The following is a 55,737-nucleotide window of genomic DNA, read 5'->3' as shown; positions in this document are numbered from 1 at the left end:
GCACGAAGAACGCGAACAGTGTGCAGAGCAGCGCCAGGTGCAGCAGCCAGCCCCACTGGGCCGGCCCGTAGGCGGCCGCGACCGTCCAGGGCGGCGGACCGGCGAACGGCGCGACGGCGGCGAACACCAGCGTCGCGGTCGCGAGCTGGACCCAGGTGACGGCCAGGGTGTCGCTCTCCCGGATCGACCGGGCCCGGGCGGTGGCCAGCACGTTGACCGTCCGCACCACGGCGGCGCCGAGCACCAGCAGGTCCCCCGGGGCCGGGGTCCGCAGTCCGCCGCCCCCGGTCAGCAGCGCGATGCCCACCACCGCCAGACCGGCCGCCGCGAGGAAGGCCCGCGGCAGCGGCGTCCGGGCCAACGCGCTCTCCGCCACCGGGGTGAACACGATCGTGAGGCTGATGATCAGGCCCGCGTTGGTCGCCGAGGTGTGCACCGCGCCGAACGTCTCCAGGAGGAAGATCGCACCGAGCACCAGCCCCAGCCCGGCCCCGCCCAGCCACTCGGCGCGCCGCAGCCGCCGCAGCGACCGCCGGGCGACGAGACCCAGGACGGGTAGCACCAGGCCGAAGCGCAGCACGAGCATCGCCACCACCGTCCCCGGTCCGGCCACCCGCTGCACCGCCAGGAAGCTGGACCCCCAGACCACCGCCACCAACAGCACCGGCAGATCGCGCGACAGACCGGAGGACGGAGCACGCACGGGCGGGCCTCTCGAAGGGTTCGAGGCGCGGGGCGCTTCGAAGCACACGGAGCCGGCACACGAGAGTCGCGCACGTCGTCGGACGGATCCCGGAGCGGAGCGGGGCCCGCCATCCTCGCGCACCGTGCGGCCCGCGATCAACGGTTTTCGGCCCCCTACCGGATCCCCTGCCCGCCGTGGATGATGTCGCCATGCCAACCCAGCCGTCCCCCACCCACCGGAAGGCCCGTCACGTGAGGCGCATGCACTGGGCGTTGACCGCCGCCGCCACCGTCCTCCCGCTCGTCGCGAGCACCGGCGTCGCCGTCGCGGACACCCCGTCGACCGGCGCCGCCGCGGCCGGCACCACCTGCACCTACACCCCGGCCGTCCCGGCCGACAACTTCAAGGGCATCCCGGTCTTCGACGCCCGGAAGGCGGCCAGGCCGTACAAGGCGACCCTGAAGACCTCGCAGGGCGCGATCACCTTCCAGGCGCTGACCGACAAGGCGCCCTGCACGACCTTCTCGTTCCGGTTCCTCGCCGAACGCGACTACTTCGACCGCAGCCACTGCCACCGGCTCACCACCCAGCGGATCTACGTCCTGCAGTGCGGCGACCCGACCGGGACCGGCAGCGGCGGCCCGGGCTACTCCTTCCCGGACGAGAACCTGGAGGGCGCCACCTATCCGGCCGGCACCGTCGCCATGGCCAACGCGGGGCCCAGCACCAACGGCAGCCAGTTCTTCTTCGTCTGGAAGGACACCAAGCTCTCCCCCGCCTACACCCCGTTCGGCCGGATCACCGAGGGCCTGGACGTGCTGCAGAGGATCGCCGCCGGCGGCGAGGACGACCAGAACAGCCCCGGCGACGGCTTCCCCACCCTGCCGGTGAACATCCGCAACGTGAAGATCTCCGCCCGCTGAGCCGTCCGCCGCACTCCCGTACGGTGGAGCGGGCCGTCACCGGCCGCCGACCGGCCTCCGCGAGGCCACCGACACCGTACGGGAGCAGCGCCGCATGGACAGCAGGATCTGGGAGAGCGTCGACCGGCTGGTCGCCCGGCTCGACGCGGAGAGCCCGCTCTCCCCGCAGGAGGATCGGCTCGCCCGGATCCTCAAGCTCTCCGAGGAGGTCGGCGAGGTCAGCGCCGCCGTGATCGGCGCCACCGGCCAGAACCCGCGCAAGGGCGTCACCCACAGCTGGGAGGACGTCCAGCACGAGCTGTGCGACGTGGTCTTCACCGCCCTGGTCGCCCTGCGCACGCTCACCCCGGACGCCGCCCGGGTGTTCGCCGACCGCCTCGACTTCGTCGAGCGGCGCACCGCCGCCGGCCGCGAGCCGGGCAGCTGACGGCGCGCCCGCCGGTCAGGCGTTCGGCGCGGCCTTGGCCAGGCCGTTGATGATGCGGTCCATGGCGTCGCCGCCCTGCGGGTCGGTGAGGTTGGCGAGGAGCTTGAGGACGAACCTCATCAGCATCGGGTGGGTCAGCCCGCGCTGGGTGGCGAGCTGCATGACCTTCGGGTTGCCGATGAGCTTCACGAAGGCCCGACCGAGCGTGTAGTAGCCGCCGTAGACGTCCTTGAGGATGCGCGGGTAGGCCTGGAGCGCGCGCTCCCGCCCGCCGTCGGTCACCCGCGCGAGGGCCTGGACGATCACCCCGGCGGCGATCTGGCCGGATTCCATCGCGTAGGCGATGCCCTCGCCGTTGAACGGGTTGACCATGCCGCCGGCGTCGCCGACCAGCAGCAGGCCGCGGGTGTAGTGCGGCTGCCGGTTGAAGGCCATCGGCAGCGCGGCCCCGCGGATCGGGTCGGTCATGTTCTCCGGCGTGTAGCCCCACTCCTCCGGCATGCTCGCGCACCAGGCCTTGAGCACCTCGCGCCAGTCCAGCTCGCCGAAGGCCGGCGAGGAGTTGAGGATGCCGAGGCCGACGTTGGAGGTGCCGTCGCCCATGCCGAAGACCCAGCCGTAGCCGGGCAGCAGCTTGCGCCCCCCGTCGCGGGTGTCCCACAGCTCCAGCCAGGACTCCAGGTAGTCGTCGTCGTGGCGCGGGGAGGTGAAGTAGGTGCGGTAGGCGACGCCCATCGGGCGGTCCTCCCGGCGGTGCAGGCCCATGGCGAGCGAGAGCCGGGTGGAGTTGCCGTCGGCGGCCACCACCAGCGGGGCGCGGAAGGTCACCGACCGCTTCTCCTCGCCGAGCTTGGCGGTGACCCCGACGATCCGGCCGGTCCGCTCGTCCAGCACCGGGCCGCTGACGTTGCAGCGCTCGTAGAGCCGGGCCCCGGCCTTCTCGGCCTGACGGGCGAGCAGCTCGTCGAAGTCGGCGCGCTTGCGGACCAGGCCGTAGTCGGGGAAGGACGACAGCTCGGGCCAGTCCAGCTCCAGCCGGACCCCGCCGCCGATGATCCGCAGCCCCTTGTTGTGCAGCCAGCCGTTCTCGGTGGACACGTCGATGCCCATGTCCACCAGCTGCTTGGTGGCCCGCGGGGTGAGGCCGTCGCCGCAGACCTTCTCCCGGGGGAAGCTGGTCTTCTCCAGCAGCAGCACGTCCAGGCCCGCCTGCGCGAGGTGGTACGCGGTGGTGGACCCGGCCGGGCCGGCGCCGACCACGATGACGTCCGCGGTGCTCTCCACAACGCCTGCGCTCAGGTCAACGGCGGTCTCGGACACGGTGGGCACACTCCTGCTGGGGGTCGGCCGGCCGGCGGGGGCCGGCCCGGCTGGGGCTTGGACGAGTCTATGAGCTGCGGACGCACGGCAGCCCGGCACGGCGGCGCGACCGGCGGGGGAACCGGTCGCACCGGCCGGTCAGACCTTGTAGGCCCGGTGCAGGGCGACGATCCCGCCGGTCAGGTTGCGCCAGGCCACCTTGGACCAGCCGGCCTCCTGCAGCCGGGCGGCCAGCGCGGGCTGGTCCGGCCATTCGCGGATCGACTCGGCGAGGTAGACGTACGCGTCCGGGTTGCTGCTGACCGCGGTGGCGACCGGCGGAAGTGCGCGCATCAGGTACTCGGTGTAGACCGTCCGGAACGGCGTCCAGGTCGGCGTGGAGAACTCGCAGATGACCAGCTTGCCGCCGGGCTTGGTGACCCGCTGCAGCTCGCTCAGCGCCGCGCCGGTGTCATGGACGTTGCGCAGCGCGAAGGAGATCGTCACCGAGTCGAAGGTGTCGTCGGCGAACGGCAGCCTGGTGGCGTCCCCGGCGGTCAGCGGCAGCTCGGGGTGGCGGCGCTTGCCCTCGGCCAGCATGCCGACCGAGAAGTCGCACGGGACGACCCGCGCCCCGGCCTCCGCGAAGGGCAGCGAGGAGGTGCCGGTCCCGGCCCCGAGGTCGAGCACGACGTCCCCCGGCCCGGCGTCCACCGCCTCGGCCACCGCGCGACGCCAGGCGCGGGCCTGGCCGAGCGAGAGTACGTCGTTGGTGCGGTCGTACTTGGCCGCGACGTCGTCGAACATGGCGGCGACTTCGTGCGGCTGCTTGTCCAGAGAGGCTCGGGTCACGCCCCCCATTGTTCACCCTGGCTCCGACGATCCGGGCAAGGGGGCGCCTTCCGGGCACCCCCGGAACACCGCCGGGGCGCGCCCGGGCCGCCTCCGGGACGTCCGGGGCCGCCTCAGTGCAGGCCGCGCCGCCCGCCCGCACGGCGTCGGCGGCGCGAGCGCTTGCCCTGCGTTATCGCCGGCATCCCGTCGGCCAGCACCTCGGTCGCCAGGGCGACGGTGCTGGCGAACCGGTTCTGCCCGCTCCGGACGGCCACCTCCCGCCGGTGCCGCCGGATCCGCAGCATGCAGAAGGCGAACAGCAGCACCGCCACCGGCACGCTGAACCGGGCCAGCCCGACGCCCACCGGCTGCGGGTAGGTGTCGCCGCAGATCCGCACCGCCTTCGGCTCGTCGGCGGCGTGCTCCAGGCAGACGGTGTCCCCGAGCCTGGTGCCGTCGGCCAGCGGCAGCGCGGTGGCGGTGTGGTGCTGGCCGCCCGCCTGGTAGCCGACGGTGCTGTAGGAGCCGCCGCCGTTCGGCAGCTGGGTCACCACGCCGTCGACCCGCACCGGGTGGGCGCCGATCCGGTCGGCCTGCTCGGCCTGACGCCACCCCAGCAGGCACATCCCGACGGCCAGTACGGCGCTGAGCACGGCGGTGAGGTACCAGCCACGGCCCAACCGCGGGGAGCTCTGCGGGGGGACGGTCGCGGATCGCATGGTTCCTGTCCTGGCTTGCGTTCGGGCCCTGGGACGGGGCCCCGCCGCCCGCGGGCACGGGCGGGTGTGTGATGAGGGTGCGGACTGAGCTGAGCCGGATGCTATCCGCTGGCGGGCCCTCAGGTCACGACGAAGGGACAATCAGGCCAGGAGGACGAAGGCGCAGTTCAGTGGCGCACGAAGCAAGTCCCGCGTCCCGCAGGGGAGTACGGGGCGCTCGGCCCGAAACGCGGGGCTACCGGCGAGTAGGATCGGACCGGGCGCGATCCGGGACCGCGCTCAGCGCCGCCGGAACACCAGCCGCCCGGCCAGCACCGTGGCACGGCACCCCCCGGCGCGCGGTTCACCCGGCGCACCGGGCACGGGCGCGAACACCGCGAAGTCCGCCCGGCCCCCGACGGCGACCCGGCCGTGCACGGCCCCGGCGAGCGGCAGCACCGCCAGCGGGTCCAGCGGCCCGGACCCCGCGCCCGGCAGAACCCCCGACGGCGCACCCGGCAGCACGGCCAGCCCCGACCGGGCCACCGCCGTCCGCACCGAGGCCCGCTCGAACGGCCCGGCCACCGCCGTCACGCCGGCCCCGAGCATCCGCTGCAGCCCGCGCCGGGCGCTCGCCCCGCAGCGCGTCTCGTCCCGCTCCCCCGCCAGCCCCTCCGGCACCGGCTCGTCCCCGACCCCTTCCCGCGGGTCCGGGTGGTACGCCCGCTCCAGCAGCCGGTGCCCGTACGGGTTGCGCAGCCCGGGCGTGAGCAGCGCGTCGCCCCAGTCCCGGACCCGGGCCCGCGGGTGCGCCGCCGCCAGCCCGGCGTACGGGCCGACCGCCTCCACCAGCTCGCCGCGCACGAGCACCGCCCCGTCGCGGTGGGACGGGGCGGTGGGATCGGCCGGGTCGGGCAGCACGAGGGCGGCCCGGTGCAGGGTCAGCACGGCGGGACGGGACCTCAGCGGTTGTCGAGGATCTTCAGCTCGGGGTGCGCGGTGCCGCCCTCGATCGCGGTGGAGGCGATGTGCGAGGCGACCCGCGGGTCGACCGGGTCGTTGGCCGGGTCGTCCAGCACCCGCAGGTGCTCGTAGGTGGTCGAGCGCTGCGCGGGGACGCGGTCCGCGGCCCGGATCAGGTGGATCAGCTCGGTGAGGTTGGACCGGTGCTTGGCGCCGGCCGCCGAGACCACGTTCTCCTCCAGCATGACCGAGCCGAGGTCGTCCGCGCCGTAGTGCAGCGACAGCTGGCCGGCCTCCTTGCCGGTGGTCAGCCAGGAGCCCTGGATGTGGGCGACGTTGTCGAGGAACAGGCGGGCGATGGCGATCATCCGCAGGTACTCGAAGACGGTCGCTTGGGTCGACCCCTTCAGGTGGTTGTTCTGCGGCTGGTAGGTGTACGGGATGAAGGCGCGGAAGCCGCCGGTGCGGTCCTGCACGTCGCGGATCATCCGCAGGTGCTCGATCCGCTCGGCGTTGGTCTCGCCGGTGCCCATCAGCATGGTGGAGGTGGACTCCACGCCGAGGCCGTGCGCGGCCTCCATGATCTCCAGCCAGCGCTCGCCGGACTCCTTGAGCGGCGCGATCGCCTTGCGCGGGCGCTCCGGCAGCAGTTCGGCGCCGGCACCGGCGAAGGAGTCCAGGCCCGCCCGGTGGATCCGGGTGATCGCCTCCTCGATCGGGACGCCCGAGATCCGCGCCATGTGGTCGACCTCGGAGGCGCCCAGCGAGTGGATCACCAGCTGCGGGAACTCCGCCTTGATCGCCGAGAAGGCGCGCTCGTAGTACTCGACGCCGTAGTCCGGGTGGTGGCCGCCCTGGAACATGATCTGGGTGCCGCCCAGCTCGACGGTCTCGGCGCAGCGGCGCAGGATCTCGTCGAGCTCGCGGGACCAGCCCTTGTCGCTCTTCGGCGGCACGTAGAAGGCGCAGAACTTGCACGCCGTCACACAGACGTTGGTGTAGTTGATGTTGCGCTCGATGATGTACGTCGCGATGTGCTCGGTACCCGCGTAGCGGCGGCGGCGCGCCGCGTCGGCCGCCGAGCCGAGCGCGTGCAGCGGGGCGGAGCGGTAGAGCTCCAGCGCCTCCTCCGGGCTGATCCGGCCACCGCCGGCCGCCCGGTCGAGCACGGCCTGCAGGTCGGTGCTGGGCGCATCGAGGGTGGTCGCTGCGAGCTCGGACACCTGGCGGCCTTCTCTCTCTCGGTACTTCACGTGCTTCTGGTGCGACGAGTGCGGCTCCGTGCCGGGGCACCGGGGCGCATCCGGTTCAGCCTACGCCAGCCCTCTCCGGCCCCCGCGTCAGCCCGCCCGCCGCAGCGTCCCCGACGGGTTCCCGGCGCTGGGGTCGGCGGAGGTGAAGCGGATCGTGCCGTCCTTCTGCAGCGCCAGGGTCTCGGCGTAGGAGCCGCCGGTGCACGCGCCGGGCAGCGAGGAGCGGACCAGCCGGGAGCTGAGGACCAGTTTCTCCGTCTCGGCCGAGGTGAGCGTCCAGCTGCCCTCGCAGGTGATCGAGAGCAGGCCGGTCAGCTCGTTGCGGCTGGTCACGGCGTCCTTCCCGACCGCCGCACGGCCGATGACCAGCGTGGTGGTGCCCGCGGGCACGCCCTTCTGCGTGGTCATCTCCCCGCTCCAGGTGCCGAGGAACGACTCCGGTACGGCGTTCGGCCCGGCCGGCGCGGCCGCGCTCGTCGTCGGAGCGGGCGTCGTCGGAGCGGACGCCGTCGGCGAGGACGACTGCGAAGCCGTGCCTGCGCCCGAGACCGAGGCCGAGGCCGACGGCAGCGGCAGCGCCTGCGAGGGCGCCCCCGTCCCCGCGGCGGTGGGCCCGGACCCCGGCTCGGCCCTCCCCCACACCCGGTACGCCCCGTACCCTCCGCCCGCGAGTGCCAGCAGCAGCGCCCCGGCCGCCAGCCCCGCCGCACCGCGCCGCCGCCGGGAGGCGCTCCCGCTCCCGCCCGGCACGTGGGTCGGCGTCCGCTCCCCCTCCGCCCCGCCGCCCGGTACAGGCCCGCCGCCGAACCCGGCCTCCGCCTCCAGGTCCAGCAGCTCCACCGCGCTGCGCCCGACGGCCGCCGCCAGCTCCGGCGGCAGCCAGCCGCCCTGCCCCAGCCGCCCGACGGCCGCGCCGTCCGGGTCCAGCCGCTCCCTCAGCTGCCGGGGCGTCGGCCGGGCCGCCGGGTCCTTGGCCAGGCAGTCGAGCACGATCGCGCGCAGCGGTCCGCCGTCCAACCCGGTGAGGTCCGGCTCCTCGTGCACCACCCGGTACAGCAGGACGGCCGCGCTCACCCCCTCCCCGAACGGGTGCACCCCGGTGGCCGCGAACGCGAGCACCGCGCCGAGCGAGAAGACGTCGCCGGGCGGCCCGGACGGCCGCCCGTTGGCCTGTTCCGGCGACATGAAGCCGGGCGAGCCCACCACGAACCCCGACCGGGTGAGCCCGGTGGCCGCGTCGAGGGCCCGGGCGATGCCGAAGTCGATCAGCCGGGGCCCGTCCAGGGTGAGCAGCACGTTGGACGGCTTGACGTCACGGTGCACCAGCCCGAGCCCGTGCACGTGTTCCAGCGCCTCCGCCAGGCCCGCGCCGAGGGTGCGCACGGCCGGCCCGGGCAGCGGCCCGTACTGCCGGACGGCGCCGCCCAGCGCGGGCCCGGCGACGTAGCCGGTGGCCACCCAGGGGTGCTCGCCCTCGGTGTCGGCGTCCAGGACGGGCGGCGTCCAGACGCCGCCGACCCGGCGGGCGGCGGCCACCTCCTGCCGGAACCGGGCGCGGAACTCCGCGTCCTCGGCGAGTTCGCCGCGCACCACCTTGACCGCCACCGTGCGGCCGCCCGCCGTGCGGCCGAGGTAGACCCGCCCCATTCCGCCCGCGCCGAGCCGCCGCAGCAGCCGGTAGGCGCCCACCCGGCGCGGGTCGTCCGATCCCAGTGCCTGCATCCCGCGCACGCTCCCGTCACCCGCCCGGCCCCGCCGCCGGGGCCGTGTCGCGTGCAGACGCTATCGGGCGGCGGCACCGCGCGGTGCCATCGGCGGGCGGGAGGGCTCAGGCCACCGGCTCGGGCGCCGGCTCCAGCAGCCGGACGGCCACGTCGGGGGCGAAGCCGCTGTCGTGGGCGACCCGCCGGGCGAACTCGGCGACGCCGGCCAGCTGCCGCTCGCCGAGCGAGAAGTCCAGCGCCTCGCTGAAGTACCGTTCCAGCACGCCCGCGTCGAAGGCCTCCCAGCGGGCCGCCTGCTCGGCCACCTCGCGGGCCTCGACCAGCGAGAGGTCCCGGGACTCCAGGAAGGCCCGGTGGACGGCCGCGGTCAGCTCCGGGCTCCGCTCGGCGAAGTCGCGGCGGGCGGCCCAGACGGCGAAGACGAACGGCAGCCCGGTCCACTCCTTCCACATCGCGCCCAGGTCGTGCACGGTCAGGCCCTGGCCGGCCGCCTGCCCCAGGTAGGCGCGCAGCGCCGGGTCGCCGATCAGTACGGCGGCGTCGGCGTCCGCGAGCATCGCGTCCAGGTCCGGCGGGCAGCTGAAGTACTCCGGCCGCACGCCTTCGCGCTCCTCCAGCAGCAGCCGGGCGAGCCGGACGGAGGTACGGCTGGTGGAGCCGAGCGCGACCCGCCGGCCGTCCAGCTCGGACAGCGGCAGCTTGCTGACGATCACGCAGGACATCACCGGGCCGTCGCTGCCCACGGCGATGTCCGGGAGCACCAGCAGCTCGTCCGCGTGCCGCAGGTACTCCACACAGGTGATCGGACCGATGTCGAGGGAGCCGCCGACCAGCTGATCGCTCAGCTTCTCCGGAGTGTCCTTGGTGAGGTCCAGATCGAGCAGGTTGCCGGTCCTGGCCAGCCCCCAGTAGAGGGGCACGCAGTTGAGGAACTGAATATGCCCGACCCGGGGCCGGACCGGGGTGTTCTCCTGGGGCTCCCGCGTTTCCGCATCCGGTACTGCCACTGCGCCGCTCCCTTGCTCTTCGTGCGCCTCCCCGCAGCGTATGCCCGCCGCCCCGCGAGCCCCGCACCGCCCTTCCGGGACACCCCGTCGAGCCCCGCACCGAGCGTCACAACGGCCTTACGACACGCGCCGTCCAGCCCGCAAGTCACCCCTGGTCGTCACAGCAACCGCATGCTAGCGTTGCCCTCAGTTGCAGTTTGATTCCCCTTGCAGTACTTGAAGCCTGCGGAGCATGTAACCGCAGGCTTTTTGTAGTTTTTCAGCAATATCGAAAAACTCCGGACCCGTCCGGAGGCAGGGCGATCAGCGCAGCGGACCGGGTGCCACACGGTGTGGCCCCGACACGTCCCTCGCAAGGAGAACGGCATGGCTCAGGGAACCGTCAAGTGGTTCAACGCTGAGAAGGGCTTCGGCTTCATCGCCCAGGATGGCGGCGGCCCCGACGTCTTCGTCCACTACTCCGCCATCAACGCGAGCGGTTTCCGCTCGCTGGAGGAGAACCAGGCGGTCAGCTTCGACGTCACCCAGGGCCCGAAGGGCCCGCAGGCGGAGAACGTCACCCTTATCTGACCATCCTCAAGATGATCTGATCGCTCGGGACCCCGCCGGGTCCACCGGCGGCCTCCGGCCGTCACCGTGAGCACAAGAGCTGCAGTACCCAAGGGGGCCCGCCGTCCGGTGGGCCCCCTGCCTTGTGCGACGCCGTCCGCCTTGTGCGACGCCGAAGGGCCCTCCTCCCGTCCCGGGGAGGAGGGCCCTTCGCGGTACCCGTTCGAAAGGGGCGTCAGGCCGTCGCGGGGGCCTGGTTCGGACCCTTGCCCTGGGCCGGGATCACGGCCGGGGCCTCGTCGTAGAGGTCACCGGTGGGGTTGTTGTAGGCGACCAGGTCGAGGGTCTTCTCCCGGGCCGAGACCAGGATCGGCACCAGGGCCTGGCCGGCGACGTTGGTCGCGGTGCGCATCATGTCGAGGATCGGGTCGATGGCCAGCAGCAGGCCGACGCCCTCCAGCGGCAGACCCAGGGTGGAGAGGGTCAGCGTCAGCATGACGATCGCACCGGTGAGGCCGGCGGTGGCCGCCGAGCCGATCACCGAGACGAAGGCGATCAGCAGGTAGTCCTTGATGCCGAGGTCGATGCCGTACACCTGGGCGACGAAGATCGCGGCCAGCGACGGGTAGATCGCGGCGCAGCCGTCCATCTTGGTGGTGGCGCCGAACGGGACGGCGAACGAGGCGTACTCGCTCGGGACGCCGAGGCGCTCGGTGACCCGGCGGGTGACCGGCAGGGTGCCGACCGAGGAGCGGGAGACGAAGGCCAGCTGGATGGCGGGCCAGGCGCCCTTGAAGAAGTTGACCGGGTTGAGGCCGGCGGCGAACTTCAGCAGCAGCGAGTAGACGACGAACATCACCAGCGCGCAACCGACGTAGATGTCGACGGTCAGCGTCGCGAAGGGCTCCAGCAGGTCCCAGCCGTACTTGGCGACCGACTTGCCGATGAGGCCGAGGGTGCCGAGCGGCGAGAGCCGGATGACCCACCAGAGGGCGGTCTGGACCAGTTCCAGCACCGACTCGCTGAGCTTGAGGATCGGATCGGCCTTCGCGCCGAGCTTGATCACGGCGGCGCCGGCCACGATCGCCAGGAAGACGATCTGCAGGACCTCGACCTCGGTGAACGCGGTGACGATGTTGGTCGGGAAGATCCCGGTCAGGAAGTCGATCCAGCTGCCGGTGGACTTCGGCGCCTTCAGGCCCTCGGTCTTGAGGTCGGTGCCCGAGCCCGGGTTGGTCAGCAGGCCGAGGCCGAGGCCGATGGCCACCGCGATCAGCGAGGTGATCGCGAACCAGAGCAGGGTGCGGACGGCCAGCCGGGCCGCGTTGGTGACGTTCCGCAGGTTCGCCACGCTCACCAGGATCGCGGTGAACACCAGCGGCGGGACGGCGAGCTTGAGCAGCTGGACGAAGATCCGGCCGATCGTCTCCAGGGTGGTGGCCAGCCAGGAGATGTCGGCCGCGCGGGCCAGGTAGCCGAGGCCGACGCCGAGCACGAGGCCGGCGACGATCTGGACCCAGAAGGGGGTCTTGCGGATTCTGGCGAGCACGGACGGCGACGAAGTCGCCTCGGGCGCTGTGGACATGACGGTGCGGCTCCGGGGGAGGCGTTGCTGATGACGAGGCGAGGGGGGAGGGCGGCGGCACGGCGCGCGGGCCGGACGGGAAGGGAACCGGCCCCGGTCAGGGGCGTGCCGCCTGAATACAGCTCATGGCGCGACAACGGCGCGGGCTGTCCACAGCACCGGCCAGACGACACGCGCGGGCGGCACCGGGCAGCGGGCCCGGGCCGAGCGGCGAACGTGCGTCTGAGGTGGTCACGGCCGACACATTAGCAGTAAAGCTTTGAGATGTTCAAAGTAGTTGTTTGAGTTCCGGACACGGACCGATTGACCGACCGATAGTTATACGTATAACTTGGTCGCACCCCCGTCCGTCACCCTGCCCAGACCGGAGAATCCCGCCCATGGGCTACCTCGCCCTGCTCCGCGCCCCTCACGTCGGCCGCCTCCTCTTCGGCACCCTGCTCGGCCGCCTCCCGGCCGGCATGACCGCCCTGGTGATCGCCCTGGCGCTGCGCGAGGTCCACGCCCCGTTCAGCCGGATCGGCCTGGCCACCGCCGCGTACGCGATCGCGGCGGCCGTCGGCGGACCGGTGCTCGGCCGGATCGTCGACCGCACCGGGCAGCCCCGCGTGCTGCTGGTCTCCGCGGTGGTCGCCGGCGGCGGGTACGCCCTGCTGGCACTGGCCCCCGGCTCGGCGATCGCCGCCCCGCTCGGCGCCGCGGTCGCCGGACTCGCGATGCCCCCGCTCGAACCCTGCCTGCGCTCGCTCTGGCCGGAGGTCGTCGAGGAGGAGCAGCTCGACACCGCCTACGCCTTCGACTCCGCCTCCCAGCAGATCCTCTACGTCGCCGGCCCGCTCGCGGTGGCCGGCATCGCGGGCGCGGTGAGCGCGGTCGCCGCGCTCTGGGTGGCGGCCGCACTCGGCCTCGCCGGGGCGCTCGTCGTCGCCACCGCCGCGCCGGCCCGGGCCTGGCAGGCCCCGCCGCGCGCGCACTCGTCCGGCCTGCTCGGCCCGCTCCGCTCCCCCGGCCTGGTCCTGCTGCTGATCGGCCTGGCCGGCGCCGGCTGGGCGGTCGGCGCGCAGAACGTGCTGTTCATCGCCTACGCCGAGGCCCACGCCGCGGACGGCCTGCCCGGCGGCGCGGGCACCCTGCTGGCGCTGGCGGCGCTCGGCGGACTGCTCGGCGCACTCGCCTACGGCGCGGTGCCGTGGCGCAGTTCGACGGCCACCCGTACCTGGCTGATGGCGCTCGGCATGGCCGTCAGCTACCTGCCGCTGGTGCTGCTCCCCGGGCCGGCCGCGATGGCCGGACTCGCCTTCCTGTCCGGAATCGCGCTGGCCCCGCTGCTGGCGGCGGCGTTCGTCCTGGTCGCCGAACTGGCCCCGACCGGTACCGTGACCGAGGCCTTCGCCTGGCTGGTCACCCTCTTCGCGACCGGCAACTCGCTCGGCTACGCCGTCTCGGGCCACCTCGCGGAGGGCTCGCTGCGCCCGGTGGCGCTGTGCGCGGCGGGCGGGATCGGCCTGGGCGGGCTGCTGCTGTTCGGCGCCCGCCGCTGGTTCCACCCGGTCGCCGCCCCGGCCGGGGCGCAGCCGCCGGCGGCCGAACCGGTGCCGGTGGGCTGACGCCCGCCGCATCCCCCTGGACGTGGCTGCGCCCGTCGGACCGGGTGGTCTGGCCGACGGGCGCAGTCACTCTTTCATCCCTTCACTCAGCTGTGGCGGCCGCGGCCTCCCCAGGCGATCAGGGCGAGCAGCAGACCGGCTCCGAGCGTCGCGGCGCCGACGACGCCGATCAGCGTGCCCGGTCCGGCACCGGTCCCCGGCAGCTCACCGCCGTGGCTCGGCGTGTGGGTCGGCCCGGGGTGGTACGTCGACGGGTGGTGCGTCGGCGTGTGCGGGTGACTCGGCGTCACGGTCGGTGTCGGCGTCGCCGTCTGAGTGGGCGTCGGCGTCACCGTGGGCGACGGGGTCGGGGTCGGCGACGGGGTCGGCGTCACTGTCGGCGTCACCGTGGGCGACGGGGACGGCGAGGGCGAAGGGCTCCCCGTCGGGGACGGCGAGAGAGACGGGGACGGGGAAGGCGACGGCGACGGCGACGGCGACGGCGACGGCGACGGCGACGGGCTCACCGTCGGCAGCACCAGCCCCATGTCCAGCCCCAGGTCCTCCACCCCGCCGGCGAGCGTGACCGTCTGCGTCACACCGGTCGCCGGATCCGCGTCCGAGTCCAGCGACCGGTCCGGCCCGGCCGCCCGTACGGTCACGGTGGCGCCCTCGGGCAGCGTGGTGAGGTCGAACCGCACCGCGTACACCCCGTCCGGCAGCCGCTCGAACCGGTAGTGTCCGCTCGCGTCGGTCACCGTCGTGACCGGGTTGCCGTCCTTGTCCCGGACCACCCGGCCCTCGCCGTCCAGCAGTTCGACCCGGACGCCGGGCACCCCGGGCTCGCCGGGCTGCTGGACGCCGTCCTTGTTCAGGTCGTTCCAGACGAAGTCCCCGAGCACGTTGGCCGGCGGAACGGCCTGCTCGATGCCCACGCCGACCTTGGCCGGCTCGGCGGGCAGCAGCGGGTTTCCGGCGGCGTCGGTCGCGGTGTAGCTGAAGCTGTTCCAGGCGAACTCGTCCGGACCGGCGTCGAACGAGGCGACCATCGGCCAGGTGAGCGTGAACGACTCCCCGGGGGCGAGCGTGCCGGGGCGGTGCACCCGGAACCAGGTCGCGGTGCCCGGGCCGGGGAACGTCGTGCTCCACTGCGCCGCGGCGTCGCACGGGCCGGGCACGGCGAACCCGCCGGGCAGGCAGGGATCGGGCGAGGTGGTGTACTCGATCACCACGGTCGGGTCGCTGGAGGTCAGCGGCTCGACCAGCGAGGGCGTCCAGGCCGAGTTGCGCGGGACGTCCGGCCGCAGCACGTAGGAGTCTCCCGGGGTGGGCAGCTTGTCGTACGCGAGGAACTCGGTGACCGGGTCGGCGGAGTCGTTGCGGACGGTCATCCGGTAGGAGATCCCGCCGCCGGGGCGGGTGGTGCCGGTGGTGGCGTAGTCGGGGTCGAGGTCGCCCCTGACCTCCTTGTAGGACCGCAGCACGGCCGGGACCTGCACCTCGACCGGCGAGGAGGCGCGGCACATGGTCTCGGTGGTGTCGCCGTCCTTGTCGATGTCCTGGGCGTCCGGCTCCCCGCTGTCGCTGCCGAAGTAGAAGCAGGACACCGGGGGTCCGGCGCCGTCGGCGGTGACGAACACGTCGTTGGTGAGCGTGCCGGGCCGGGCGCTGCCGGCCACCTGGACGTCGATCAGGGTGCGGTAGGCCAGGTGGTCGTTCAGGTACATCATGTCGGGCGCGCCGGCCGGCCAGGTCATCTTGAGCAGTTGGCGGCCGTCGGGGCCGGGGAGCACGGTGACCGACTCCGGGGCCATCGAGTCGGGGTAGGACGGGTCCCGGCGGGCGCTGCCGTCGACGTAGACCATGCCCGGCGGCAGCAGGTCGTAGAGGACGAGCGGCTGGTCGAGGGTGCGGCCGGTGCGGTTGTACGGGGTGACCCGGAAGGTGGCCACGCCGCCCGGGGAGAGCACCGCTCCGGAGACGGTCTCCTTGGCGGCGCCCAGGTTGGTGGCGGCGGTGACGGTGCTGTCGGCGCAGGCACTGACCGCGGCGGTGTCACCGGCGGCGCTGGTGCCGACCGCGTCGAGGCAGTTGTGCAGCGGCGCCGGCGCCGTGCGGCCGTCGTGGCCCGGGGTGACCACCTGGGCGAGCAGCTGGACGGCGTTGCCGGGGCTCCAGCCGCCGGGGATCGGGCCGCTCCAGCTGAACCGCAGGCCGTCCAGGTAGCGGCCGGCCGGGATGCCCAGCACGTCGTTGGCCGGGTCCCCCGCGCCCTCCGCGAAGGTGATCCGGCGGGTGGTCGAACCGTTCAGCGGCTGGCCGGGGGTGAAGGTCCGCCAGGTCGGGTCACCGTCGAGCCGGTACTCCAGCGCCAGGGTGATCGAGGTGGGGTTCCACGCCTCCAGCTGGATGGACTGCGGGATCAGCCAGTTGTACAGATCGGCGGTGGTACCGGCGCCGGGGTCGGTCATCACCAGGCTGGTGACCGGGTCGGCGTTGTTGGAGACCCGCATGCTCAGGGTGGTGAGGTCGCCGGAGACGGTGTTCTCCTGCCACACCTTGGAGGCGCCGATCTGCACACCGGTGACCGGCGGCTGGAAGGTCGGGGTCTCGGCGGTGGCGGTGGACAGGTCCCGCTGCGGCTCGGGGCCGAGCGGATCGCCCTGGAGCGTGACCGTGTTGGTCGACGTGGTGCCGCTGGGGAAGGTGGGGTCCGGGTAGCCGACCACCAGGACGCCGGGGATCCGGCAGCCGGCCTGGCCGTTGCCGGACACGAACGCGCCGATGTCGTAGACCCAGGTGGTGGAGCCGATCGGGTCGTTGACCCAGCCGGGCGAGCGGCCGGTGTCGACCACGGCGCCGGGCGGCAGGGTGTCGACCAGCCGGCTGCCGTCCAGGTCGACGTTGGGCACGTTGGCGGTGGAACAGGCGCTGAACTGGTAGGTGACCGAGCGGCCGTCCTGGCTGCTGGTCTGCACGCCCTTGGTGGTGGTGTAGTCGGGCTGGACCACGGCGGTGGTGGTGGCGCTGCCGGTCTGCGGAGGCTCGCCGTCGGCCGTGAGGGTGGCCGCGTTGGTGCTCCGGGTGCCGTTGGGGGTGGAGAAGTTGGGGTACCGCAGCACCACGTTGATGGTGGCGGTGGTGCCCGGGGAGAGGGTCTGCAGCTTGGCGGTGAGGGTGCCTCCCGTGGAACCCACCGGTGGGACGCTGGAGTTGGGGACGTCGACCGTGGAGGCGTCCGGGGTCCAGCCGATGAACTCCATGTCGGCCGGGAGCACGTCGGTGATCTGCCCGTTGACGCAGTCGCTCACCGAGCAGGTGTACCGCAGGGTGAAGGTGACGTTCTCGCCGGGCCCCACGCTGGGCTTGTCCACCGTCTTGGTGAAGGTGACGGCGGCCTCGGCGGGAGGGGCGGTCAGGGTGCCGGTGAGCAGGGTGCCGCCGATCAGGCCGAGCGCGGCGGCCAGGCGCGGCAGGCGGGACGGCCGGGAGGGGCGTGGGGGCCGTGGGGGTCTTGGTCGTGACGTCCGCATGCCGGAATCTCATCGTCCGCTAATCCTTCGACGGCCGCGCCGCGAGGCGATAGGACGATCTTTCACCCGGCCGGATCAGCTCGAACGGTGGAGCCGCGATCCGGACGGACGGTCAGCCGGCAACCGTCGCCGCGGTGGTGGAGGAGCGCCGCACCAGCGAGGTGGCGAGCGGCGGCACCGGTGCGACCGCCTCCCCCCTCAGCAACCCGGCGAGCGCCGCCACCCCGGCCCGGCCCAGCTCCTCGCCGGGCAGGTCGACCGTGGTCAGCGGCGGGGCGAGCAGCGCGGCCACCGGGACGTTGTCGATGCCTATCACCGAGAGGTCGGCGGGCACCCGCAGCCCGCGTTCGGCGGCGGCCTGGTAGACGCCGGAGGCGACCACGTCGTCGTCGCAGATCACCGCGTGCGGCCGGTCCGGGTGGGCGAGCAGCCGGTGGGCGACCTCGCGCGCGGCCGGCTGGCCCTCGTTCAGGCTGACGCCGAGTTCGACCACGTCCAGGCCGAGCGTCCGGGCCGTCTCCTCGAAGGCCGCCTGGCGGACCCGGAAGGTGTACGCGGCGTGGGTGGAGCGCAGTCGGCCGATCCGGCGGTGGCCGAGCGCGGCGAGGTGTTCGACGGCGGCCCGCATGCCGCCGGCCACGTCCAGCTCGATCGTCGGCCGGGCCCGGTCGGTGCCCGGGTCCGCGTCCAGGAAGACGACGGGGGTGTCGGCGGGCAGCTCGCCGAGCTGGCTGTCGTCCGGGGAGCAGATCAGCAGGCCGTCGAAGCGGCTGGTGGTGGCGGCGTCGGCGAGCGTGGCGCTCCCCCAGCCCGAGCTGACCACCACGGCCAGGCCGTGCTTGCCGGCCTCCTCGTGGACGCCCTCCAGGACCCGGCCGAAGAACGGGCCGAGGATGTTCGGCACGGCGAGCAGGATCATGCCGCTGCGGCCCAGGCGCAGCTGCCGACCGGCCGCCTGCGGGCGGTAGCCGAGGCCGCGGGCGGCCTCCCGGACCCGTTCGCGGGTGGCCTCGGAGACCCGGCGGCCGGCCTCGGAGCCGGAGAACACCAGCGAGACGGTGGCCTGCGAGACCCCGGCGAGCCGGGCGACGTCCCGGCCGGTGGGTCGGCGGACCGGGGCCGGCCAGGTCCCGGCGGCGGGCCGCTCCTCTGGGGCGGCGTTCTCCGGCACGGCGGCGCGGGTCAGTTCTGCGGGGCCGAGGCGGCGGGACCGGAGCCGCCGGCCTTGGCGGCCGCGGCGCGGGCGGCCTCGTCCGCGGCGTCCTCCTCGGCGTTCTGCGCGGCGATCTTGGAGGCGGTCCTGGTCCGGATGCCGTCCACCCTGCCGGAGATCTCGGCCGACATCGCGTCGCGCTGCCGGCTGAGCAGCACGTAGCTGAGCGGGGCCGAGGCGATCGCGGCCAGCAGGAAGAGGAAGACCACGCCCGCCTCGCCGGAGACCGGGATGACCTGGAAGTGCCCGAGGAGCAGCGCGACCAGCAGGCAGCCGAGGAAGATGGAGACCCGCATGGAGGTGTAGCGGAGCGTGGCGTGCGACTTCTTGCTCACATTGCTGCTCACCGGGGGGACACATCCTTCACTGCACTGGGGACCGGACCGGTCTCCCAGTGAAGCATGCCCGACGCGCCCGGCGGGGAACGGGTCCCGCCGGGCACCGTCCCGGCCGCGCGCGATCAGCGCAGGTCGAGCCACATGGCGACGTCGTCGCGGTCGTCGCCGGGTGTGACCCGGATGGCGCCGGGCACCCGGCCGACCTCGACGTAGCCGCTGCGGGCGTAGAAGGACTCCAGGCCGAGTCCGCCCCGCACCTGGAGCTTCAGCCCGTCCAGACCCCACCCGCGGGCGATCCGCTCGGCCTCGGCCAGCAGCGCGGCGCCGTGGCCGCGCCCCTGGAACGCGGGGTGGACCATGACCTTCGACACCAGCCGCCAGTGGTCCATCGGTCCGAACCGCATCGACTCGAAGAGCAGCAGCGCGGCGAGCCGGCCCGTCCCGGCCTCCCGGGCGATCAGCAGCCGGTCCGGTCCCGCCGGGGCCGCCCCGGCGAACTGCCGCTTCCCGGCGGCCCGGACCTCCTCCTCGGTCACCTGGTGGACGAAGCCGACGGCCCCGCCGGCGTTACTGGCGGCCGTCCACAGGCCGGCGATCTCGGTGTGCAGCGCGGGGTCGAGGTCCGGGTCGAGGGTGAAGCTCAATGTCATGGTCCTGGAGCCTAATCGCCCCTTACGACAGGACGGGGGCGGTCCGGTCCCGGCCACCCGTCCGCAGCGCCAGGCAGAGCAGCACCGCGACGGCGCAGAGCCCGCCGGCCGCGTACCAGGCGAGGTCGTAGTCGCCGAGCGCGTCCCGGGCGAACCCGGCCAGAGCGGCCACCGCGGCGGCGCCGAGCTGGTGGCAGGCCAGCGCCCAGCCGAAGACGATCGGCGCGTCCTCCCCGAAGTGCCGGCGGCAGAGCGCGACGGTCGGCGGCACGGTGGCCACCCAGTCCAGCCCGTAGAAGATGACGAACGCCAGGATCGGCGGCTCCAGCGAGCCCGCGAACAGCTGCGGCAGCACCAGCAGGGACAGCCCGCGCAGCGCGTAGTAGACGACCAGCAGCCGCCCGGCGTCGAAGCGGTCGGTGAACCAGCCGCTCGCCACGGTGCCGATCACGTCGAACACGCCGATCAGTGCGAGCAGGCTCGCCGCCGTGGTGACCGGCAGGCCGTGGTCGTGGGCGGCCGGGATGAAGTGGGTGCCGACCAGTCCGGCGGTGGTCGCGCCGCAGATCGCGAAGGAGCCGGCCAGCAGCCAGAACGCCCGGACGCGGGCGGCCTCCCGGAGCACCCGCAGCGAGCGGGCCAGCGCCCGGTCGCCGCCGACGGGGGCGGGCGGCGGCTCGCTCGCGCCGTACGGGAGCAGCCCCAGGTCGGCGGGCCGTTCGCGCATCAGCAGCAGCACCGGGACGGCCACCGCGCTGGCCGCCAGCGAGACCACCACGACCGCCCAGCGCCAGCCGTGCTCCTCGACCAGCCAGGCGCCGACCGGCAGGAAGACCAGGTTGCCCGCCGCGCCGGCGGCCGTCAGCACACCGGTGACCAGGCCCTGCCGGGCCCGGAACCAGCGCCCGGTGACGGTGGTGGCGAACGCCCCGGCCATCGAGCCGCTGCCGAGGCCGACCAGGACGCCCCAGCAGAGCACCAGTTGCCAGGGCTCGCTCATCAGCATGGTGAGGCCGGCGCCGACCGAGATCGTCAGCAGCGCGCAGACCACCACCAGCCGCACGCCGAACCGGTCCATCAGGGCGGCGGCGAACGGCGCGGTGAGGCCGTAGAGGGCGAGGTTGACCGAGCCGGCGCTGGATATCGTGCCCATCGACCAGCCGAACTCGGTGTGCAGCGCGTCCATCATCAGACTGGGCGTGGAACGGAACCCGGCCGAGCCGAGCAGCACCAGCAGGGCGACGCCGGCCACCACCCAGGCGTAGTGCACCCGGGGCGCGCGGGCGGGGGCGGGGGGCGCGGCGGCGGGGGCCGGGGGTCCGGTGGGGGTGTCGGTCTCGTTCACCCGCCGAGTCTCCCGACGGGGCGGGCGGGCGACGAGGGGCGGGGCTGCCGACTTTCGCCGGAATCGGGCCAACCGGCGACGGGAACCGGCCGACCGGGAACCCGCGCTCCGGCGGGCGGGCGGGGTGGCCGAAAAGGGCCGCACGCGGCGGGCGGATCGGATGACGGCGGGCCGCACGCACCCCGAGCACGGTACGGCCGGCCGCCATCCAACCTCGACACACGGGCCCTGAACCCGTGTCGCGCTCTCCGCACTCGCCAAGGAGCCAGCGCACGACCGGTCCACGGTCCCCCTGCTGACGTGGTCCCCCTGGACAGCAGCACCGCAGTGGCGTTCGGGTGTTCCCTCGGCGTCCCCTCGCGACGGAGAGCTGCACCCAAGCGTGATCAGTCGGATACGTCACGTCAATGGGTTGTCAGAAATTCGGAATGGTTGCGTCAGCTTTCGGCCCGCCGGCCACACCGGCCGTCAGGGCCCTCAGGGCTGCGCGAGGGCCGCCCAGTCGACGGCGGCGAGCGGGTCGGCGGCGCCGGCGTCCGGGCTGATCTCGCACCAGACCCGCTTGCCCGTGCCGTCGGGGTACCAGCCCCAGCGGTCGCACAGCAGCTCCACCAGCTCCAGGCCGCGCCCGTTGGTGGCGTCGACGTCCGCGCCGGCGTGCCGGGGGGCGGGGGCGACCTGGCTGGCGTCGGCGACCTCGACCCGCAGCGGGCCGACCGTCGCCGACTCCCGCACCGCACCCGGACCGGCACCCCCCGGGGAGGCGTCCGGCACGGCGCCCGGGAGGTCGCCGAGCGGGAAGCAGAGCCGCAGCACGGCCGGGCAACCGGTGTGCACCACGGCGTTGGTGACCAGTTCGGAGACCACCAGGACCACCGTCTCGGCGATCGGCGCGTCCGGGTCCACGCCGTGGTTGAGCAGCCGCGAGCGGACCCACCGACGGGCCCGGCCGACTTCGGCGGGGTCCGCCTGCACCGCAAGCTGTACCTGTAGAACCTGCACCGCTCCACCACCCGCACTCGCAGTTCGGCCACCGTCTCGGCCCGGCCCTGGTCGCCCGGCCGGCCCGGGCCCGCACCGGGCCCGCCGTCCGTCGGGCCGCCGTCCAGCGGGTGACCGCACGTCGCACCCGCCGCGGCACACCCGCGCCACCTCGTCCGTCGCGCACCGGCCGCGACACGAATACGCCTCAGGATGGTTCGGCGGGCGGACCGCAGCAAGCGCTTCGGGCATATTCCAGCGATCGGGGGACGGGGCAGGGCATACTGTCCCGTTCACTCTGGCGAGCCCCGGACCGGCGATCGCCCGGCCCGGGCCGACCGGCCCACGACGCAGAGGCGAACCTACCGCCGTCCGCCCCCCGCGCCGCACCCGCCACTCGCGAACCACCCGTGCGACATATGTCCAGACCACTTCGAACAGCGCGGCCGCGGGACGGGCGGCGGATCCCACGATCCGGCGATCCGAAGCCACGCCGTCCGTTCTTCACCGAATCCACTCCGCCGCCCGAACCGCGCGGGTTACCGTGGATCGCGTCAGCGGTCGGTCCGGCAGAGGGGTGGTGACCGGTGGCCACCACCGACGGCGCCCCGCGCCGGGACGAACAGCTCCAGCGGCGCCTGGCCCGCGGCGAGGAGACCGCGCTCGGCGAGCTGTACGACCAACTCGCCCCGATGGTCCACGGGTTGGCGGGCCGGATACTGGCGGACCAGAGCGCCGCGGCACAACTCACCCGGGAGATATTCGCCCACGTCTGGGAGCACCCCGAGGCCTTCGACCCGGCCCGCGGCTCGCTCCGCGCCTGGCTCGGCGCGCTGACCCACCGCCGCGCGGTGGACCGGCTGCGGGCCCGCCGCGCCGCGGAGGCGGGCTTCGCCGCCGGGGCGGAGGACGAGATCCGCGCGGTGGCCGCCGCCGCCCGGGTCCAGTACGTGGTCGCCGCCCTGCCGCAGCCGCTGCGTGAGACCATCGCGGAGTCCTACTACGACGGCCGCACCTACCAGGAGACGGCCCGTCGGCTGGGGATCAGCGAGCAGGACGCCAAGCAGCGGATGCGGCACGGTCTGGAGCTGCTCGCCGACGAGCTGGCGCAGGAGCGCGCCCGGCACCGGGGCCCCGCGGACGCGGACCCGCCCGGCGGGCAGCGGGCCGGCGAAGGGCCCGGCGGGCAACGGGTGGGCGAGAGCGGGATCCGGAAGGAGGGCGGGGGGACGTGACGATCACCGACGAGCAGCACGAGGCCCTGCGCTCGCTGCTCGGTGCCTGGGCGCTCGGCGCCGTCCCGCCCCGCGAGGCCGCCGGGCTCGAATCCCACCTGGACGACTGCCCGGAGTGCGCCGAGGAGGCCGACCGGCTGCGCGAGGCGGCCGGCTGGCTCTCCGTCGAGGAGCCGCTGGACCAGCCCGCCGCCCTGCGTCAGCAGGTGCTCGACTGGTGCCTGGCCCGCCGCCCGGCCGACCTCCCGGTCCCCGCCTGGGGCCTGCCGTACACCGCCGAGACCGCCAAGCTCGACGCCCTGCTGCGCGACCTCGGCCCGGAGGAGTGGCAGGAGGTCGCCGAACTGCCCTGGCACGGCGGCACCGAGTACCTGCGCCCGGCCGAGGTGCTCTGCCACCTCGCCGCGGTGGACGGCTACCTGGCCGTCGCGCTCGGCCTGCCCGATCCCGTCCCGGGCGGCAGCGGACCCGGCGCGGCCGCGAGCGCCGCCGGACCGGCGGCCGGGCGCCGGGTCCCGCCGCAGGAGGCCGTCCTCCCGGCGGTCCCCCGGGTGCCGCAGCAGGGCGGCCCGCGCTGGGAGCGGATCACCGAGCGCACCGCCCGGCTCACCGCCGAGCAGGCCGGCCAGCCGCCGCAGCGGATCCGCGCCCGGTGGCGCCGGCACTGCCACCGGCTGGTCCGCTCGGCCGCGCTCGCCCCGCAGGGCAACACCCCGGTGGACTTCGGCTTCGTGACCGTCCCGCTCCGGGACGCCTTCGTCGACCGGGCCTTCGAGTGCTACGTGCACGGCGAGGACGTCGCCCGCGCGGTCGCCTACCCGTACGACCCGCCGGCCCCGCAGCACCTGCGGCAGATGATCGACCTGGCCGTCCGGATGCTGCCGCTGGCCCTGGCCGGGCAGCGCGCGGCGCACCCCGAGCTCACCGGCGCGGCGGTCGGCGCCCCCGACGGCGCCCCCGGGCGCGCGGACGGGCGCCGGTCCGGCCGCCGGGTCCGGCTGGTGATCGACGGTCCGGCGTCCGGCGAGTGGCTGATACCGCTGGACGGACCGGACGCCGGCCCGCCCGACGGCGAGCCGGTGGCCGCGATGGTGCTGGACGGGCTGGAGTTCTGCCAGCTGGCCGCCGCGCACCGCGACCCGGACCGGCTGCCGGTCGGCGAGCACGGCGACCGGGCCGCGATCCGCGAGGTGCTGCGCGCGACGCCGCTGCTCTCCCGGCCCTGAGGCGGGTCAGGCGAAGACGACGGTCCGGGTGCCGTTCAGCAGCACCCGGTGCTCGCTGTGCCACTTCACCGCGCGGGCCAGCGCCTGGCACTCGACGTCCCGACCGAGCGCGACCAGCTGGTCCGGGGTGATGTCGTGGGTCACCCGGGCCACCTCCTGCTCGATGATCGGGCCCTCGTCGAGGTCCGCGGTGACGTAGTGCGCGGTGGCGCCGATCAGCTTCACGCCCCGGGCGTGCGCCTGGTGGTACGGCTTGGCGCCCTTGAAGCTCGGCAGGAAGGAGTGGTGGATGTTGATCACCTTGCCGGAGAGCGCGGTGCACAGCTGGTCCGACAGCACCTGCATGTAGCGGGCGAGCACGACCAGCTCGACGTTCTCCTCCGCGACCAGGTCCAGCAGCCGCTGCTCGGCCTCGGCCTTGTTCTCCCGGGTCACCGGGATGTGGTGGAACGGGATGCCGTAGCCCTCGGTGAGGTCCCGGAAGTCGGTGTGGTTGGAGACCACCGCGGCGATCTCCACCGGCAGCGCGCCGATCCGGGTGCGGAACAGCAGGTCGTTCAGGCAGTGCCCGAACCGGCTCACCATGAGGACGATCCGCAGCTTCTCCTCGCTCGGGTGGATCTCCCAGTCCATCCCGAAGGAGGCACCGATCGCGGCGAAGCTCGCCCGCAGCTTGTCGACGGTCACCGGCTCGGCGGCGGAGAAGTGCACCCGCATGAAGAACAGACCGCTGTCCCCGTCACCGAACTGCTGGCTGTCGATGATGTTGCACCCGGTCATGAAGAGGTAGCTGGAGACCGCGTGGACGATGCCCTGCTTGTCGGGGCAGGACAGCGTGAGGACGTACTGGGCGCTGGCCGGCTGCTGTTCCACGGTGGGGGTATCCCGTCCTGAGCTCGAGCTGGTGTGAATACTCCAGCGTGTCACACTCCGGGTGGACCCCCGCCGGGCTGCCCGCACTGCGGGACGGGCCGCCTCCGGCCTGCGCCGCGCCCCCTCAGACCTGGGTGAGGATCCGCAGCACGTCCAGCGAACGGGGCGGGGCGTCCGGGTCCTCGCCGTCGTTCAGCGCCAGCTTGACGTGCGCCTCGCGGGCCGCCCGGACCGCCTCCGGCCAGCCGTGGTGCTCCAGGTAGGCCGAGGCCGGGGCGTCCGCGCCGACCTCGTGCAGGATCCGCACCACCCGCAGCACCGCGACGTCCACCAGGGTGGCCTCGGCGGAGTCCCGGAAGATCGTGCCGACGTACTTCTCCGCCGACCAGCGGTCCAGCCAGGTGTCCTCGACCAGGCGGTAGACGGCGTCGGTGACGTCCCCGTACCCCTCGCGGCCGGCCAGCCAGGCCTCCCGCTGGAACCCGGGGTCGGAGAGCATGTGCAGCGCCGAGCGGAGTCGGGCCCGCCAGCGCCACCAGGGAAGGTCGTTGAGCGGCATGCCGCCCATCGTGCTGGAGCGGTGGCCCGGACGAGAAGGGTTTCGGGCAGACCGATACGAAGATTCTGTGCTGGCGGACATGGGAATCGATCGTACGTTCCCCGACCGTTCGTGCTCCACTCCCGATCTACACGCGTCCCCCCTCGGATTTCCACCCCCGTTTGCCGGTTGTTGGTTGGACGGCCCTCTCGCCTTGCGGCACCGGGGATTGGCTGGATCCGGTGCGCAGCACTGCGCCCAGGGAGGGAAAGACCGATGACCAGCCGTACGGGCTCGTCCCAGGCCATGCACCTGATCGCGGGACGGCGTCGCCGGCGCCCGCTCGCTGCCGCCGCGACCGCCGCGGCGCTGCTCCCAACCCTCTTCTCGGCCTCCGCGTGCGGCGGACCGGCCGACGCCGCCACCGGCAGCGGCGACCTGACCGTGATGACCTGGGCGCCGTCCGACACCGGTGCGGCCGACCGCCCCGGGATGACCGCCCTGGCCGAGGCCATCGGCCGGGACATCAACGTCAAGGGCGGCCTGCACGGCCGCCGGTTGCGGGTGATCACCTGCAACGAACACAACTCCTCCGACGGCGTCAAGGCCTGCGCCCAGCAGGCGGTGGACGCCAAGGCCGTCGCGGTGCTCGGCTCCTACAGCCAGTACGGCGACGACTTCATGCCCGTCCTGGAGCGGGCCGGCATCCCGCTGATCGGCGGCTACGGCCTGTCCCAGCCGGAGTTCAGCAGCCCGCTGTCCTACCCGGTGGGCGGCGGCCTGCCGGCCCTGATCGCGGGCAGCGGCCGCCAGCTGGTGGAGGCCGGCTGCAAGTCGGTCGCGGTGATCCGCCCGGACACCCCGGCCGGCGACAACCTGCTCGGCTCCCTGGTCAACGCGCTCAAGACGGCCGGGATCAAGCCGCTGGACGTCAAGGCGCCGGAGAAGTCCAACGACTACTCCCCGGAGGTCCGCAAGGCGATCGGCGGCGACCAGCCCGGCACCTGCGTCACCAGCGCGCTGGGCGCCGAGCCGACCGGCAACCTGCTCGACGCCTTCCGCCGGACCGGTGCCAAGAACACCCGGATCGCCTCGGTGATCGGCAGCGTGCAGCAGTCGGTGGTCGACTCCACCGGCGGCGACAGCGGCCCGCTCGCCGGCGCCTTCGTGACCGGCTGGTACCCGCCGGAGTCGGCCAAGATCTGGGACGGCCTGCGTGCGGTGATCCGTGCCGACACCGCCGGCCGGCACATCGACGCCGCCGACCCCGGGGTGCAGACCACCTGGGTGGCCTTCGAGGTGTTCCGCCAGGTCTCCGACCGGCTGGACGCGGCCGGGCGGCAGGTCACCAGCAAGACGATCACCGCGCTGCTGGACGGCGGCGAGCCGATCGACGTGGGGCTCACCCCGCCGCTGAACTGGGCGACCACCAACATGCTGCCGAGCACCGAGTCGCCCCGGCTGGTGAACACCTGGGTCACCTACCAGGTGGTCAAGGGCGGACAGCTGACCCTGCAGCGGCCCGGCTTCGTGGACGTCCGCTGGGTGCTCACCGGGGGCAAGCCGCCGGCCTGACGCGCCGCTCCACCCCGCGGTCCCGGGGCCCGGCCGTCCGACGGTCGGGCCCTCGCCGCGTCCGGCGCCGCCGCCCCGGCCGGCCGGGGTCAGAGGTCGCCGTCGGTGCGGGTCGGCAGGCCGGTCTGGCCGGCGACGGTGTTCCAGAGCCCGGCCGCCTGCTTCTTGGCGGTGGTGGCGGTGCCGCTCGCGGCGACGGCGTTCTTGTAGTGCTGGTTGTCGTTCTTCTTCGGGTCGCAGCCGCCCTGGGCGTCCCCGGCCCAGGCCGCGTACTCGTCGTCGGCGGTCGCCGAGGCCGTCCACGCCGCGTTCAGCTGCTCGACCAGCTGCGGGCCGCCGGGCAGCTTGTCGGTCTTCAGCCCGGCCAGCTTGGTCTGCAGCTCCCGGCGCTGGCCGGCCGCGGCGGTCAGCGCCTGCTGCGACTCCGGCAGCTTGTCGCACTTCTGCACCGAGGCGACCGCGCCGATCACGGCCTGCCGGCTGTCGTTGGCGGTGCCGAGCAGATCGGAGAGCGCCTGGGCCTGCGCCTTGACCTCCGGGTTGACCGAGGCGGTCGTCGGGCCGGCGCTCTGGGCGGTCGCGGACGCCGGACCGCTGCCGCTGACCGGGGGGACGGCCTTCTTCTCCGTGCCGGAGGTGTCGTCGTCGCCGTTCATCAGCACCGCGACCAGGACGGCCGCCGCCAGGCAGCCCGCCACCACGCCGCCGATGAGCAGCTTGGAGGAGGAACGGCCGCCGCGGCCGCCGTCCCGGCCGGCCGGGGCCTCGCCCGGGTACCCGGGAGCGGGCCGGTCGGCGTACCCCGGCTGCGCGGGCGGGTGGCCGGCCGCCGCCTGCGGGTCGGCGCCCGGGTACGGCGGCAGGTACTGGGTCGCCTGGGCCGGGTCGGCCGGGTAGCCCGGCTGCGGGGCGCCGCCCCAGGCCGGCTGGGCCGGAATCGCCTGGGTCGGCAGCGCGCTGTCCCCGAGGTACTCCGGCTGCCCGGACGGCTGCCCCGGGTACGGCCCGGCCTGCGGCTGGCCCATCGGAGGCTGCCCCATCGGAGGCTGGCCGACCGGCTGCCCGTACGGCTGCCCCTGCTGCCCCTGCTGTCCCTGCGGCACCGGGCCGGGGTGCTGCCCCGGCTGCGGCGCCTGCGGCGGGCCCGGCTGCTGCCCGGGCTCCGGGCGGAACAGGTCGTCCAGGTTGAAGTCACCCGAGTTGGGGTACGAGCGGCGCTGGCTCAACGCGATTCCTCACCTGTGCACGACCGCGCGCTGACGGCGGACCACATCTCGTCGGTTCTTGGGAGCATCACAGTTCCATGGACGTCGCGCCCACGCTACCGGTTCACCGAACCGGCCGACCACGTGGGCGGACCGTCCCTCACCGACCCTGCACGCTCCCCACCGTCCTCCTCGACGGCCCTCGGTTCAGGCGGCCTCCGCCTCGGCCCGGGCCTGGAACTCGCGGACCACCCGCTGCTCCCGGTAGGGCTCCAGCCGGCGCCGGAACTCGTCCAGGTACTCCACGCCCCGGTTGGACCGCAGTCCGCTCAGCAGCCGGACCGCCTGGGCCCCGGTCTCGCAGGCCCGCTCGACGTCCCGCTGCTGGAGCTGCGCCGTCGCCAGCAGCACGAGGTCCACCGCGCGGCGCCGCACCCGGGTCGGCGGGTGCAGGTCGAGCGCCCGGCGGGCGTAGTGCTCGGCCGGGCCGGCCTGTTCGAGGTCCCGGTGGCAGTGGGCCAACTCGTCGGCGAGGTAGGCGTCGTCGAAGTGGACGATCCAGTCCGGGTCGTCCTCCGGGCGGCGCTTCTCCATCATCTCCAGGGCCTTGGCGGCCACCGCCTCGCAGGCCTTGGCGTCGCCGAGCAGGGCGTGCCCGCGCGCCTCGGCCGCGTAGAACATCGCCATCGCGGTCGGGGTGGCCACCGTCCGGGCGCCCTCCTGGGCGGCCCGGGCCAGCTGCGCGATCTCCCGCGGGTTGCCCAGGGTCGCCGCCAGGTGGCTCATCGAGGCCGCCAGCACGTACCCGCCGTAGCCCCGGTCGTCGGCGGCCTGGGCGAGGCGCAGCGCCTGGATGTAGTACCGCTGGGCCAGGCCCGGCTGGCCGGTGTCCACCGCCATGTAGCCCGCCAGCTCGGTCAGCCGCGCGACGGCGGCGAAGAGCTGACGGCCGGTCTCGTCCCGGTAGGAGCCGCCGAGCAGTCCGGAGACCACGCTGTTGAGGTAGTGCACCACCACCGGGCGGACGTGCCCGCTGCCGAACCGGTGGTCCAGGTCGACCAGCATCGCGGTGGTCGCCTTGACGGCCGCGACGTCGGTCGGGCCGACCCGGGTGCCGCCGGTGCGGGCCACCACCGGGTCGGGCGGGGTGATCAGCCAGTCCCGGCTGGGCTCGACCAGGGCGGAGGCCGCCACCGTCGCCCCGGTCAGGAAGTCCCGGCGCCCGACGTCGCTGCGCCACAGTTCGCAGACCTGTTCCAGCGCGGCGCCCAGGGTGGGCGCGAACTGCAGGCCGATGCCGGAACTGAGGTTCTTGCCGTCGGCCATGCCGATCTCCTCGACCGACACGCTGCGCCCCAGTTTTCGCCCGAGCGCCTCGGCGATCACCGCCGGGGCCTGCCCGCGCGGCTGCTGGCCACGGAGCCAGCGCGCGACGGAGGTCTTGTCGTACCGCAGATCCAGACCGTGTTCGGCACCGCAGAGGTTGACTCTCCGTGCCAGACCGGCGTTGGAGCAGCTGGCCTCCTGGATCAGCTGCTGGAGACGCTCGTTGGGCTGTCGTGCGACAAGTGGTCTCGCGGCCATTGGGCTTCGCCTCCCCACACCCTCCGGTCCCGGCCGGCGGGCGACGCTTTCTGCTGATCTCTGTTGCCGAGTTGCCGACTGTCCGACCGTTCAAGGAAACTGACACCAGGTTAGCGATCAGCAACGCCAGCGGGATACCCACGGTGACGATCCCGACCCCCCACGCGCCCGGGAAAATGCTCCCGTGCGCCCCCACTGCGCCCACCCTGCCTCCCCCCGGCGCGCTCCCGCCCGGTCCGCCTCACCGGTTCGGGTGATTCGGCATCGCGCGGCACGGCGACCGGGAACCGGCCGTAACCCCTCTCACGCACGGTAGTTGAGCACCCCGTGGAAGAGATCCCCGCTCCCCCCGGCCAGGACCCCGGCGCCGAACCGCCCTCGCTGCTCACCGAGGCCGTCGGCTACGCCGAGACCCGCCACTGGGAGGTCACCCCGGGCACCTGGCCGGTCGACGGCGACGGGCCGGTGCGCTGCTCCTGCGGGGAGCCGCGCTGCGCCCTTCCCGGCGCCCACCCGATCGACACCGACTGGACGCGCCGGGCGAGCGCGGGTCCGGGCGCGGTGCGGCAGTGGTGGACGGAGCGCCCGGCGGCGTCGATCCTGCTGCCGACCGGCCGGTCCTTCGACGTGCTGGACGTCTCGGAGCCGGCCGGCTGCCTGGCGCTGGCGCGGATGGAGCGGATGGGGCTGCCGCTCGGGCCGGTGGCGGTGGTCCCGGCCGCCCCCGGCCGGTCCGGCCGGCGGCTGCACTTCCTGGTGCTGCCCGGTGCGGCGGCCAGGGTGCCGGAGCTGCTCCGCAGGCTGGGGCGGACGCCCGGCCGGCTGGACCTGATGGCCCGCGGCGAGGGCGACTGGACGGTGGCCCCGCCGTCCCGGGTCGGCCCGAGCGGCTTCGCCCTGTGGGCCCGCTCGCCCACCGCGCTCAACCGCTGGCTGCCGGACGCCGCCGAGCTGATCGGTCCGCTGGCCTACGCCTGCGGCCGCGCCGCGCCGTCCTCCGCCGTCCCCTCCGCAGCCCGGTCGGCCCGCCCCTCGGCGGTGCGCTGACCGCTCCCCCCGGCTGCCGCCCTACGCCGATCGGGTGAGGGCGTGCCCCGCGCGACACCCCGCGCGCACGTGACGGGCCTTGTCTCCCACCGGAGGCGGGGCCCGTCATACGCATGTGCGGATAAGGCTTCCGTGTACCCGCTGGTCAAGCGCGAAAGCCCCTCGTACGAGTGACAGCGCTCAAGGATTGCCTTGATCGTCCGAGTGGGAGAACTCTCAACGTGAGGGGCCGCCGGACGGGGCGCTCGGTCGGGGAAGCCGGGCGAGGCGGACGGGAGGGACGGAGGGGAGACCGGAGGGGAACGGAGGGGACGGGAGGGACAGGGCGGGGCCGTGGTACCGGCCGGGTTCGGGGTGGCCGGTGGCACGGAGAGCGGGAGGGAAAGGGAGGGGCCGGACGGGGCCGGGTGCGCGGGGAGCGCCCGGCCCCGTCCGGCGTCGCTCAGGCCTGCGCGACGAAGACGTGCGCGGCGATCTCCCTGCCCAGCTCGGCGGCGTTGTCACCGGTGCCCACCAGCACCCCGCCGACCCCGGCGCTCACCCGCACCGTCGACCCCGGCCGGACCCCGGCCCGGCGCAGCGTGCGCATGAGGTCGCCGTCGGTCTGGATCGGCTCGCCGATCCGGCGGACCACCACGTCGGAGCCGTCCGCGCCCGGCGTCACGGCGTCCAGCGGGACGAGCCCGGCGTCGAAGCCCTCGCCCTCGGCCTTGGCGTCGCCCAGCTCGTCCAGCCCCGGGATCGGGTTGCCGTACGGGGACTGGGTGGGGTGGCCGAGCATGGCGAGCACCTTGCGCTCGACCGTCTCGCTCATCACGTGCTCCCAGCGGCAGGCCTCCTCGTGCACCTGCTCCCACTCCAGGCCGATCACGTCGACCAGCAGGCACTCGGCGATGCGGTGCTTGCGCATCACCCGCACCGCGAGCCGACGGCCCTCCTCGGTCAGCTCCAGGTGCCGGTCGCCCGCGACGCGCAGCAGGCCGTCCCGCTCCATCCGGCCGACCGTCTGGCTGACCGTGGGACCGCTCTGCTCCAGGCGCTCGGCGATCCGGGCGCGCATCGGGGTGATGCCCTCCTCCTCCAGTTCCAGGATGGTGCGAAGGTACATCTCAGTGGTGTCGATCAGCCCAGACATCGCCGCTGGCTCCGTTCCTCGGTGTCCTCACCGCCAATTCTGACGTACCGCACCGACAACCGGGCCCGCCACAGGGCCCGGGGGCGGCTTTTCCCACCTGTTGACAGCGGCGCCGATGAGGCCGCACGGTGCTCGCCATAGCTTTCTCCACCAGTGGTCCGGACCACCGCGACCGCTTCCCCCACCCGGCCGGGCCCCCACCGGCAGAGAGCGAAGGCAGCAGATGAGCGAGCTGGTCGGCCGGTACTTCGACGCCGCGATCGCCCACCTCCAGCGGGTCCGCACCGAGGAGGCGGAGAACATCGAGGCGGCCGGCGCGCTGCTGGCCGAGGCGGTCTCCGAGGGGCGCCGGGTCTTCACCTTCGGCGCCGGCCACTCCTCGCTGGCCGCCCAGGACGTGGTCTACCGGGCCGGCGGACTGGTCCCGGTCAACCTGCTGGAGGTCCCCGGGATGGCCGGGGTCACGGTGCGGCCGGCACCGCTGTCCAGCGCCCTGGAGCGGGTCTCCGGCCTGGCCACCGCCACCCTCGACCTCACCCCCGCCACCAGCGGTGACCTGCTGTTCCTCATCTCGCTCTCCGGCCGCCAGGTGATGCCGGTCGAGCTGGCCCAGCACGCCCGGGGCCGGGGTCTGAAGGTGATCGGGCTGACCTCGCTCGCCTACCCCGGCGAGATCGCCTCCGGCCACCCCTCCGGCACCTACCTCAAGGACCACTGCGACGTCGTCCTGGACAACAAGATCGCGGTCGGCGACGGCGAGCTGACCCACCCCGGCGCCGAGACCACCTTCGGTCCCGTCTCCACCATCGTCACCAGCGCGCTGATGCAGGCCGTGGTCGCCACCGCGGTGGAGCGCCTGGCGGACGCCGCGCTCGCCGGCACCGGTGCCACCCCGCCGCTGTTCCGCTCCGGCAACGTGCCCGGCGGCACCGAGTGGAACGCCAAGCAGATGGCCGACAACGCGGACCGGATCTTCTACACCTTCTGACCGCGGCCTTCCGCCCGGACCGGGCCGGTCGCCGTACGGCGGGGCGGCCGCCGGTACCGGGCGGCCTACGCCGACCGGCCGACCGGCGTGGGCACCCGCCCGCGCCGGCCGGCCGACCGCGCACCCGACGGACCCCCGCCGACCTGGAGCGTGCCCGGGACCGCACGCCCCGCCACCGGACCGCGCGCCTCCTGTGCCCCACGCTCCCCGCGCCGCACTCCGGTCCGAACCGCCCCACCCGACCCGGTCCGAGGCGTACCGGGCCTCCGGTCCGGGCAAGTACCGCCGGGGCGGTGGAGCTGCGAGCGGGGGGACGGTATGACGTCGGGTACGGGCGGGACGGACCGGGTGCGGGAGCGCGAGCTGCTGCCGGAGCTCTTCTGGTCGGCCGACTCGGCCTCCCAGCAGGGGCAGCGGCGCACAGTGCGGCTCGCCGCCACCGAGCTGGTGCTGCTGGTCGCGGCCGCCACGGCCGGATCGGCCGACGGCACGGTGTGGTCCTGGCTCGCCGCCGTCGCCTACCTCGGCGCGATCGTCCTCTCCGCCGTGACCAGCCGGCAGAACCCGCAGGGCCTCTGGTACGAGGGCCGGGCCGCCGCCGAGTCGGTGAAGACCCTCGCCTGGAAGTTCGCCGTCCGCGCCGACGCCGTCCAGCCGCCCCCGCGACCGCTGCCGGACGCCGCAGGGCTGTACGGGCTCCAGCTGGGCCGGGTGCTGCACGCCTTCCGGGGCAGTCGCGCGGTCGGCCCCGGGCTGGCCGGGCGCCCGCCCGAGAGCCAGATAACGGCGGCGATGCGCGGCCTGCGCGAGCAGCCGTTGGCCGTCCGCCGGGACGTCTACCTGCGCGAGCGCATCCAGGTGCAGCAGGACTGGTACCGCTCCAAGGCCCGCGCCTGCGCCCGCGCCGGGTTCTGGACCGGCGTCGCGGGCATCGGGCTGCCGCTGCTCGGCCTGGTGCTGGCGGTGCTGCGGGCGATGGGCGAGTTCACCTTCGACGCCCTCGGCACCGTCTCGGCGGTGGCCGCCTCGGTCACCGCCTGGGCCCAACTGCGCCAGTTCCGCCCGCTCGCCGCCGCCTACGGCCTGGCCGCCGACGAACTGGCCCAGATCCGCGCCCAGCTCGCCCACCTGGACGTCGGCTCCCCCGACGCCGAGGAGCTCTGGGCCCGCTTCTCCCGCGACGCCGAGGACGCCGTCTCCCGCGAGCACACCACCTGGCAGGCCCGCCGCGAGGTCAACGGCCCCGCCGACCGCGGGTAGCGCCCAACGGGGTGCGGCTACCGGCCCACCGGGGTCACCGGGCCCTTGCCCGCGAGGACCGCGAGGACGTTGTCGACGGCGAGGTCGCCCATCGCCTGGCGGGTGCGGACGGTGGCGCTGCCGAGGTGGGGGGCGAGGACGGCACGTTCCTGGGCGAGCAGGGCGGCGGGCACGGCGGGCTCGCGCTCGAAGTTGTCGACGGCGGCGGCGAACAGCGCGCCGGACTCCAGGGCGGCGGCGAGCGCCTCCTCGTCGACGACCCCGGCGGTCATCGAGACCACCACCGCGCCGGGCGGCAGCAGGGCGAGCCGGCGGGCGTCCAGCAGGTGCCGGGTGGCCTCGCTCAGCGGACAGGTGACGACCAGGACCGGCGAGGTGGAGAGCAGCTGCTCCAGCGGCAGCCACTCGGCGCCCTCGGCCTGCTCGGGCGGGAGCGGGTTGCGGTTGTGGTAGCGGACCGGCATGTCGAAGCCGCGCGCCCGGCGGGCCACCGCCCGCCCGATCCGGCCCATGCCGAGGATGCCCAGCGGGGTGCCGGTGAGCTCCAGGCCGAGCAGGAAGTTCGGCGCCCAGGCCCAGGCCTCGCCGGAGCGCAGCAGCCGCTCGCCCTCGCCGAGGCGCCGGGTGGCGGCCAGGAGGAGGGCCCAGGCCATGTCGGCGGTGGCGGCGGTCAGCACGCCGGGGGTGTTGGTGACCGGGATGCCGCGCTCGGCGCAGGCGGCGAGGTCGACGTTGTGGTACCCGACGGCGTGGTTGGCCACCACCCTGAGCCCGGGGCCTGCCGCGTCGAGGAGTTCGGCGTCCACCCGGTCGTCCAGGGTGGTGATCAGCGCCCGCCGGCCGCGGATGGCCGCGAGGAGGTCGGCCCGCTCCATCGGCAGGTCCGAGTCGTGCACGGTGGCCGGGAGGTTCGCGGTGAGCCGTTCGACGACACCGGGCGCGAGACGGCGGGTGACCAGGACCGGGGGCAGCTCGTTCATGGGACCCGAATCTACGCCCCGTCCCCGCGCCGGGCCCGGCGCGGGGGCACGGGCCGTCACCGGCCCTTCGCGACTCGTGGGGCATGATCCAGCGCGTCCGGTACAAACTCCTGGGGAGGTAGCCATGGAGCAGTTCAACTGGCAGAAGTCCACATTCAGCGGGGACGCCGCCGAGTGCGTCGAAATCGCATCCGACGGCGAACTCGTCCACGTCCGCGAGTCCGACGAACCCACCACCGTCATCACCACCAAGGCCAAACTCGCTACCTGGATCCGGGCCGCCAAGGCCGGCGAGTTCGACCACCTCACCCACTGACTCCCCCGGGCGGCTCCCGCGCCTCGCGGGAGCCGCCCGGAACACCGACGGCAGGCAGTGCCCGGTCAGACGGTCTCACCGCCGGTCGTCGAGGGTGTCCGCGAACGTCGCGTCCCGCTCGGTGGCCAGAGCTTCGGCGAGTTCGGCCTGCTGGAGTCGACCGATGACGGCCTCGCCCGGGGGCTCAGGCCGTGATCCTGAGCCAGGCATCCACCGAGCGCCTCGCCCCGGCGGCGAAGCGGTGGCCGAGCGGGGTCAGGGCGCCGCTGGTGGCCAGCAGGTCCACTGCCTCGTCGGTCAGGACGCGCCAGTGGGTGAAACGGGCCTGCGCGCACCCGTTCGCGCGGACCTGGGCGCCCCAGAAGGCGGTGACGGCGAGGTGGGCGTAGACGGCCTGGAAGAGGGAGCCGATCGGGCGCGGGGAGAGGCCGAAGGCCTCGAACAGGCGGGTGTCGGTGCGGTCGTACAGCTCCCAGCGGTCGAGTACCGCGCCCAGCTTCACGTGCTGGAACTCGTGGGCCAGCAGCAGCGCCAGCGTCGGCGCCGTGCGCGGGCGGGCTATGCCGACCGCGCCGAAGGCCTGCCGGGCCGCCGAGCTGACGTCCCTCCCGCCGACCCCCGGCCGCAGCGGAGTGATGGTGGTCAGGCCCGCCCACAGCCCGGCCGCGTACTCGGGCAGGTCTCGGTCCAGCAGGTCGGCGGCCTCGGCCAAGTCCCTGTTCCAGGACGCGTATTCGGTGCCTTCCAGCCGGTCCGCGACCGGCCAGCGGTGGGCGGCCCGCTGCGGGTCCACGTCCTCCAGCACGAGCACCCGCCCGCCGCTCAGCCCGATCCGCCGGACCGGCTGCCAGCGCGGGTCCCCCGGGCCGGTGGGCGCCCCGCCGTCGGCGCGCGCCGTCCAGCCCGTCCGGCCGCCGGTGACCAGCGCCTCCCGGACGCCCCCGCCGAGCACCAGCCGTCCGATCGTCGGCAGGTGCAGCGCGCCGTCCCGGACCGGCACCGCCACCGTGTCGCCGCGCCCCGCCAGGACGGCCGCGGCGGCGGCCAGTTCGGCGAGCGGGCCGAGGTCGGCGCCCGGGTCGCCGCCGAGCCGCCGCACGGCCCAGGCCCGGACGTACGGGTGGGCGAACACCGCGTCCACGGCGGCGGGTTCGGCGGCGTCGAGGTCGGCGAGCAGCTCCCAGGCCGCCGAGCGGGCCAGCCCCGAGGAGCCGTGCACGGCGGCCAGCATCGCCCGGGTGAGCGCGAGTTGCGAAGCCGCCAGCGCTCTCACGGTCTCCGGTGCGCCCAACCCGTGTGCTAGTTCGCCGAGTTGGGCGTCGGTGAGCCCCGGGCCGGCGATGTCCACCGGCGCCGCGACGGACCGCGCGACGGACCCCCCGGCGCGGGCCGCCAGGCCGTCGATCAGCGCCCGCAGGTCCGCGCAGTACACCGAGGGGTGGTCGAAGGAGCCGTCCCGGTAGCGGTGCGCGTACAGGCCCCCGCCGCAGGAGCGCACCACCGGGCAGGCCCGGCAGGTGGCGTTCAGCCCGGCCAGGCCCGACTGCCGGGCGGCCGTCCCCGGGTGCCGGGCGACCTCGTCGAGGCTGTGCCGGAAGACGTCCATCCCGGTGGCGGGCGCGCCGTCGTACGCCGTCCGCAGGCTGTCCGCCTGCTCGTACGCGCCGTCCGTCTCCAGCACCACCAGGTCGACCGGCTCCAGCCCGAGCGCCTCGCTCAGACCGGGCAGCCCGGACAGGGTGCGGTGCACCGAGTCGAAGGTGCGGACGGCGAACGGGCGGCCGTCCTCCTCCCACTGCGCGTGGGCGGCGAGCAGCCAGTCCGCGTACGGCGTCGCACCCGCCCCGGCGGGCCGTTCGGGCGGCCGCTCCCAGGTGGCGTGCGGGAGCAGGAAGTCCACGGCGGGCGGCTCCAGTTCGGCGAGCGCCCGGTAGACGGCGAGCGGGTCGTTGTTCACGTCGACGGTGCACAGCAGCCCCGCGTACAGGTGCCGGAACCGGGGCTCGCGCAGCAGCCCGACGGCGCGCAGCACCTGCGGGTGGCTGGAGCGGCCGTCCGCGAACCGGCGGTGGCGGTCGTTGGCGGCCCGGTCGCCGTCCAGCGAGAGGCCGACCCGGATGCCGAGTTCGTCGAACAGCTCGCAGTACGCCGGGCTCAGCCGGAGCCCGTTGCTGTGCACCCGCAGGTCCAGTTCGCAGACCTCGGGCAGTGCGGCCCGCAGCGCCTCGGCCGCCCGCCGGAACACCGCCGGCCCCGCGAGCAGCGGCTCACCCCCGTGCAGGACGACGCGCACGGCGGTCAGCCCGTGCGCCGCGGCGTGCTCCCCGATCCGCTCGGCGGCTCTCGCCAGCACGGCGTCCCCGATCACGCGCGGCCGGGAGCGCCAGCCGGTGTCGGCGTGCTCGTAGACGTAGCAGTGGTCGCAGGCGAGGTCGCACCGGCTGTGGACCTTCAGGACCACCTGCGTGAGCGGCAGCGGAGGAGGCGTCATGACGCCTCATTTCCAGGGACGGACGCCCGCTAATCATCTTCTCAGAGAGCCGAGTCGAAAGGAGAGACCGGGCGGACGCCCGCACCGGCCAGGGCCAGTTCGAGCCGGTCCGCCAGCTCCCCCGCGTCGAGTCTCGCCAGGTCGGCGAGGGCGGGGCGGTCCCGGGTGCCGCACGGCTCGAACCGCACGGACACGGCACCCGGCTCCACGGTCTGTTCCACGGCCGACTCCCCTTCGCCGGTGGACCGGTCCGCCGTCACGTCGGCGGCATCTCGATCAGCGTGTCCAGCCACTCCCCCACCCTGATCGCCTCGGTGAGCGGGTGGCCGTCGTGCAGCACCGCGCGGACCCGGGCCAGGGTCCGGGCCGCCAGCTCCGCCGCCCGCCCGGACTCGCCGAGGGCCGTGAGCGCCAGGGCGAGGTTCGCGGAGGCCGCGAGCGAGTCCGGGTGGTCCGGGCCGAGGCGCTCGGTCAGCAGTGCGGCGGCCTCGTCGGCCAGCACGGCCGCCTCGGCGTACGCACCCGCCCGGGCCAGGTCGTTCGCCCGGTTGAGCCGGGCGAGGGCGACCCACGGGTGGCGCTCGCCGAGCACCCCGTGCAGGCCTTCGAGGACCTCGCCGGAGAGCGGCCCGGCCTCCTCGGCCCGGCCGGCGCGGCGGTACGCCACCCCGAGGTTGCCCGCCGAGATGAGCTCCGCCGGGTGTCCCGACGTGAGGTGGTCGCGGTGGTACCGGTGCGACTCCTCGGCGAGTTCGACCGACTGCTCGCCGTCGCCGAGCACCCCCAGCACCGCCGCCAGCGTCCCGGCGGCGACCGCGCCGGCGGGGTGGTCCGGCCCGTAGCGCCCGCACAGCCGCTGGTGGACGTCCTCGGCCTCGACCAGCGCCTCCGGCAGCCGGCCCAGCCGGCGCAGCGTGGCGCTGCGGTACCGCCTGGCGCGCAGGGTGTCGTCGTGGTCCTCCCCGAGCACGTCCCGGCTCCGCCGGACCGCCTTGTCCAACCGGGGCAGCGCCTCGTGCAGCCGCCCCACCTCGGACAGCGCGTGGCCGTAGGTGACCGACCCGCTGAGCGTGTACGGGCTGCGCTTGCCGAACACCTCCAGCTTCCGCGGGTAGAGGTCCTCGTGGATGGCCACCGCCCCGGTGAAGTCCCCGGCCAGGGCGATCGAGAGCGCCAGGTTGTTCTCGGCCATCAGCGAGCGCCGGTCGTCGCGGCCCAGCACCCGGCGGGCGACCGCCAGCGTCTCCTCGTCCAGCTCGCGCGCCGCCTGGTAGCGGCCCAGGTGCCGGAGGTCCGCGCCGAGGCTGGTGGCGGCCGGGAACACGTCCCGGTGGTCCCGGCCCCGCAGGGTGGTCAGCCGGTCGAAGGCGTCCCGGTCGTTCTGGTACGCCTCCCGGGTCAGCCCCAGGGTCCGCTGGATGTTGCCGAGCTGGACGCGCAGGAGCTGCACCCTGACGTCGGGCTCGGTGCCCAGCCGGCCGATCTCGCGCCAGCGGCCGAGGACCCGCTCGGCCAGCTCGCGGCCCGCGTCGTGGAGGCTGCGCTGCCACAGGTAGCGGACCGAGTTGACGATCCACTGCCGGACCGCCGGGTCGACGGACTCGTCCGCGCCGGACGGGCGCAGGTGGGGCAGCAGTTCGGCGTACCGGGGCCAGTGGTGCGGGTCGTCGGGGTCGCCGGGGTCGGCGAGGGCGAGGGCCCGGTGGGCCACGCCGCGGACCCGCGCCCGGTCTGCGTCGCCGACCTGTTCGCGCAGCAGCGCCTGGACGATCCGGTGCACCACCAGCGTTCCGGCGGCCTGGTCGTAGCGGGCCAGGTTGAACTGGTTGACGGTCCGCAGGATGTCGCCGACGGCGAGCCGGTGGTCGGACTCGGACGTGCCCGGCGGGAGCCCGATCGCGTCGGTCACCGGGGGGCTGTACAGCAGCCCGATCGGAATGGCGTCCGGACCGAGGAACCCGCAGATCTCCAGCAGCCGGGCGGCCGGGGCGTTGATCCGGCGCAGGTCGGAGCCGGCGATCCGCCAGGTGGCGGCGGTGGCCGTGGCGTTGGGCCCCTCCTCGACGGCCCGGGCGGGCCCGGAGTCGGAGCCGGAGCGGACCGAGCGGTCGAGGATGTCGGTCAGCGTCTCGTCGAGCAGGTCGGCGTAGGTGGCCGCCGGCATCGGCGTCTCCTGGAGCCAGGCGGCGGCCTGGCCGACGGCGAGCGGCAGGTCGCCGAGGAGTTCGGCGATCCGCTCCGCGTCGGCCCGCTCGACGCCGGTGTTGAAGTGCCGGACGAGTTCGACGCTCTCCGCCCGGTCGAACACCTCGACCTCGGTGCGGCCGTGCCGGCGGGCCCAGCGCCGGTCGCGCGAGGTGACCAGGACGTGGCCGTCCGGCCCGGCGGCGGGCAGCCAGGGGTCCAGCAGCTCCGGGTCCTCGGCGTTGTCGAAGAGCAGCAGCCAGCGGCGGTAGGGCCGGCCGCTGCTGAGCGCGTCCAGTACCGCGCGGGCGGTGCGGGCGACGTCGCCGTCGCTCTCCAGGCCGAGGCCGGGGGCGAGTTCGGCGAGCTTCTGCGGGATCACCGCGGACTGCTGGGCGGGCACCCACCAGAGCACGTCGTAGCCGGCCGCGAAGCGGTGCGCGTACTCGATCGCGGCCTGCGACTTGCCGACCCCGCCGATGCCGTAGAGCACCTGCACCGGCGCCCCGTCGGCGCCCGCGGTGAAGCCGTCCCGGACGGCCTCCAGCAGCCGCGTCCGGCCGGTGAAGGTGGGAAGCCGCGGGGGCAGCTCCTGGACGGTGGGGCGGCCGTCGGGGAAGCGCGGCAGCCGCGAGACGGTGAACTCCCCGGAGTCCATCCAGCGTCCGGCGCCGGGCGGCGGGCCGATCAGCTCGAACAGCCTCGACTCGGCCTGCTCGGCGGAGCGGGTCGGCAGGTCCAGCACGCGGTGCCCGGCGAACTGGGGCGGTTCCGGCTGCTCCGCCGCGCCGACCCGCACCGCGAGCAGGCCGCCGGAGTCGCCCACCGCGTCCTGGGTGGTCAGCCGGCGCCAGATCTCCCGGGCCCGCGGCAGCGCGGTGTAGCCGGCGGTGAGCAGGACGAGCAGCCGGCCGTCGCCGTCCAGCGGCCCGGTGGCCTCGGGCAGCGCGGCGGTCTGCGGCGGGCCGGGGTCGAGCGGGACGGCGGCGCTGTGCAGGGTGGCGAGGTAGCCGAAGCCCCGCAGGGTCCCGGCGATCCACTCGGCCCAGACCCGGTCCCCGGGGGCGTAGCTGACGTACACCTGGCGCGAGCGGGTGCGGCCCGTGCGCAGGTAGGCCGCGTACAGCTGGCGGCGGGCCTGGTCGGGGACCGGGCGCAGCTCGCGGACCCGGCCGTCGGTGAGCCAGTCGGCCAGCCGTTCGAACGCGGCGAGCAGGGTGCGGCCCTGCCCCGGCCGGTCGACGATGGTGGCCGGCACCTCCTCGTAGGCGTAGAACGGCTTGTACGGCACCTCGACGTCGCGCCAGTACTCCGCGCGGCGCCCGGGGTCGAGCCAGCGGCCGAGGTAGGGGTCGAAGGCGTCGTGGGCGAGGTCGCGCCCGGCCGCCAGCCCGGCGCGTTCGGCGTCCTCGACGCGCATCGGGACGGGCAGCACCCGGATCTCGCGCTCGTCGGCGTCGACGATGGCGCGGGCCGCGTCCACGCCGCCGCGGATGCTCTGGGCGCCGAGGGTGAAGCAGTCCACGACGGTGTCGGGCATCAGCACGGTGCAGATGCCGGAGGTGTCGCTGACCCCGGTGCGGCTGTCGATCAGCACGTAGTCGTAGCTGCTGGTCCACTGCTCGCGCAGCGCGTAGAGGAACTCCGCGCCGCGGATGTCCGCGCGGGTGTAGAAGCTGCGCCAGTTGAAGCTGGTGACGGCGGCCGAGTAGGCGGCGTTCTGCCGGCCGGCCGGCATCAGGTCGAGCCGGCCGCCGTCCGGGAGGTCGAGCGCCAGGCCGCACAGGTACTGCTCCAGCCGGCCGGGGGCGGCCAGCCAGTCCCGGGGGTCCGGGCCGGGCCCGGGGCGGTCGGGTCCTGGCAGCGCCTCGTCGACGTAGGCCCGGAGCATGTCGATCAGGCCGTCGGTGGCGTGGAGTTCGGGGTCGACCAGCAGCGGGTGGTAGTAGCGGTGCAGGCCCGGGGCCTCCAGGTCCCAGTCCACCACCAGGACGCGCAGTCCCTGGCTGGCCAGGATCCAGCCCAGGTTGGCGAGCGCCATGGTGCGGCCGGTGCCGCCCTTGAACGAGTAGAAGGTGACGACGGTGCCGGTGGCGGGGGGTGCCAGGGCTGCGGACCCGTGGTCCGCGAGGGCGGCGTGATCGGGGCTCATCGGTCCGCTTCTCCTTCACTGGGTGCCCGGGTGGCAGGGGGCACGGTCTCCTCGCGCCGGGCCGCCCGCGCCCCGGGGGCGGCCCCGTTCCCCGGGGTGCTCCCCGGACGCGGCAGGGGCGGCCCCGCCGGGGCCGGCGGCTCCGGCGGACGCGACGCGGCGGGCGGCGGCCAGGCCGGGATGGTGAGCCCGGGCATCGGCCGCGGGTCGGGGCCGAGCCCGAACTGGGCGCGGGCCGTCACCGGGTCGTCGTCGATCTGGTCCAGCAGCCTGTTCTGGGCCACGGTGACCGTCGACAGGAGCTCGCGCTCGAAGCGTTCCCGCCGGACGTGGATGCGAAAGAGCGGCTCGGGTCCGGACCGGTGCAACCAGGTGCGTGCGAACACCTCGCGCACCCCCTCCCAGAGCCGGGCGCGCGCCGGACCGGGCGGCGGGTCGTCGGAGCTGTCGGGCAGCAGGACGGCGGTGACCGGGTGGTTCTGCCGGTCGAAGTCGCGCAGCGCCTGCCGGTAGGGCTCCCGGCCGGCCGCCCAGGGGTCCACCAGCAGGACGCTGACCTCGTTGTTCTCCCGGGCCCGGTCGAGCGCGTCGGCGAGGTCGTCGCCGACCGTCTCCAGGCTGGTGCTGTGCCCGGCCCGGGTGATCACCTGCTGGGCCTGGACCGCCAGCGAGGGCAGCCGCGGCGGGTGGTAGGGCGCCCAGTCCCGGGGGTGCGCCCCGTACCAGCCGCCGTGGTACCGCTCGTCGGAACCGCCCGCGCCGTCCGTCCCGGCGGCCGCCGGGGTCCCGGAGCGCTGCGGCGGGACGCGGTCGCCGTTCGCCGCGACCGCCCGGTCCCCGGTCCAGCGGGCGACGACGAAGAGCCGGACCAGGCTGCTGCGGCCGGCGGGGACGGCGATCTCCGGCACCGGGAAGAAGCCCTCCACCCGCCCGAGGTCGAGGTCCCGCTGCTCCGCGACCCGCCAGGCGGCGGCCTCCCGCACCCGCTCGGCGATCACCCGCACCACCGAGCGGTACGCCGCGCCGTGCGGGTCGGTCCGCAGCAGGTGGCGCAGCCCGCCGGCGGCGTACTCCGCGCCGAAGTCGTGCTGGACGTACTGGATCCGCCGCACCTCGGCGGGCAGGTCCTCGGGCGGCGGCTCCCACAGCACCGGGATGAGGGCCGAAACGCTCTCGCCGGTCTGCTCCTCGTGGCGCCGGGTCCGCAGGTCGAAGGCGGTCCACTCCCTGCCGCAGTAGTCGCTGGCGAAGTAGGCGGGCGAGTAGAGGGCGACCATGGTGCGGCTGGCGCCGACCATCCGGGAGAGCTGCCGCTCCCAGTCGTCGCCGACCCGCAGCCGCTCGGTGTCGCGGTACGCCAGCTCGCCCGGCCCGGCCTCGGGCTCGATCCGCGCCAGTTCGTCCCGCAGGTCGGTGAAGAACTGGTCGACGAAGGCGCCTCCGGCCAGATGGTCCCGCCGCGCGTAGCTGAAGAAGAAGTACGGCCGCACCCAACAACCCCCCACCGACCCGGTGAACGTCTTCACCTTACTGGTGGGGTGACGGCGGGTCAGCCGGTGAGCGGAGGAAGTTGTCGCGGTGTCGTCACAAGTGCGGCCCCGCGCCTCGACGCCCCTGGTCAGGGGCGTGCGGCCGGGGAGCGCGGGAAGCCCCCCGGGCGCCCCGGCGGGCAGCCCCGCACCGGGTCCCGGGGCAGCTCCGACCCGCCCCGGGGGCAGAGCCGCGGGCGGCTCACGGGCAGTGCCGGCCCCGCCTCACGGGCAGAGCCGCTCGACCCGCCAGCCCGTCGGGGCGGTCGGCTCGGCGACGTACCGCAGCCGGTCGTGCAGCCGGTTCTCCCGTCCCTGCCAGAACTCCACGCTCGCCGGCACCACCCGGTACCCGCCCCAGAACGGCGGCACCGGAACCCCCTCGCCCTCCGGGTAGCGCCGCTCCAGCTCCGCGTAGCGCTGCTCCAGCACCTCGCGCGAGGCGACCGGGCTGGACTGCTCGCTGGCCCAGGCGCCCAGCTGGGAGCCGTGCGGGCGGGTGCGGAAGTAGGCGGCGGTCTCGTCCCGGCCGACCTTCTCCACCCGGCCCTGGACGATCACCTGGCGGGCCAGCGCGACCCACGGGAAGAGCAGCGCCGCATGCGGGTTGGCGGCCAGCTCGGTGCCCTTGCGGGAGCCGTAGTTGGTGAAGAAGACGAAGCCGCGGGCGTCGAACGCCTTGAGCAGCACGGTGCGCGCGCTGGGCCGCCCCCCGGCGTCGGCGGTGGAGAGCACCATCGCGTTGGGCTCCACCACCCCCGCGTCGTCCGCCTCGTGGAACCACCGGGTGAACTGGCCGACCGGGTCGGCGGCGAGCTCCTCCTCGGCCAGGCCCTCGTGCGCGTAGTGCTTGCGCATCACGGTGAGGTCCGGTCCGGGGCGGGCCTCGTCGGCCAGGATCCGGGTGGCGGGGGTCAGGGGCGTCGACTGGGCGCGGTCCGGGGTCTGCACGTCAACATCATCCCGTACGACAAGCAACCGGCACCGCTACCTCTGGACAAACCCCGGTGGGAGTTAAGGTGACTCGCCACCGACCGGACGCCCGTCGTACGGTGTTTTGTCCGCAACCGCACCCTTCGCCCCGGAGATCCGCCCGGCACGACCGGCCGTCGAGCGAAAAGTCAAGCGGGCCCCGGGAAAACATCACCACCGTGGTGTATGGCGCAATGCACCCCGTGCCTGTCACCCTGGCACCGAGTGCCAACCACCATTCGGTCAGAGGCGGGCCTCCCCACCACGGCGGCCGCCGATCGCAGAACTGAAGGAGCCGTGCATGTCCGACTTCGTACCCGGGCTCGAAGGTGTCGTCGCGTTCGAGAGCGAGATCGCCGAACCCGACCGTGAAGGCGGCGCTCTGCGGTACCGGGGCGTCGACATCGACGACCTGGTCGGCAATGTCTCCTTCGGCCACGTCTGGGGCCTGCTGGTCGACGGCAAGTTCAACCCCGGCCTGCCGGCCGCCGAACCCTTCCCGATCCCGGTCCACTCCGGCGACATCCGGGTCGACGTGCAGTCCGCCCTCGCCATGCTCGCCCCGGTCTGGGGCCTCAAGCCGCTGCTGGACATCGACGCCGAGCAGGCCCGCGACGACCTCGCGCGCGCCGCCGTCATGGCGCTCTCCTACGTCGCCCAGTCCGCCCGCGGCCAGGGCCTGCCGATGGTCCCGCAGAGCGAGATCGACAAGGCCGAGACCGTCGTCGAGCGCTTCATGATCCGCTGGCGCGGCGAGCCGGACCCCAAGCACGTCAAGGCCATCGACGCCTACTGGACCTCCGCCGCCGAGCACGGCATGAACGCCTCGACCTTCACCGCCCGGGTCATCGCCTCCACCGGCGCCGACGTCGCGGCCGCCCTCTCCGGCGCGGTCGGCGCGATGTCCGGCCCGCTGCACGGCGGCGCGCCGTCCCGCGTGCTCGGCATGATCGAGGAGATCGAGCGCACCGGCGACGCCACCACCTGGGTCAAGAACGCGCTGGACAAGGGCGAGCGCCTGATGGGCTTCGGCCACCGCGTCTACCGCGCCGAGGACCCGCGCGCCCGGGTGCTGCGCCGTACCGCCAAGGAGCTCGGCGCGCCGCGCTTCGAGGTCGCCGAGGCGCTGGAGAAGGCCGCGCTGGAGGAGCTGCACAACCGCCGCCCCGACCGCGTGCTGGCCACCAACGTCGAGTTCTGGGCCGCGATCATGCTGGACTTCGCCGAGGTCCCGGCGCACATGTTCACCTCGATGTTCACCTGTGCCCGGACGGCGGGCTGGTCGGCGCACATCCTGGAGCAGAAGCGCACGGGCCGGCTCGTGCGCCCCGCCGCGCGCTACATCGGCCCCGGCCCGCGCAGCCCGCGCGAGATCGAGGGCTACGACGCCATCGCGCGCTGATCCGCCCGACCTTCGCAGGTCACCGCACCGCCGCGCGGACAGCGGGTCCGGCATGTGAACCGGACCCGCTGTTTCCGCAGCTCGCGGGGCGGTCGGCGGCATCTCAGCGGGCGGACCGCCGTCGAATCCGGCCACCCCGGCGGGTAGGCTGCGCCCCGTGGCTCAGATCCAGATCCCCGCTGACATCAAGCCCGCCGACGGCCGTTTCGGCTGCGGCCCGTCCAAGGTGCGCCCCGAGGCCCTGAGTGCCCTCGCCGCGACCGAGACCTCCCTGCTCGGCACCTCGCACCGCCAGGCCCCGGTGAAGAACCTGGTCAAGCGCGTGCGCGAGGGCGTGAGCAGCCTGTTCTCCCTCCCCGAGGGGTACCAGGTGGTGCTCGGCAACGGCGGGTCCACCGCCTTCTGGGACATCGCGGCCTTCGGCCTGGTACGGGAGAAGTCCCAGCACCTCGACTTCGGCGAGTTCTCCTCCAAGTTCGCCTCCTCCGTCAAGGCCGCGCCCTGGCTGGCCGAGCCGAGCGTGATCAAGACCGCCCCGGGCACCCACCCGCTGCCGGTCGCCGAGGCCGGCGTCGACGTCTACGCGCTCACCCACAACGAGACCTCCACCGGCGTCGCGATGCCGATCGCCCGCCCGGCCGGCGGCGACGAGGGCTCGCTGGTCCTGGTGGACGCCACCTCGGGCGCCGGCGGCCTGCCGGTGGACATCGCCGAGACCGACGTCTACTACTTCGCCCCGCAGAAGTCCTTCGCCTCCGAGGGCGGCCTGTGGCTGGCGTCGTTCTCCCCGGCCGCGCTGGAGCGCGCCGCCGAGATCGCCGGCTCCGGCCGGTACATCCCGCCGTTCTTCGACCTGCCGACGGCCATCGACAACTCGTCGAAGGACCAGACGTACAACACCCCGTCGATCGCCACCCTGTTCCTGCTGGCCGACCAGCTGGAGTGGCTGAACGGCAACGGCGGGCTCGACTGGGCCGTCGCCCGTACGGCCGACTCCTCGTCCCGGCTGTACGGCTGGGCCGAGAAGTCCTCGTTCGCCAACCCGTTCGTGGCGAACCCGGCCGAGCGCTCGCAGGTGGTCGGCACGATCGACTTCGACGACGCGGTGGACGCCGCCGCCGTCGCCAAGGCGCTGCGCGCCAACGGCATCGTCGACACCGAGCCGTACCGCAAGCTGGGCCGCAACCAGCTGCGCGTCGCGATGTTCCCCGCGATCGACCCGGCCGACGTCGATGCGCTCACCGCCTGCGTCGACTACGTGGTCGAGCGCCTCTGACCGGACCTCGCGGACGGACTGCGAAGGGCCACCGCCTCCGGGCGGTGGCCCTCGCTCCGTCTCCGGCCCTTATCGGTTGACCAGCGAGCTGACCAGGACGACGACCAGCAGCAGCACCAGCGCTCCGGTCACGATTCGCATGCGAGTCTTGGGATCCACGGTCAACGAGCGTACCCCCGGCCGGTTCGCGGCCGGACGGCGAGGTTGGCGATCCGGCCGCGGAGGTCGGCGATCGGGCCGCCGCCGCTACGGCGGCCCGGCCTCCCAGCGGGCCAGCGGCCAGGAGCACAGCGAGGTGTGGCGGACGGCGCCGCCGTCCTGCGCGCTGCGCATCAGGTGCAGCTCGGCGGCCTCCCACTCCGGGCCCCGGTGGCCCTCCAGCGCCTGCGCCAGGGCGTCCAGCCGGCCGGCCGCCGTCCGCTGCTCCGCCCGCCGCCGGCCGCGCGTGGAGCCGGCCCGGGCCAGGGTCAGGTGCGGGTGGAAGGTGAAGTCGTCCGTCTCGCCGACCACCTCCGCGGCGGCCCCGTGCACCGCCTCGGCGAGCCGGCGCAGCGCCCAGTCCTGCCCCTCCACCCCGGCCCAGAGCACCCGGTCGCCGAACCGTCCGCCGCCGGCCAGCCGCAGGGTGTGCGCCGGGTGCCCCTCGGCGACCCCGGCCAGCGCGGCCTCCAGCCCGGGCACCCGTTCGGCCGGCACCTCGCCGAGGAAGGCCAGGGTCAGGTGCCAGGCGTCGACCGCCGTCCAGCGCAGCCGGTCCGCCCCCGGCAGCCCGCGCACCGGGGCCACCGCGTCGGCCAGGTCCTGCAGCGCCTCCACCGGAGGCAGCACCGCCACGAAGAGCCTCATGGAGCCATCTTCCCGCGCGCGGCGGCGTGGGCTAGAACGGTTTCCCATGAGGATCCGCACCGGGGGCCCCGAGGACATCCCCGACATCCTGTCCCTGCTCGACGGCGCCGTGGCCTGGCTGGCCGCCCGGGGCCGCACCCGCCAGTGGGGCGAGCACTCCTTCAGCGGCTCCGCCACCCGCGTCGAGCACATCGGCAGGTACGGGAGCGAGCCGTTCCTGATCCGGCTCGCGGTCGACGACGGGGGGCGGACGGTCGGCTGCTGCGTCCTGTCCGAGGAGCGCCCCGCGTACGCCACCGCGGTGGACGGCCGCGAGCTGTACATCCGCAACCTGGTGACCGACCGCGGCCGCAAGGGCTCCGGGATCGGCGCCGCGCTGATCGCCGACGCCCTCGACGAGGCCCGCCGGCGCGGCATCGGCCTGCTGCGGGTGGACTGCTTCGGCGGGGACGACCGCAAGCTGGTCGGCCAGTACCGGGCCCTCGGCTTCCACGAGACCGAGTCCTTCGAGGTCGAGCAGCCGGCCGGCCCCTGGCCGGGGCAGATCCTGGCGATCCGGCTCTGACCGCCCGAACGCGGCCCCGGGAGCGCCGCGGCGTTCCCGGGGCCGCCCGGGGTCAGCAGGCCGTGGCCAGCTCCGGCTTGGCGGCCTCCGCCGGGCGCGGCACCAGCGCCACCACCCGGCCGCCGCGGCCCGGGTGCAGGTCGAGCCGCAGCCGGAGGTCGGCGCTGCGGGCCAGCACCAGGCCGACCACACCGGCCGCCGCCGCCGAGACCAGGCCGCAGGCCAGCAGCCCCACCCGGGGGCCGTACGAGGCGGTGACCCAGCCGACGACCGGCGCGCCGATCGGCGTTCCGCCGGTGAAGACCAGCATCAGCAGGCCCATCACCCGGCCGCGCATCGCGGGCTCGGTGGCCAGCTGGAGCGAGGCGTTGACCGAGGTGTTGAAGCTCAGCCCGAACACCCCGACCAGGGTGAGCAGCAGCGCGAAGGTCCAGTAGCCTGGCGCGAACGCCGCCACCGCCTCCAGCGCGCCGAAGCCGAGCGCGGCGCCGACGAGTCCGCGCAGCCGGGGCACGCCCCGGCGGGCCGCGACCAGCGCGCCGGTCAGCGAGCCGACCGCCATCGCGGTGTTCAGCAGGCCGTACTGCCCGGCGCCGACGTGGAAGGTGTCGGAGGCGAAACCCGCCAGCAGCGTCGGGAAGTTGAAGCCGAAGGTGCCGATGAAGCCGGCCAGCACCATCGGCCAGAGCAGCTCGGGCCGCTCCTTGACGTACCGCAGGCCCTCCCGCAGCTGCCCCTTCTCGCGGGCGATCGGCGCGGTCGGCCGCAGTTCGCTCTCCCGCATCGCGAGCAGTCCGCCGATCACGGCGGCGAACGACAGCGCGTTCAGCGCGAAAGCCCAGCCGCTGCCGACCGCGGCGATCAGCAGGCCCGCGACGGCGGGGCCGACCAGCCGGGCGGTCTGGAAGTTGGCGGCGTTCAGGCTGACCGCGTTGGCGAGGTCCTTCGGGCCGACCATCTCGGAGACGAAGGCCTGCCGGGTCGGGTTGTCGACCACCGTGACCAGGCCGAGCAGCAGCGCGAACGCGTACACGTAGTACGGGGTCACCACGCCGCCGACGGTCAGCACGGCGAGGCCCGCGGCGAGCAGGCCCATCGCGCCCTGGGTGAAGATCAGCAGCCGGCGCTTGGGCATCCGGTCGGCGAGCACCCCGCCGAACAGGCCGAACAGCAGCATCGGCAGGAACTGCATGGCGGTGGTGATGCCGACCGCGAGCGGGCTGCCGGTGAGGCTCAGGACCAGCCAGTCCTGGGCGATCCGCTGCATCCAGGTCCCGGTGTTGGACACCACCTGGCCGGCGAAGTAGTAGCGGTAGTTGCGAACGCGCAGTGAGGAGAACATCCCCCCGGGGCGGGTGAACCCGGCGCCGGTCGGGGACGAGGCCGCGCGGGTGCGGCCGGGAGCGGCGGGTTCGTCCGCCGCGGTGCGTTCGTCGGGGTCGTCGTCGCCGTTGCCGGGCAGCCCCGCGGGGGCGGGTGCCTGGGCGTCGGCGGCCGCGGCGCTCGCCGCGGCGGGGTCGGTGGTCTGCTCGTCGGTCCGGGTACGGGTGGCGGCGGCGCTGGCTGCGGCCGGCGGTGTCACGGTGGTCTCCCCTCGCGGCGCGACGGCCCGTGGCGGGGCCGTCGCGCTCCTGGTGTCGGTCATCGGTCCTGCGGTGATGCGGTTCTCCTTCGTCCTCCGGCGGCCACCGGATTCGCTGTGCCTAGAGGTGTGCGAGCTTGTAGAGCACGGGCGCCGCCTCGCGGAGCTTCGCCCACTCCTCCTCGTCGAGCCCTTCGGCGAGCTCGGCGAGCCAGGCGTTGCGGCGCCGGCGGGACTCCGCCAGGATCGCCTCGGCCTGCTCGGTACTGCTGACGACCACCTGCCGGCGGTCCTCCGGGTGCGGTTCGCGCCGCACCAGGCCCTTCTCCTCCAGCATCGCGACGATCCTGGTCATCGAGGGCGGCTGTACGTGCTCCTTCCGGGCGAGCTCGCCCGGCGTGGCCTTCCCGCACCGGGCGAGGGTGCCCAGCACCCCGATCTCGGTAGGGCTGAGCGACTCCTCGACCCGCTGGTGGCGCAGTCGACGGGAGAGGCGCATGGCGGACGACCGCAGCTGACTGATGGCTGCGAGGTCCTGCTCGGACATCTCGGGCATGTTCTTTAGCCTACGTCATTACTCTGGCTAAAGAAAATTGGATTCCGATCGTCCGCCTCCCGGCGGCATGCCGGCCCGGGCCATGGGGCAGGAGTACGCGAAGGCCTCCCGGACGTGCGCGCCGTCCCCCCGCCCCGGTCCGGCTGGCCGTGCCCTCCGTGACTCCCGGTGCGATGCTGGTCGTGGGACCCGGTTCCGCACGGGCCCCGGCGCCGCACCACCGCTCAGCAGAAGGGCCGACCAGACATGACCGACGTCGCCGCCGAGCAGGCCACCCCGGTCGGCCCGGCCGAGCAGAACGACACCGGCTTCGCCCGCCTCGCCATGGTCACCATCGACTGCGCCGACCCGGTCGCGCTGGCCGCCTTCTACGGCGCGCTGCTCGGATGGGAGACCCGGCACGTGGACGAGCGGTTCGCGATCCTGGACAACCCGGAGGGCGGCAGCCCGCTCGGCTTCGGCCGGGTCAGCGGGTACCGGCCGGAGCCGTGGACCGAGCCGGACGGCGGCAAGCACTTCCACCTGGACTTCTACGTCGACGACCTGGAGGCGGCCACCGCCCGCGCGCTGGCCCTGGGGGCGACCGAGCCCACCCACCAGCACGGCCGCACCCTCAAGGTGCTGATCGACCCGGCCGGCCACCCGTTCGGCCTGGCCCCGCTGGACGCCTGACCGGCGGGCTCCGCCGACCCGCCGACCCGCCGACCGGTCGGCGCGGGTCAGCGCGGGAAGGCCCGCCGCGCCCGCCAGGTGGTGTGCTCGCGCGACACCGCGTCCTCCGCCTCGGCGGCCAGCCGCGCCCAGCGCTGCTCGGCGTCCGGCGTCCGGGTGTCGAGGTCGGACAGCTGGTTGCCGACGTTCTCCAGCTCCCGCGCCGCCAGCTGGTACGCGGCCGCCAGCGGGCGGAGCTGCTTCAGCTGCGTCCAGGCGATCACCGCCGCGGCCGCCGCCGAGGTGGCCCCGAACACGTGCACCTCCAGCGCCCCGGTCGCCTGCGCGACGGCCGCCGCGGCACCCACGATGATCAGCGCCGCCACGCCCAGCCCCCAGGTGACCGCCTGCGACTCGCAGGACTCGGCGCGCGAGCGGTACCACGTCCGCTGCCCCTCCACCCGGGTGCGCAGGTAGAGCGTCCGGCGCGAGGTCAGCGACTCCGCCCGCACCCGGCGCATCTCCGGGGTGATCTCGGCGACCGACCCCGGCGGCACGATCGCCGGGTCCTCGAACGCCCGCAGCACGTCCTCCACCTGCAGCAGGTAGCCGCGGTCGACGTCCGCCGACTCCGCGGCACCCTCGAACGGCCGGGCCCGCACCGAGTACTTCCAGGCCAGCGTCTTCACCGACTCCGCGGCCGCCCGCGCCTCGTACCACCGCGCCTGCGGATTGCTGCGCCGCAACCGCGACCAGAAGTACCCCGCCACCAGCAGCGCCACCACCGAGAACAGCGGCGTGATGTCGGAGGCCCCCTTCTCGTCCGGCCCGGGCAGCGAACCGACCGCCGCCGCGACCACCAGCATCGAGATGAGCCCCCGGTACCAGCGCAGCGTCTCCTGCTGCCCCGACAGCGACGCCTGGTCGGCCGTCCGGAACAGCTCCGGCAGCAACTGCGCCTCGACCCCCGCGGGCGGATCCTGTCTCACCATCGAACCGCTCCCCTCCCCCGTCTCAGCCCGGAGTATGCCCCCGGTCAACTCCCCTACACCGGCGCCCCCTTGACAGATCCTCTTGCCCCCGCCCTTTCGCAACCCCTATAACCGGTTACATGCCCATGCACTGGAAGCTCGTCATCGACGCCGCCGACCCGCACCGCCAGGCCGCGTTCTGGGCCGCCGCCCTCGACTACACGGTCGAGGACCACAGCGCCCTGATCACCGGCCTGCTCTCGGCCGGCGCGATCACCCCGGACCTGGTCACCGAGGTCGACGGCCGCCACGCCTGGCAGACCCTCGCCGCCGTCCGGCACCCCGAGGACCCGCACGACCCGGCCTCCGGCACCGGCCTCGGCCGGCGCATCCTCTTCCAGCGCGTCCCCGAGCCGAAGCAGGACAAGAACCGCCTCCACCTCGACCTCCACCCGGGCCCCGACGCCCGCGCCGCCACCGTGGCCCGCCTCGAATCTCTCGGCGCCACCACCCTCCGCGAGGTCGCCGAACCGGGCGGCTCCTGGACCGTCATGCAGGACCCCGAGGGCAACGAATACTGCGTCCACTGACCCACCGGACGCCGACGGCCCCGCGCTCCGGACGGAGCGCGGGGCCGTCGGGCCGTCCGCGGGCCTCAGAGGAGGCCGAGGGCGGGAAAGGGGGTGTCAGTCGGCCGTCCCCGTCGGCACGACCCAGCGAGTGGGCCGGCCGGTGATGGCCGCGATCATGTCGTAGTCGCCGTCGTAGTGCAGGACCGTGGCCTCGTGCCGCTCGGCGGTGGCGGCGATCAGCATGCCGGCCATGGACAGGGCGCGGTGGTTTCCCCGGAACATCGCACGGCGCTGGATGTCCTTGGCCCGGTCCCAGACCTCGTCCGTGCACGGCAGGTAGTCGAACCCCCGGAGCAGATGACTCAGCCGGTCCGCCTCCGCGACGCTTCGGGCGCTGTGCAGCACCTCCATCTCCACGGCCGCGCTCACCGCCAGCAGCGCGCGCTGCGAGAGGTCGTCGAGGACGGGCCGCACCGCCGGCTTTCCCCAGCGCGCCAGGGCCGACTTGTCGATCAGGAAGCGCTCCCGGGTCACGCCGCCGCCGACTTGCCCGACTCGCCGAGGAGGTCGAACTCCCCGTTCGCGATGGCATCGGCAAGCTCTATCCGGCGCGCCAGCTTCACGGCCTCCAGCAGCGCCGCATTGACCGTGGCGACCTTGGTGGTCGTGCCGAACAGACGCTGCGCCTCGGCCAGGAGGTCGTCGTCGAGGTCGATCACCGTTCGCGCCATGGCCGTTCCTCCAGCAGTCGACAACGAGAAAACGATATCAGTTCCGATGCATCCCCGATATCAAAACGGCCCCGCGCTCCGTCCGGAGCGCGGGGCCGTCGGGCCGTCCGCGGGCCTCAGAGGAGGCCGAGGGCGGGCATCAGGTAGTAGAAGGCGAAGACGCCGGCCACCGCGTACATCGGGAACGGGACCTCGCGGCCGCGGCCGGTGGCGAGGCGCAGGATGCAGAAGGTGATGAAGCCGAAGCCGATGCCGTTGGTGATCGAGTAGGTGAACGGCATCATCGCGATGGTCAGGAAGGCCGGGATCGCGATGGTGTAGTCGGCCCAGTCGATGTCCCGCACGGAGTTGGCGAGGATCAGGAAGCCGACGGTGACCAGGGCCGGGGTGGCGGCCTGGGCCGGGACCATGGTGGCGAGGGGGGTGAGGAAGAGGGCCACCACGAAGAGGCCGCCGGTGACGACGGAGGCGAAGCCGGTGCGGGCGCCCTCGCCGACGCCGGCGGTGGACTCGACGAAGCAGGTGTTGGCGGAGGAGGAGGTCGCGCCGCCGGCCGCGGTGGCGATGCCGTCGATCATCAGGACCTTGTTGATGCCGGGAAGGTCGCCCTTCTCGTCCAGCAGGTGGGCCTCGTCGGCGACGCCGAGGATGGTGCCCATCGCGTCGAAGAAGCAGGACATCAGGACGGTGAAGACGAAGAGCGCGCCGGTGAGGACGCCGACCTTCTCGAAGCCGCCGAACAGGCTGACCTTGCCGACCAGGCCGAAGTCCGGGGCGGCGACCGGGTTGCCCGGCCAGGTCGGGACGGTCAGGCCCCAGTTGAGCGCGGGGATGTCGGCGATCTTGTCGATCACGACGGCGACGGCGGTCATCACGGCGATGGAGACCAGGATCGCGCCGGGGACCTTGCGGACCACCAGGACCAGCGTGAGCAGCAGGCCGAGCACGAAGACCAGCACGGGCCAGCCGAGCAGGTGGCCGCCGGCGCCGAGCTGGAGCGGGACGGTGGTGTGGGCGGCGTCGGGGATGCGGCTGACGAAGCCGGAGTCGACCAGGCCCACCAGGGTGATGAACAGGCCGATGCCGATCGCGATGGCCTTGCGCAGCCCCAGCGGGACGGCGCTCATGACCCGCTCGCGCAGGCCGGTGGCGACCAGGAGCATGATCGCGAAGCCGGCCAGCACGACCATGCCCATGGCGTCCGGCCAGGTCATCTTGGGCGCGAGCTGGAGGGCGACGATGGTGTTGACGCCGAGGCCGGCGGCCAGGCCGATCGGGACGTTGCCGATGACGCCCATGAGCAGCGTGGTCAGACCGGCGGTGAGCGCGGTGGCGGTGACCAGCTGGGCGCTGTCCAGGTGGGCGCCGGTCATGTCCGTGGCGCTGGCCAGGATGATCGGGTTCAGCACCAGGATGTACGCCATGGTGAAGAAGGTGGCGACGCCGCCGCGGATCTCGCGCGGCAGGGTCGAGCCGCGCTCGCTGATCCGGAAGTAGCGGTCCAGCGCGCCGAACGGGGGCTTCGGCGCGTCGGGCCGGGCGGGCTCGGGCGACTCGGTGGTCGGCTGGGCCACGGGCATGCTGCGTCCTCTGTGGGGGGCTGAGGAGAGGGGGACCCGCCCGGGAACGACGGTGGCCGGGCGAACCGGTGGGACGGGCACGAAGCACGATGTCCTGAGCATGCCGCGGCCGACCGGAGAGA

Annotated in this window: 49 protein-coding genes (1 of these 49 running past the window's edge); 16 read left to right on the top strand and 33 right to left on the bottom strand. The window is 74.4% G+C overall.

The genetic code is table 11. From position 1 onward, the window contains the following. Nucleotides 1–703 carry the 5' portion of a DMT family transporter gene (locus ACFVFS_RS10435; protein ID WP_380622305.1) on the bottom strand. It extends 230 nt beyond the left edge of the window, so 703 of the gene's 933 nt are visible here — the first part of the coding sequence; it begins with the start codon at nucleotides 701–703; the stop codon falls past the left edge of the window. A gap of 242 nt (nucleotides 704–945) precedes the next feature. Here ACFVFS_RS10435 and ACFVFS_RS10430 point away from each other — a divergent pair, with 242 nt between their 5' ends. Next, entirely contained in the window at nucleotides 946–1,608 is a 663-nt protein-coding gene (locus tag ACFVFS_RS10430) for a peptidylprolyl isomerase (RefSeq protein WP_380622303.1), read from the top strand. Between the two features lie 94 nt (nucleotides 1,609–1,702). Beyond that, on the top strand, nucleotides 1,703–2,035 hold the full coding sequence (locus ACFVFS_RS10425; protein WP_380622301.1) for a MazG-like family protein: 333 nt from the start codon (nucleotides 1,703–1,705) through the stop codon (nucleotides 2,033–2,035). A gap of 15 nt (nucleotides 2,036–2,050) precedes the next feature. On the opposite strand, the gene ACFVFS_RS10420 is transcribed toward ACFVFS_RS10425, so the two are convergent. The 7 genes from ACFVFS_RS10420 to ACFVFS_RS10390 all read right to left on the bottom strand — a co-directional run bounded on the left by ACFVFS_RS10420 (nucleotide 2,051) and on the right by ACFVFS_RS10390 (nucleotide 9,813). Next, nucleotides 2,051–3,355 carry a geranylgeranyl reductase family protein gene (locus ACFVFS_RS10420; protein ID WP_380622299.1) on the bottom strand — a complete coding sequence of 435 codons (1,305 nt, stop codon included), beginning with the start codon at nucleotides 3,353–3,355 and terminating at the stop codon, nucleotides 2,051–2,053. A gap of 138 nt (nucleotides 3,356–3,493) precedes the next feature. Next, entirely contained in the window at nucleotides 3,494–4,186 is a 693-nt protein-coding gene (locus ACFVFS_RS10415) for a demethylmenaquinone methyltransferase (RefSeq protein ID WP_380622297.1), read from the bottom strand. A gap of 113 nt (nucleotides 4,187–4,299) precedes the next feature. Then, the gene (locus ACFVFS_RS10410; RefSeq protein ID WP_380622295.1) at nucleotides 4,300–4,887 is read right to left on the bottom strand and encodes a hypothetical protein; all 588 of its coding nucleotides are present in this window, start codon (nucleotides 4,885–4,887) and stop codon (nucleotides 4,300–4,302) included. 279 nt (nucleotides 4,888–5,166) lie between these two features. Continuing rightward, the gene (locus tag ACFVFS_RS10405; protein WP_380622293.1) at nucleotides 5,167–5,814 is read right to left on the bottom strand and encodes a hypothetical protein; all 648 of its coding nucleotides are present in this window, start codon (nucleotides 5,812–5,814) and stop codon (nucleotides 5,167–5,169) included. A gap of 14 nt (nucleotides 5,815–5,828) precedes the next feature. Next, entirely contained in the window at nucleotides 5,829–7,052 is a 1,224-nt protein-coding gene (gene mqnC, locus ACFVFS_RS10400; RefSeq protein WP_380622291.1) for a cyclic dehypoxanthinyl futalosine synthase, read from the bottom strand. A 117-nt stretch (nucleotides 7,053–7,169) separates the two neighbouring features. Continuing rightward, a complete protein-coding gene (locus ACFVFS_RS10395) occupies nucleotides 7,170–8,804 on the bottom strand; it encodes a serine/threonine-protein kinase (RefSeq protein ID WP_380622289.1) in 1,635 nt (544 codons plus the stop codon). A 106-nt stretch (nucleotides 8,805–8,910) separates the two neighbouring features. Further along, a complete protein-coding gene (locus tag ACFVFS_RS10390) occupies nucleotides 8,911–9,813 on the bottom strand; it encodes a menaquinone biosynthetic enzyme MqnA/MqnD family protein (RefSeq protein ID WP_380622287.1) in 903 nt (300 codons plus the stop codon). 366 nt (nucleotides 9,814–10,179) lie between these two features. On the opposite strand from ACFVFS_RS10390, the gene ACFVFS_RS10385 reads away from it, so the two are divergent. Beyond that, nucleotides 10,180–10,383, top strand: coding sequence for a cold-shock protein (locus tag ACFVFS_RS10385; RefSeq protein ID WP_344337792.1), 204 nt, complete (start codon nucleotides 10,180–10,182; stop codon nucleotides 10,381–10,383). 214 nt (nucleotides 10,384–10,597) lie between these two features. Here the strand turns inward: ACFVFS_RS10385 and ACFVFS_RS10380 are convergent, their stop codons facing one another. Then, nucleotides 10,598–11,947, bottom strand: a complete 1,350-nt coding sequence (locus ACFVFS_RS10380) for a dicarboxylate/amino acid:cation symporter (protein WP_380622285.1) — start codon at nucleotides 11,945–11,947, stop codon at nucleotides 10,598–10,600. Between the two features lie 380 nt (nucleotides 11,948–12,327). Here ACFVFS_RS10380 and ACFVFS_RS10375 point away from each other — a divergent pair, with 380 nt between their 5' ends. Beyond that, nucleotides 12,328–13,554, top strand: coding sequence for an MFS transporter (locus ACFVFS_RS10375; protein WP_380622283.1), 1,227 nt, complete (start codon nucleotides 12,328–12,330; stop codon nucleotides 13,552–13,554). An 86-nt stretch (nucleotides 13,555–13,640) separates the two neighbouring features. Here the strand turns inward: ACFVFS_RS10375 and ACFVFS_RS10370 are convergent, their stop codons facing one another. From ACFVFS_RS10370 to ACFVFS_RS10345, 6 genes are all read right to left on the bottom strand, one after another. Continuing rightward, nucleotides 13,641–17,066 (bottom strand): SdrD B-like domain-containing protein, encoded by a 3,426-nt coding sequence (locus ACFVFS_RS10370; RefSeq protein WP_380622281.1) that lies wholly within the window; start codon nucleotides 17,064–17,066, stop codon nucleotides 13,641–13,643. A gap of 112 nt (nucleotides 17,067–17,178) precedes the next feature. Then, complete coding sequence (locus ACFVFS_RS10365) at nucleotides 17,179–18,237, bottom strand: LacI family DNA-binding transcriptional regulator (RefSeq protein ID WP_380622279.1); 1,059 nt, start codon at nucleotides 18,235–18,237, stop codon at nucleotides 17,179–17,181. Nucleotides 18,238–18,248: 11 nt separating this feature from the next. Further along, on the bottom strand, nucleotides 18,249–18,626 hold the full coding sequence (locus ACFVFS_RS10360; RefSeq protein WP_380622277.1) for a DUF4229 domain-containing protein: 378 nt from the start codon (nucleotides 18,624–18,626) through the stop codon (nucleotides 18,249–18,251). Nucleotides 18,627–18,739: 113 nt separating this feature from the next. Then, nucleotides 18,740–19,267, bottom strand: a complete 528-nt coding sequence (locus tag ACFVFS_RS10355) for a GNAT family N-acetyltransferase (protein WP_380622275.1) — start codon at nucleotides 19,265–19,267, stop codon at nucleotides 18,740–18,742. Between the two features lie 22 nt (nucleotides 19,268–19,289). Beyond that, nucleotides 19,290–20,612 (bottom strand): MFS transporter, encoded by a 1,323-nt coding sequence (locus ACFVFS_RS10350; protein ID WP_380622273.1) that lies wholly within the window; start codon nucleotides 20,610–20,612, stop codon nucleotides 19,290–19,292. A gap of 477 nt (nucleotides 20,613–21,089) precedes the next feature. Further along, on the bottom strand, nucleotides 21,090–21,614 hold the full coding sequence (locus ACFVFS_RS10345; protein ID WP_380622271.1) for an ATP-binding protein: 525 nt from the start codon (nucleotides 21,612–21,614) through the stop codon (nucleotides 21,090–21,092). Nucleotides 21,615–22,180: 566 nt separating this feature from the next. On the opposite strand from ACFVFS_RS10345, the gene ACFVFS_RS10340 reads away from it, so the two are divergent. Beyond that, nucleotides 22,181–22,828: a sigma-70 family RNA polymerase sigma factor gene (locus tag ACFVFS_RS10340; protein ID WP_380622269.1), complete on the top strand. Its 648-nt coding sequence runs from the start codon at nucleotides 22,181–22,183 to the stop codon at nucleotides 22,826–22,828. Next, complete coding sequence (locus tag ACFVFS_RS10335; protein ID WP_380622268.1) at nucleotides 22,825–24,054, top strand: zf-HC2 domain-containing protein; 1,230 nt, start codon at nucleotides 22,825–22,827, stop codon at nucleotides 24,052–24,054. The genes ACFVFS_RS10340 and ACFVFS_RS10335 overlap by 4 nt, the downstream gene beginning before the upstream one ends. 6 nt (nucleotides 24,055–24,060) lie before the next feature. On the opposite strand, the gene purU is transcribed toward ACFVFS_RS10335, so the two are convergent. Together purU and ACFVFS_RS10325 are read right to left on the bottom strand one after the other, a co-directional pair. Next, on the bottom strand, nucleotides 24,061–24,927 hold the full coding sequence (gene purU, locus ACFVFS_RS10330) for a formyltetrahydrofolate deformylase (RefSeq protein WP_380622266.1): 867 nt from the start codon (nucleotides 24,925–24,927) through the stop codon (nucleotides 24,061–24,063). 124 nt (nucleotides 24,928–25,051) lie between these two features. Further along, on the bottom strand, nucleotides 25,052–25,567 hold the full coding sequence (locus ACFVFS_RS10325) for a hypothetical protein (RefSeq protein ID WP_380622264.1): 516 nt from the start codon (nucleotides 25,565–25,567) through the stop codon (nucleotides 25,052–25,054). A gap of 174 nt (nucleotides 25,568–25,741) precedes the next feature. Between ACFVFS_RS10325 and ACFVFS_RS10320 the strand changes: the two genes are divergently transcribed. After that, nucleotides 25,742–27,040: an ABC transporter substrate-binding protein gene (locus tag ACFVFS_RS10320; RefSeq protein WP_380622262.1), complete on the top strand. Its 1,299-nt coding sequence runs from the start codon at nucleotides 25,742–25,744 to the stop codon at nucleotides 27,038–27,040. A gap of 89 nt (nucleotides 27,041–27,129) precedes the next feature. Here ACFVFS_RS10320 and ACFVFS_RS10315 read toward each other — a convergent pair whose 3' ends face one another. Next, nucleotides 27,130–28,266 carry a hypothetical protein gene (locus tag ACFVFS_RS10315; protein WP_380622260.1) on the bottom strand — a complete coding sequence of 379 codons (1,137 nt, stop codon included), beginning with the start codon at nucleotides 28,264–28,266 and terminating at the stop codon, nucleotides 27,130–27,132. A 186-nt stretch (nucleotides 28,267–28,452) separates the two neighbouring features. Continuing rightward, complete coding sequence (locus ACFVFS_RS10310) at nucleotides 28,453–29,829, bottom strand: transcriptional regulator (RefSeq protein ID WP_350553764.1); 1,377 nt, start codon at nucleotides 29,827–29,829, stop codon at nucleotides 28,453–28,455. Nucleotides 29,830–30,156: 327 nt separating this feature from the next. Here ACFVFS_RS10310 and ACFVFS_RS10305 point away from each other — a divergent pair, with 327 nt between their 5' ends. Continuing rightward, nucleotides 30,157–30,876, top strand: a complete 720-nt coding sequence (locus ACFVFS_RS10305; RefSeq protein WP_380622258.1) for a bifunctional DNA primase/polymerase — start codon at nucleotides 30,157–30,159, stop codon at nucleotides 30,874–30,876. A 442-nt stretch (nucleotides 30,877–31,318) separates the two neighbouring features. Here ACFVFS_RS10305 and ACFVFS_RS10300 read toward each other — a convergent pair whose 3' ends face one another. Then, complete coding sequence (locus ACFVFS_RS10300) at nucleotides 31,319–32,011, bottom strand: metal-dependent transcriptional regulator (protein ID WP_380622256.1); 693 nt, start codon at nucleotides 32,009–32,011, stop codon at nucleotides 31,319–31,321. A gap of 223 nt (nucleotides 32,012–32,234) precedes the next feature. Here ACFVFS_RS10300 and ACFVFS_RS10295 point away from each other — a divergent pair, with 223 nt between their 5' ends. Beyond that, the gene (locus ACFVFS_RS10295; RefSeq protein WP_380622254.1) at nucleotides 32,235–32,999 is read left to right on the top strand and encodes an SIS domain-containing protein; all 765 of its coding nucleotides are present in this window, start codon (nucleotides 32,235–32,237) and stop codon (nucleotides 32,997–32,999) included. Nucleotides 33,000–33,317: 318 nt separating this feature from the next. After that, entirely contained in the window at nucleotides 33,318–34,259 is a 942-nt protein-coding gene (locus ACFVFS_RS10290) for a DUF4231 domain-containing protein (protein WP_380622252.1), read from the top strand. A gap of 17 nt (nucleotides 34,260–34,276) precedes the next feature. Here the strand turns inward: ACFVFS_RS10290 and ACFVFS_RS10285 are convergent, their stop codons facing one another. Next, a complete protein-coding gene (locus ACFVFS_RS10285; protein WP_380622250.1) occupies nucleotides 34,277–35,239 on the bottom strand; it encodes a 2-hydroxyacid dehydrogenase in 963 nt (320 codons plus the stop codon). A gap of 124 nt (nucleotides 35,240–35,363) precedes the next feature. Here ACFVFS_RS10285 and ACFVFS_RS10280 point away from each other — a divergent pair, with 124 nt between their 5' ends. Next, nucleotides 35,364–35,555 (top strand): DUF397 domain-containing protein, encoded by a 192-nt coding sequence (locus ACFVFS_RS10280; protein ID WP_380622248.1) that lies wholly within the window; start codon nucleotides 35,364–35,366, stop codon nucleotides 35,553–35,555. A 184-nt stretch (nucleotides 35,556–35,739) separates the two neighbouring features. On the opposite strand, the gene ACFVFS_RS10275 is transcribed toward ACFVFS_RS10280, so the two are convergent. From ACFVFS_RS10275 to pdxH, 5 genes are all read right to left on the bottom strand, one after another. Next, complete coding sequence (locus ACFVFS_RS10275) at nucleotides 35,740–38,046, bottom strand: FxsB family cyclophane-forming radical SAM/SPASM peptide maturase (protein ID WP_380622246.1); 2,307 nt, start codon at nucleotides 38,044–38,046, stop codon at nucleotides 35,740–35,742. A gap of 41 nt (nucleotides 38,047–38,087) precedes the next feature. Next, complete coding sequence (locus tag ACFVFS_RS10270) at nucleotides 38,088–38,267, bottom strand: hypothetical protein (protein WP_380622243.1); 180 nt, start codon at nucleotides 38,265–38,267, stop codon at nucleotides 38,088–38,090. Between the two features lie 35 nt (nucleotides 38,268–38,302). Next, on the bottom strand, nucleotides 38,303–42,382 hold the full coding sequence (gene fxsT, locus ACFVFS_RS10265) for an FxSxx-COOH system tetratricopeptide repeat protein (RefSeq protein ID WP_380622241.1): 4,080 nt from the start codon (nucleotides 42,380–42,382) through the stop codon (nucleotides 38,303–38,305). Beyond that, nucleotides 42,379–43,872 carry a TIR-like protein FxsC gene (locus tag ACFVFS_RS10260; protein ID WP_380622240.1) on the bottom strand — a complete coding sequence of 498 codons (1,494 nt, stop codon included), beginning with the start codon at nucleotides 43,870–43,872 and terminating at the stop codon, nucleotides 42,379–42,381. Before ACFVFS_RS10260 ends, fxsT begins: the two co-directional genes overlap by 4 nt. 264 nt (nucleotides 43,873–44,136) lie before the next feature. Next, nucleotides 44,137–44,769 (bottom strand): pyridoxamine 5'-phosphate oxidase, encoded by a 633-nt coding sequence (pdxH, locus tag ACFVFS_RS10255; RefSeq protein WP_380622367.1) that lies wholly within the window; start codon nucleotides 44,767–44,769, stop codon nucleotides 44,137–44,139. A gap of 415 nt (nucleotides 44,770–45,184) precedes the next feature. Between pdxH and ACFVFS_RS10250 the strand changes: the two genes are divergently transcribed. Beyond that, complete coding sequence (locus ACFVFS_RS10250; RefSeq protein ID WP_380622239.1) at nucleotides 45,185–46,285, top strand: citrate synthase 2; 1,101 nt, start codon at nucleotides 45,185–45,187, stop codon at nucleotides 46,283–46,285. Nucleotides 46,286–46,442: 157 nt separating this feature from the next. Then, nucleotides 46,443–47,561 carry a phosphoserine transaminase gene (gene serC / locus ACFVFS_RS10245; protein ID WP_380622236.1) on the top strand — a complete coding sequence of 373 codons (1,119 nt, stop codon included), beginning with the start codon at nucleotides 46,443–46,445 and terminating at the stop codon, nucleotides 47,559–47,561. Nucleotides 47,562–47,807: 246 nt separating this feature from the next. Here the strand turns inward: serC and thpR are convergent, their stop codons facing one another. Continuing rightward, nucleotides 47,808–48,407: an RNA 2',3'-cyclic phosphodiesterase gene (thpR, locus tag ACFVFS_RS10240; RefSeq protein ID WP_380622234.1), complete on the bottom strand. Its 600-nt coding sequence runs from the start codon at nucleotides 48,405–48,407 to the stop codon at nucleotides 47,808–47,810. 46 nt (nucleotides 48,408–48,453) lie between these two features. Between thpR and ACFVFS_RS10235 the strand changes: the two genes are divergently transcribed. Next, entirely contained in the window at nucleotides 48,454–48,972 is a 519-nt protein-coding gene (locus ACFVFS_RS10235) for a GNAT family N-acetyltransferase (protein WP_380622232.1), read from the top strand. Nucleotides 48,973–49,024: 52 nt separating this feature from the next. Here ACFVFS_RS10235 and ACFVFS_RS10230 read toward each other — a convergent pair whose 3' ends face one another. Together ACFVFS_RS10230 and ACFVFS_RS10225 are read right to left on the bottom strand one after the other, a co-directional pair. Next, nucleotides 49,025–50,554 (bottom strand): MFS transporter, encoded by a 1,530-nt coding sequence (locus ACFVFS_RS10230; protein ID WP_380622230.1) that lies wholly within the window; start codon nucleotides 50,552–50,554, stop codon nucleotides 49,025–49,027. A 121-nt stretch (nucleotides 50,555–50,675) separates the two neighbouring features. Then, entirely contained in the window at nucleotides 50,676–51,110 is a 435-nt protein-coding gene (locus ACFVFS_RS10225; RefSeq protein ID WP_355359938.1) for a MarR family transcriptional regulator, read from the bottom strand. A gap of 246 nt (nucleotides 51,111–51,356) precedes the next feature. Between ACFVFS_RS10225 and ACFVFS_RS10220 the strand changes: the two genes are divergently transcribed. Beyond that, entirely contained in the window at nucleotides 51,357–51,782 is a 426-nt protein-coding gene (locus ACFVFS_RS10220; RefSeq protein ID WP_380622227.1) for a VOC family protein, read from the top strand. Nucleotides 51,783–51,829: 47 nt separating this feature from the next. Here ACFVFS_RS10220 and ACFVFS_RS10215 read toward each other — a convergent pair whose 3' ends face one another. Continuing rightward, nucleotides 51,830–52,753 carry a DUF4231 domain-containing protein gene (locus ACFVFS_RS10215; protein WP_380622225.1) on the bottom strand — a complete coding sequence of 308 codons (924 nt, stop codon included), beginning with the start codon at nucleotides 52,751–52,753 and terminating at the stop codon, nucleotides 51,830–51,832. Between the two features lie 125 nt (nucleotides 52,754–52,878). On the opposite strand from ACFVFS_RS10215, the gene ACFVFS_RS10210 reads away from it, so the two are divergent. After that, nucleotides 52,879–53,322, top strand: a complete 444-nt coding sequence (locus ACFVFS_RS10210; RefSeq protein ID WP_380622365.1) for a VOC family protein — start codon at nucleotides 52,879–52,881, stop codon at nucleotides 53,320–53,322. 96 nt (nucleotides 53,323–53,418) lie between these two features. On the opposite strand, the gene ACFVFS_RS10205 is transcribed toward ACFVFS_RS10210, so the two are convergent. The 3 genes from ACFVFS_RS10205 to ACFVFS_RS10195 all read right to left on the bottom strand — a co-directional run bounded on the left by ACFVFS_RS10205 (nucleotide 53,419) and on the right by ACFVFS_RS10195 (nucleotide 55,615). Beyond that, nucleotides 53,419–53,838 carry a PIN domain nuclease gene (locus ACFVFS_RS10205; RefSeq protein WP_380622223.1) on the bottom strand — a complete coding sequence of 140 codons (420 nt, stop codon included), beginning with the start codon at nucleotides 53,836–53,838 and terminating at the stop codon, nucleotides 53,419–53,421. Next, nucleotides 53,835–54,035 (bottom strand): type II toxin-antitoxin system VapB family antitoxin, encoded by a 201-nt coding sequence (locus tag ACFVFS_RS10200; RefSeq protein ID WP_380622221.1) that lies wholly within the window; start codon nucleotides 54,033–54,035, stop codon nucleotides 53,835–53,837. The genes ACFVFS_RS10205 and ACFVFS_RS10200 overlap by 4 nt, the downstream gene beginning before the upstream one ends. Nucleotides 54,036–54,151: 116 nt before the next feature. Next, nucleotides 54,152–55,615, bottom strand: a complete 1,464-nt coding sequence (locus ACFVFS_RS10195) for an NCS2 family permease (protein ID WP_380622219.1) — start codon at nucleotides 55,613–55,615, stop codon at nucleotides 54,152–54,154. Nucleotides 55,616–55,737: the final 122 nt, after the last annotated feature.

The sequence above is a fragment of the Kitasatospora sp. NPDC057692 genome (genome assembly GCF_042799475.1).
Lineage (GTDB): Bacteria > Actinomycetota > Actinomycetes > Streptomycetales > Streptomycetaceae > Kitasatospora.
The sequence above is the reverse complement of the archived record's forward strand: the minus strand, read 5'-3'. Positions and strand labels throughout refer to the sequence as shown.

What these genes read in the sequence shown, in the direction of transcription:
- ACFVFS_RS10430 (WP_380622303.1), top strand. Translation starts at nt 946, where the DNA reads ATGCACTGGGCGTTGACCGCCGCCGCCACCGTCCTCCCGCTCGTCGCG.
- ACFVFS_RS10425 (WP_380622301.1), top strand. Translation starts at nt 1,703, where the DNA reads ATGGACAGCAGGATCTGGGAGAGCGTCGACCGGCTGGTCGCCCGGCTC.
- ACFVFS_RS10410 (WP_380622295.1), bottom strand. Translation starts at nt 4,887, where the DNA reads ATGCGATCCGCGACCGTCCCCCCGCAGAGCTCCCCGCGGTTGGGCCGT.
- ACFVFS_RS10395 (WP_380622289.1), bottom strand. Translation starts at nt 8,804, where the DNA reads ATGCAGGCACTGGGATCGGACGACCCGCGCCGGGTGGGCGCCTACCGG.
- ACFVFS_RS10385 (WP_344337792.1), top strand. Translation starts at nt 10,180, where the DNA reads ATGGCTCAGGGAACCGTCAAGTGGTTCAACGCTGAGAAGGGCTTCGGC.
- ACFVFS_RS10380 (WP_380622285.1), bottom strand. Translation starts at nt 11,947, where the DNA reads ATGTCCACAGCGCCCGAGGCGACTTCGTCGCCGTCCGTGCTCGCCAGA.
- ACFVFS_RS10375 (WP_380622283.1), top strand. Translation starts at nt 12,328, where the DNA reads ATGGGCTACCTCGCCCTGCTCCGCGCCCCTCACGTCGGCCGCCTCCTC.
- ACFVFS_RS10370 (WP_380622281.1), bottom strand. Translation starts at nt 17,066, where the DNA reads ATGCGGACGTCACGACCAAGACCCCCACGGCCCCCACGCCCCTCCCGG.
- ACFVFS_RS10355 (WP_380622275.1), bottom strand. Translation starts at nt 19,267, where the DNA reads ATGACATTGAGCTTCACCCTCGACCCGGACCTCGACCCCGCGCTGCAC.
- ACFVFS_RS10325 (WP_380622264.1), bottom strand. Translation starts at nt 25,567, where the DNA reads ATGTCCGCCAGCACAGAATCTTCGTATCGGTCTGCCCGAAACCCTTCT.
- ACFVFS_RS10320 (WP_380622262.1), top strand. Translation starts at nt 25,742, where the DNA reads ATGACCAGCCGTACGGGCTCGTCCCAGGCCATGCACCTGATCGCGGGA.
- ACFVFS_RS10310 (WP_350553764.1), bottom strand. Translation starts at nt 29,829, where the DNA reads ATGGCCGCGAGACCACTTGTCGCACGACAGCCCAACGAGCGTCTCCAG.
- ACFVFS_RS10300 (WP_380622256.1), bottom strand. Translation starts at nt 32,011, where the DNA reads ATGTCTGGGCTGATCGACACCACTGAGATGTACCTTCGCACCATCCTG.
- ACFVFS_RS10295 (WP_380622254.1), top strand. Translation starts at nt 32,235, where the DNA reads ATGAGCGAGCTGGTCGGCCGGTACTTCGACGCCGCGATCGCCCACCTC.
- ACFVFS_RS10290 (WP_380622252.1), top strand. Translation starts at nt 33,318, where the DNA reads ATGACGTCGGGTACGGGCGGGACGGACCGGGTGCGGGAGCGCGAGCTG.
- ACFVFS_RS10285 (WP_380622250.1), bottom strand. Translation starts at nt 35,239, where the DNA reads ATGAACGAGCTGCCCCCGGTCCTGGTCACCCGCCGTCTCGCGCCCGGT.
- ACFVFS_RS10280 (WP_380622248.1), top strand. Translation starts at nt 35,364, where the DNA reads ATGGAGCAGTTCAACTGGCAGAAGTCCACATTCAGCGGGGACGCCGCC.
- ACFVFS_RS10275 (WP_380622246.1), bottom strand. Translation starts at nt 38,046, where the DNA reads ATGACGCCTCCTCCGCTGCCGCTCACGCAGGTGGTCCTGAAGGTCCAC.
- fxsT (WP_380622241.1), bottom strand. Translation starts at nt 42,382, where the DNA reads ATGAGCCCCGATCACGCCGCCCTCGCGGACCACGGGTCCGCAGCCCTG.
- pdxH (WP_380622367.1), bottom strand. Translation starts at nt 44,769, where the DNA reads ATGCGCAAGCACTACGCGCACGAGGGCCTGGCCGAGGAGGAGCTCGCC.
- ACFVFS_RS10250 (WP_380622239.1), top strand. Translation starts at nt 45,185, where the DNA reads ATGTCCGACTTCGTACCCGGGCTCGAAGGTGTCGTCGCGTTCGAGAGC.
- thpR (WP_380622234.1), bottom strand. Translation starts at nt 48,407, where the DNA reads ATGAGGCTCTTCGTGGCGGTGCTGCCTCCGGTGGAGGCGCTGCAGGAC.
- ACFVFS_RS10235 (WP_380622232.1), top strand. Translation starts at nt 48,454, where the DNA reads ATGAGGATCCGCACCGGGGGCCCCGAGGACATCCCCGACATCCTGTCC.
- ACFVFS_RS10225 (WP_355359938.1), bottom strand. Translation starts at nt 51,110, where the DNA reads ATGCCCGAGATGTCCGAGCAGGACCTCGCAGCCATCAGTCAGCTGCGG.
- ACFVFS_RS10220 (WP_380622227.1), top strand. Translation starts at nt 51,357, where the DNA reads ATGACCGACGTCGCCGCCGAGCAGGCCACCCCGGTCGGCCCGGCCGAG.
- ACFVFS_RS10215 (WP_380622225.1), bottom strand. Translation starts at nt 52,753, where the DNA reads ATGGTGAGACAGGATCCGCCCGCGGGGGTCGAGGCGCAGTTGCTGCCG.
- ACFVFS_RS10210 (WP_380622365.1), top strand. Translation starts at nt 52,879, where the DNA reads ATGCACTGGAAGCTCGTCATCGACGCCGCCGACCCGCACCGCCAGGCC.
- ACFVFS_RS10200 (WP_380622221.1), bottom strand. Translation starts at nt 54,035, where the DNA reads ATGGCGCGAACGGTGATCGACCTCGACGACGACCTCCTGGCCGAGGCG.
- ACFVFS_RS10195 (WP_380622219.1), bottom strand. Translation starts at nt 55,615, where the DNA reads ATGCCCGTGGCCCAGCCGACCACCGAGTCGCCCGAGCCCGCCCGGCCC.